We start from the raw sequence: 57,671 nt of genomic DNA on the forward strand, positions 1-57,671 counted from the left end.
CGAAGCCGTCATCCCGCGACCAGCGCCGTTGCGCCATCGCCGCGTGGCGGCGCCGGCCGGTTGAAGCGCCTTCGGCGGTCCTTCGCGCTGGGTCCCGGGTTGCATTCCACGTCGCTGCGCGACGTTTCATGCCCCCAGGACAAGAAACTACCGCCCCTCATATTCCGCCCAGGACATGGGCGTCTCGAACACCCGCACCACCGCCAGGGCGTCCAGCAACGGCTTTGCCCGTTGCCAGATCCAGATGGCGATGTGCTCGGCGGTGGGGTTTTCCAGCCCCTCGATCTCGTTCAGGCAATAGTGGTCGAGCTGCTTCAGGAGCGGGGCGAAGGCCGCCTCCACGTCGAAGAAGTCGGCCACGAAGCCGGTCACCGGGTCCACCGGCCCGTCCAGCACCAGCTCCACGCGATAGGAATGCCCGTGCATGCGGAAGCATTTGTGCGTCTGGGGCACGTTGGGCAGGCGGTGCGCCGCCTCGAAATTGAACGCCTGGGTAATCCGCACGTCTACGCCCCTTACGGAATGCCGATCATCTTGTGGGTCTGGAGAGACAGGCGCCATTGCGGATGGTCGAGGCAATAGGCGACCGCCGCTTGCGTGTTCTCCAGCCGCGCCGGCCCGTCCATGGGCTGGAGGAAGAAGTGGGCGAAATCGAGCCGCGCCACGCTCTCCGGCAGCAATTCGGGCTGGGGATAGACCAGCTTCAGCTCCTGGCCGCGGGTGAGCACCAGCCCCGCTCCCGCTTTCGGGCTGACGCAGATCCAGTCGATGCCTTCGGGGGGAACCTGCGTGCCGTTGGTCTCCACCGCGATCTCGAAGCCGCGGGCATGGGCGGCGGCGATGAGGGCCGCGTCCAGCTGCAGGAGCGGCTCCCCGCCGGTGAAGACCACGAAGCGCCGGGCCTCCTCGCCCGCCCAGGTGCGCACCAGCGCCTCCGCCAGTGCGTCCGCATCCGCAAAGCGCCCGCCGCCTTCGCCGTCCATGCCGATGAAATCGGTGTCGCAGAAGCGGCAGACGGCCTCCTCCCGGTCCTCCTCGCGCCCGGACCACAGATTGCAGCCCGCAAAGCGGCAGAACACGGCGGCACGCCCGGCCTGGGCGCCCTCGCCCTGGAGCGTCTTGAACATTTCCTTCACGGCATACGACATGAGACGACGACTTACGGCTTCTGGGCGCGGGAGGAAAGCGCCATGCGGTGCTGCAAGCTCACCTTGCGAAACCGCCGCTCGCACCTTTGAGCCCCACGCATTACCTCAAGTCGCGAGGGCCTTACACGAAGGCACGCACTTTTGAACGCGGCGCCGCGCGCCGCAGGAGACGAGCCATGCAGCTCACCGGCATCCACCACCTCACCGCCGTCACGGCGGATGCAGCCTATAACCACCATTTCTACACCGACACGCTGGGCATGCGCCTCGTGAAGAAGACGGTGAACCAGGACGACACCTCGGCCTACCACCTCTTCTATGCGGACGGGGAAGCCAATCCCGGCACCGACCTCACCTTCTTCGACTGGCCCGTGGGCCGCGAGCAGCGCGGCACCCATTCCGTAGTGCGCACCGCGCTCCGCGTGCGGGCCGAGGCGGCGCTCGATTACTGGGCGGCGCGCCTGAGGGAGAAGGGCGTCGCCGCGCAGGCCATCGCCGTGCGCGACGGCCGGGCGACGCTGGATTTCGAGGACAAGGAAGGCCAGCGCCTCAGCCTCGTCGTGGATGGCGGGAAAGGCCCGGGCGTCCCTTGGGCGAAGAGCCCCGTGCCGGCGGAGCACCAGATCCGTGGGCTCGGCCCCATCACCCTCTCCGTGCCCGATCTCGCGCCCACCGATGCGGTGCTGACCGTCCTCATGAGCATGAAGAAGGTTCGCGCCTATGACGCCGTGGATGGCGCCGAGGTGAGCGTCTACGAGATGGGGGAGGGCGGTCCTGCCGCCGAGGTGCATGTGCGGGTCGAGCCGGGTCTGGCGCCGGCCGGGCAAGGGGCGGGCGGCGTCCATCACGTGGCGTTCCGCGTGCCCACCTTCGGCGAATATGACGCCTGGACCGAGCTGTTGAACAAATATCGGGTGCCGTCCTCCGGGCCGGTGGACCGCTTCTATTTCCGCAGCCTCTATTTCCGCGAGCCCAACGGCATCCTGTTCGAGCTGGCCACGGACGGGCCGGGCTTTGCCTCCGACGAGCCCATGGAGACATTGGGCGAGAAGCTGGCACTCCCGCCCTTCCTGGAAGGGCAGCGCAAGGAAATCGAGGCCGGGCTGAAGCCGCTCGTGACGGTGTGAGCGCGTGAAAGGGGCATCGTCCCGTCGCTCGCCATCCTCCGTCTTTCGTCATCCCCGGGTTTGACCCGGGGATCTCTCTTTCGAGCCCACCCCTCCGCCAACACCATCGTCCTGGCCGGGCTTGTCCCGGCCATCCACGGAGCTCCGCTGGGTGGGTGCTTAACGGAGAGGCGTGGATCCCCGGATCAAGTCCGGGGATGACGATTGTTCTTGGTGGAGACCCCTGCGGCGCCTCTGCCCTATACTGCCCGCTCGCCCACCCCCGAGTCGCGCCGTCATGACCATTCGCCGCCTGCCCCCCATCCTCATCGACCGCATCGCCGCCGGCGAAGTGGTGGAGCGGCCGGCCGCGGTGGTGAAGGAATTGGTGGAGAACGCCATCGATGCCGGCGCGCGGGCCATCGAGGTGGTGATCGATGGCGGCGGACGACGACTCATCCGCGTCTCTGACGATGGTGGCGGCATGGGGCCGGACGACCTCTCCCTCGCCGTCGAGCGCCACGCCACCTCCAAGCTGCCCACCGAGGATCTCCTCTCCATCTCCACTTTGGGCTTCCGGGGCGAGGCGCTGCCCTCCATCGGCGCGGTGGCGCGGCTTTCCATCGCCAGCCGCCCGCCCGGCGCGGCCCATGCCTTCGAGATCCGGCTGGATGGCGGCATCCTCACCCCACCGCGCCCGGCGGCGCTGAATGGCGGCACCCGCGTCGAGGTGCGCGACCTGTTCTTCGCCACCCCCGCGCGGTTGAAATTCCTCAAATCCGACCGCGCCGAGGGCGCCGCCGCCGTGGAAGTGGTGCGCCGCCTCGCTTTGGCGCGGCCGGACATCGCCTTCACCCTCGTCTCCGAGGAGCGCGGCCCCGTCACCTATCCCGCCCGCGACACCGACGCGGACGGCCGCACCAAGCGCATCGCCGACGTGCTGGGGGCGGAGGCGGGGCGCAACCTCGTGCCCGTGGAAGGCGAGCGGGGCGGGGCAAGGCTGGAGGGGCTGGCGGGCCTGCCCACTTTCTCCAAGGCCAATTCGCTGTCCCAATATCTGTTCGTGAACGGCCGCCCGGTGCGCGACAAGCTGCTGATGGGCGCCGTGCGGGCGGCCTATTCGGACCTGCTCCCCTCCGACCGCCACCCGCTGCTGGCCTTGTTCATCACCCTCGACCCGCGCGAGGTGGACGTGAACGTCCATCCCGCCAAGACCGAGGTGCGGTTCCGCGACGGCGGCAACATCCGCGCCCTCATCGTGCGCACCCTCACCGATGCGCTGGCTGAGCGGGCGCCGCGCACCGCCGCCAGCATCGCCGACCGGCTGGTGGCGCTGGCCCGCGCGCCGGAGCTGGAGCCGGCGCCCGCCCGCGCGGCGCCTTATTACCGCCCGGCCGAGGCGGTGCCCGCCGGCTTCTATGACTGGCGCGCCTCGCCCTCCCGCCCCGCCAGCTTCGACGAGGCGGGGCAGGGGGATTTCGAGCCCTCGCCCGCGCAGTCCCGCTTCGACCTCGGCGCGCCCTCCGCCGATTCGCGCCCCGCCGAGGCCGCCCCGAGCGCGGTGGATCTCGACCGGCCGCTAGGGGCCGCCCGCGCCCAGCTTCACGAAACCTATATCCTCGCCCAGACCCGAGAGGGCCTCGTTCTGGTGGACCAGCACGCCGCCCATGAGCGCCTGGTCTATGAGAAGCTCAAGGCCGCGCTGGAGCGCGACGGCGTCTCCCGCCAGGGTCTTCTCGTGCCCGTGGTGGTGGAGCTCGACCCCGTGGAGGCGGACCGGCTCGCGGAACGCGCTACCGACCTTGCCGGCCTCGGCCTCGTGCTCGAATCGTTCGGCCATGGCGCCGTTCTGGTGCGTGAGGTGCCGGCGCTCCTGAAGAATGCGGACGTCACCAAGCTGGTGCTGGACGTGGCCGAGCACGCCGCTGAATGGGACGATGCGCTGCCTTTGGAGCGCCGCCTACTACATGTAGCGGCCACCATGGCCTGCCACGGCTCCGTGCGGGCCGGGCGGCGGCTTCGAGTCGAAGAGATGAACGCGTTGCTTCGCGAGATGGAATCGACCCCTAATGCCGGGGAGTGCAATCACGGGCGGCCCACCTTCGTCACGCTCTCTTTGGGTGATGTGGAGAAATTGTTCGCGCGTCGGTAGGTGCGGCCCCATATTTTGGGGCATCGGGGCTGTGGATGATGTGCATAAGCCACCCTTTGCCGCCTCACCTTCAGCGTGGCGAAAGAAGGGCTCAAACCCCAGCCGGAGCAAGGGTGTTCATCTCTTGTTAACATCCCCTGTGCCACTATATTTAGTAGGCGGACGGCCTTCGGAGCCCTAAATCTGTGTTTGACGCGGACGCCAGACTCACACTAGCGTTCGTCTCCTAGGCGGCGGGCACATTTCGGCCACATGGTCGGAACGGCTCGTCGTCCTTCCCAAACACAGCAGCCCAGGTTCCGGGGCGGCGCGAGCCGTTGCACCCGATCGTTGCGTCGCGGCTGCCGCCTTTTTGAGCCATACTTGCCCTGGGGGCTGAGGAGTTTCGGACATGCGCGTCGAACGTCGCTACACCACTGACGGTCAGTCGCCCTATGCCGCCATCGCATTCCGCGAGACGGCGAGCGAGATCCGCAACCCTGACGGGTCCGTGGTCTTCCGCCAGGACGGCATCGAGGTGCCCGCGCACTTCTCCCAGGTGGCCAGCGACATCCTCGCCCAGAAGTATTTCCGCCGCGCCGGCGTGCCCGCACGCATCAAGAAGGTGGAGGAGAATTCCGTTCCCTCCTTCCTGTGGCGCGGCGTGCCCGACGAGGCGGCCCTTGCGAATCTTCCCAAGGAGCAGCGCTTCATCGGCGAGACCTCGGCCAAGCAGGTGTTCGACCGTCTCGCCGGCACCTGGACCTATTGGGGCTGGAAGGGCGGCTATTTCGCCAGCGAGGCCGACGCCCAGGCCTTCTATGACGAGCACCGCTACATGCTCGCCATGCAGATGGTGGCGCCCAATTCCCCGCAATGGTTCAACACCGGCCTGCACTGGGCCTATGGCATCGACGGGCCGGGCCAGGGCCATTTCTACGTGGACCACGAGACCGGCAAGCTGGTCTCCTCCACCTCGGCCTATGAGCACCCCCAGCCCCACGCCTGCTTCATCCAGTCGGTGGCCGACGACCTCGTGAACGAGGGCGGCATCATGGATCTGTGGGTGCGCGAGGCGCGCCTGTTCAAGTACGGCTCCGGCACCGGCTCCAACTTCTCCTCGCTGCGCGGAGAGGGCGAGAAGCTCTCCGGCGGCGGGCGCTCGTCCGGCCTCATGAGCTTCCTGAAGATCGGCGACCGCGCGGCGGGCGCCATCAAGTCCGGCGGCACCACCCGCCGCGCCGCCAAGATGGTGGTGGTGGACGCCGACCATCCGGACATCGAGGCTTACGTCGACTGGAAGGTGATCGAGGAGCAGAAGGTGGCGGCGCTCGTCACCGGTTCGAAGATCAATGCCAAACACTTGAAGCTGGTGCTCAAGGCCTGCGTGAACTGCGAAGGCGACGGCGATTCCTGCTTCGAGCCGGAGAAGAACCCGGCGCTGAAGCGCGAGATCAAGGCCGCCCGCAAGGCGGGGGTGGCGGACGCCGCCATCCGCCGCGTGATCCAGTATGGCCGCCAGGGCTATACCGACATCGATGTCGCCATCTATGACACCGACTGGGACGGCGAGGCCTACCTGACGGTGGCCGGCCAGAATTCCAACAATTCCGTGCGCGTCACCGACGACTTCCTGCGGGCGGTCGAGGCGGACGCCGACTGGAACCTGATCCGCCGCATCGACGGCAAGGTCCACAAGACCATCAAGGCCCGCGAGCTGTGGGAGAAGATCGGCTCGGCGGCGTGGCACTGCGCCGACCCCGGCATCCAGTTCCACACCGCGGTGAACGACTGGCACACCTGCCCGGCGGGCGGCGAGATCCGGGCGTCCAACCCGTGCTCGGAATACATGTTCCTGGACGACACCGCCTGCAACCTCGCCTCGCTGAACCTCCTCCAGTTCCGCGACGCCGAGAAGCGCTTCGACGTGGAGAGCTTCGAGCATGCGGTGCGGCTGTGGACCGTGGTGCTGGAAATCTCCGTGCTCATGGCGCAGTTCCCCTCGCGCCAGATCGCCGAACTCTCCTACCAGTACCGCACGCTGGGCCTCGGCTACGCCAATATTGGCGGCCTGCTCATGTCGTCGGGCATTCCCTATGACTCGGCAGAAGGCCGCGCCATCTGCGGCGCCATCTCCGCCATCATGACCGGCATCTGCTACGCCACCTCCGCCGAGATGGCCTCCGAGCTCGGCACGTTCCCGCAATATGCGAAGAACGCCGACGCCATGCTCAAGGTGATCCGCAACCACCGCCGCGCCGCCTATGGCGAGGCGGCGGGCTATGAGGGCCTCTCCGTCAACCCGGTGCCCCTCGACCATGCCTCGTGCAAGGACGCCCGCATTGTCGAGCACGCCAAGAAGGCGTGGGACAGGGCGCTGGCCGGCGGCGAGACCCATGGCTACCGCAACGCCCAGGTCTCGGTGATCGCCCCCACAGGCACCATCGGCCTCGTGATGGATTGCGACACCACCGGCATCGAGCCCGATTTCGCGCTGGTGAAGTTCAAGAAGCTGGCCGGCGGCGGCTATTTCAAGATCATCAACCGCGCCGTGCCCGAGGCGCTGCGCGCGCTCGGCTATGGCGAGGCGCAGATCGCCGAGATCGAGGCTTATGCGGTGGGCCACGGCTCGCTCGCCCAGGCCCCGGCCATCAACCATTCCTCGCTCCGTGCCAAGGGCTTCGACGACGCGGCCATCGCTAAGGCGGAAGCGGCGGTGAAGACGGCGTTCGACATCAAGTTCGCCTTCAACCGCTGGACCTTCGGCGAGGAGTTCCTGGTGAAGACGCTGGGCGTCACCGCCGTCCAGCTCGCCGATGCCAAGTTCGACCTCCTCGCCCATCTCGGCTTCTCGAAGGCCGACATGGATGCGGCGAACGTGCATGTGTGCGGCGCCATGACCCTGGAGGGCGCGCCCTTCCTGAAGGCCGAGCACCTGGCCGTGTTCGACTGCGCCTCGCCCTGCGGGCGCATCGGCAAGCGCTTCCTCTCTGTGGAAAGCCACATCCGCATGATGGCGGCGGCGCAGCCCTTCATTTCGGGCGCCATCTCCAAGACCATCAACATGCCGAACGACGCCACCGTCGAGGACTGCAAGGAGGCCTACCTCCTCTCCTGGCGCCTCGCGCTCAAGGCGAACGCGCTCTATCGCGACGGTTCCAAGCTCTCCCAGCCCCTCAACGCCCAGCTCGTTGCGGACGATGAGGACGAGGAGGATGCGGTGGAGGCCCTGGTGGCCCAGCCCAACGCCGCCCGCACGGCTGCGGTGACCGAGAAGATCGTCGAGCGGGTGGTGGAGCGCATCGTCGAGCACCGCGTGCGCGAGCGGGAGAAGATGCCCGACCGCCGCAAGGGCTACACCCAGAAGGCGGTTGTGGGCGGCCACAAGGTCTATCTGCGCACCGGCGAATATGATGACGGCGCGCTGGGCGAGATCTTCATCGACATGCATAAAGAGGGCGCGGCGCTCCGCTCGCTCCTCAACAACTTCGCCATCGCCATCTCCCTCGGCCTGCAATATGGCGTGCCGCTGGAGGAATATGTGGACGCCTTCACCTTCACCCGCTTCGAGCCCGCCGGCCCGGTGCAGGGCAACGACACCATCAAGTACGCCACTTCCATCATCGACTATGTGTTCCGCGAGCTGGCGGTGTCCTATCTCGGCCGCAGCGACCTCGGCCATGTGGAGCCCTCCGAGACCGGCTTCGACGCCCTCGGCAAGGGGGTGGAAGAGGGCAAGGCCCCGTCCCCGGCGGCCCGCGTGGTGTCCAAGGGCCTGGTGCGCGGGAAGACCGTGAACCTCGTGCCGCCGACCCCGGACGTGCGCAGCGCCGCTGACAACGTCACCATGCTGCGCCGCACCGAAGGCGCCACCGCCCTGAAGCCGGAGCCCGAGCAGGGCCTCGCCGAAGAGGTGGAGGAGCTTGAGGCGGCCGCCGAGAGCGTTCTGGACAAGGCGCTCCCCTGGGGCGCCGCGGCCCGCACCGCCGAACGCCGCGCCGAAGCCCGCGCCCGCGGCTATGAGGGCGAGGCGTGCCCGGAATGCATGAACTTCACGCTAGTGCGGAATGGGACATGCATGAAGTGTGACACGTGTGGGTCGACAACGGGCTGCAGCTGAGTGGGGGGCTGGCTGCCTGATTCTGAGTGGCGTGTTGGTTTGCACCCAAAGGTCGCTCAGTTTGAGTTCAATCGCACATCTGGTTTGACCCAGTTGCGAAATATATATTCGTAGTTGCGTTTTGGATTGGCGCTCGCAAGAAGGGCTGTTGCATTTCGCGGCGGCCCTTTCTTCATGGAAGGCGAGCTTTCACGGCCGAACTGCCGGAAGCGTCTCCTAGCGGTTTGAGTTTAGGGACGGTGCCTTTTGCACGGATTCGCCCAACCACCGGCTCGGTCGTGGCCGACAATCGCGTACGAGCGATGCATTGTCATGGATTGAAATTTAAAGGTTTCCGTCGATTTTGTAAGATTACTAATTCCAAGCGCGATGGGTTAATCTTGAATCTCAACAATATACATAAGTGGCGTCCAACTGAAATTGTAAGCAACGGTGATGGATGATCGAGAGCCGTTGCTTTCGTTCACAGGCTCATTTTGCTGGTGAAGCGCAACAATGAATGCGGGCTTCGATCGGAGTACGACACAACATCGCAACCATCTCGAACTGGCCCAACACCACGCAGTACGATCACTGAATTGTCGGGCCTATATCCTCCACTCACCGCGTACTCCGCCGACGGGCAGCATAGTGTTCATGTTTTGTTCGGTCGTGGCCTACGATTTTGAGCAGCTCTTGTTCTGATCCCGGCTTGAGAGCCAAGACGAAGGCTGGGCGCGTCGAAAAGCTCTTGCCCGCCCAGTCTATATAATCCGCACTGACGCTGAGAGATGTCAATAACTTACTGCTTTTCCGGGCGGAATATGGTAGGGAAATGAAACAATTCTCTTGCTGCGTACAGTCGGAGGCCGTGTTAATCCACGAATGGGTGCAATAGGGGTTCATTAAATTTGCACGTTGCATCGCTGGCAGGGGGAGCGGGGCGCATGCAATTGCATAAGCGTGGGTCTTCGGGGGCGCATTTCTTTCATATTCTATCCGATTTCGAAAACGCTGTCCCATCGAGTCCTGCCAATCTGCGCAGGCATGCGGGCTCGCGAAAAGGCCGCACATTGACTTTGGCCCTGCTGCCGAGCGGCACAAGCCTGTTCGCCGTCATCGCCTCCACGGCGAGTGAGGCTCAGGCCGTCAAAGTCACGCAAAAGGGACAGAACGGCCGGGCTTCCGTGTCGCAGAGCCTTGTCCATAGCAGTAACGTGGGGCCCGCTCCGACGCGCCTCCAGCGATCTACATTTGGATCAATCCGGTGATCACGGACGCGATGTCGGCGGCGTTCGAGGTCGGATCGACCGGCGGGAATGGCGGTAACGCAGACACAGAGGGCTGCTATCCGAGCTACGGAGGCTCCACAGGTTTGGTGACAGTCACGAACCTGGGCGGCATTTCCACCACTGGCGATGGCTCTTCCGCCATCACGCTGCAAAGCGTCGACGGAGCAGGTGGAAACGCGGGCCATGCAGCCCTGCTCACGGCTCCCGGAGGCCGGGGTGGGAATAGCGGCCGGGTCCAACGACACAATACCGGCACCATCTCGACCAGGGGCGATTACAGTTTCGACGTTATGGACCAGTCCGTAAGCGGGGCAGGCGGCACGGGCATCTTTGTCTCCGGCGCCAACGGCGGCGATACCGGCCTCGCCGGGCCCGTCTCGGTCACCCAGGACGGAACCATCGAGACCAGGGGCAAAGGCTCCACCGCCATCCTCGCCCAGAGCGTCGGCGGCGCACACGCACTCGACGCCTTCCAGGCGACCGCACCCACGATTTACGGCGGCGGCGGGAAGAGCAGCATCTTCTTCAGAAACAGCGGCGGGTCCGTGCTCGTCACCAATACCAAAAGCATCAGCACCCTCGGTGACGAAGCCCAAGGGGTGCTGGCGCCTTCTTTTCTTGATGGGTTTAGGGGGGATATCCATGTGCTTTCGCATTCCGGCTGGGCGTCGCCCGGGGCTTTTTCGCGCGCAGTGTCTTACGGGGATCAGCCTGCTGGCCTTGGCCACGCCTCTGGCACTGGCATCCATGCCGGCTGCGGCGCAGAGCCCTTCGCCGGTGTCCGTGGGGAGATATGAGCTCTTCGGGACTTACGGAACGGATTCCTACAACACCGGGAACAATCCCACCCCCGGCACTGCGACCGGCAACATCAACATCATCAACAGCTACTCGACCACCAGGGACAATACCCGCGGCGTCGCGGTGCAGATCGGGGCCATGGGAGGCGACGGGGGCAACGGCCATGAAGGCCGCGGCCTGCACGGGGCGGCCGGCGGGAACGGGGGGAGCATAAGCCTCGTCCAGAACGGCGCCCTGGTCGGGCGGCAGAATCAGCAGCTGGGCTGGGGACATCCCGGCAGCACCCTGAGCGACCTTTGCGGAGCAAGGGGCAAGGCCCAGCATCTCGACCGCACGTACAATTGCTCCACGAAGCAAACCATCGAGAGCCTGCTGTCGGTCGTCGGTAGAATAAGCGCCACGAAATATTATACGGACTCGCGCTGGCTCAACCGCGGCGGCGCCCTCCTCATGGTCTATTCCCAGGGTGGGAACGGCGGAAACTCTACCGGATACCTCGCCTCCACCGGCGGGCAGGGCGGCACGATCGATTTGACCGTGAACAGCGCCGTCGCCGCCGAAGGCAAGTACTATGGTGGGGTCTGGGCCCGGTCGGTGGGCGGCAATTCCGCGCCCGGCGCCCGGACGAAAGACATGGATGAGGCGACGTACGCCGGCGGCAATGGCGGCACGGTCTCCGTGACCGTCGGAAAGAACGCCAGTGTCAGCACCATTGGTGCGTCCGCGCCGGCGATCATCGTCGAAAGCCTCGCCGGGTGGGCCTATGACCAGAACCGCGGCAGCAGCTTCACCACCTTGATCGGCGCCAAGGGCGGCGACGGCGGCAAGGTGACCTTCCGCAATGCGGGCTCCATCACCTCCAATGGGGATTCCTCGCCGGGCGTGCTCATCCAGAGCGCCGGCGGCACGGGTGGCCGCGTCGCGGTCGGGTGGGACGGCACGGGCGGTAAGGGCGGCAAGGGCGGGGATGTGGTCGCCACCAACGGTGCATCGATCGCCACGTCCGGAATGTACAGCTTCGGCCTGTTCGCCCTCTCCGCGGGCGGCAATGGCGGCAGGGGCGCCGTGGGATATTTCGGGAGCGATGGTGGGCCGGGGGGGCCGGGCGGCACCCTTGCCGTCAGCAATTTCGGCACCATCACCACCAATGGCGAAGGCTCCGTGGGCATGGTGGCCCAGAGCGTCGCCGGCGGCAATCCGGCGGACGCCTTCCAGATGACGGCCATCGTGCCGGGCATGTCCACGGGCGGCGGCGGCAGGGGCGGCTTCGGCCTGTTCGTCGGCGGCGATGGCGGATCGGGCGGCAATGGCGGCACCGTCCGCGTCGTGCAGGGCGGAACCATCAAGACCGACGGCAAGGGCGCCGTCGGCGTCGTGGCGCAGAGCGTGGGCGGCGGCGGCGGGGACGGCGGCAGCGCCAACGGCGTGTCGCCGTGGCACGGCATCGCCCTCGGCGGCCGGGGCGGCGGCGGCGGGGACGGCGGCGAGGTCTATATCCGCGCCAGCAACCATCTCGACGACGCGACGGCGGACGCCACGCTGATCGACGAGAAGGCATGGGCCTTCAGCCTCGCGTCCGGCACCGGCCGCGCAACGGGCGAGAAGTGGTCCGTCCCCTCCATCACCACCACCGGTGACAAGGCGGCCGGCATCCTCGCCTTGAGCGTGGGCGGCGGCGGCGGCTTCGGCGGAAGCGCCGCGGCGAGAACCGCAGGCGTCGCGGACATCTCGGTCGCCATCGGCGGCGCGGGCGGCGACGGGGGAAAAGGCGGAAAGGTGGTGGTGGATAACGAATCGATCATCCACACCTCCGGCAGGGAGGCGGCCGGAATCTCGGCGTCGAGCATCGGCGGCGGCGGCGGCGTGGGGGGCAACGCCTCCGCCTACGCCCTGGCGGTCGCGCCCCCCAACATGCCGACCTTCAGCCTGACCTTCACCGTGGGCGGCACGGGCGGCAAGGGCGGCGCGGGGGGCAGCGTCACCGTGAACAACCGCGCGTCCATTACCACCACGGGCGCGAGCTCCGAAGGCATGGACCTGCTGAGCGTCGGCGGCGGCGGCGGCTATGCCGGTGCGGCAAGCTCGGTCTCGGACGCGCTCGGCTTCCTCATCGACGTCCCCATCGCCATCACCCTCGGCGGCAAAGGCGGCGACGGCGGCGACGGCGGCGCCGTCTCCGCCACCAACTGGGACAAGATCACCACCTCGGGCGGCTTTTCCCGCGGCATCAGTGCCATCAGCATCGGCGGCGGCGGCGGCAAGGGTGGCTCGGGCGAGGCCAAGGCAAATCAGGGCATATCCTGGAACGATGTGACCAGTACGGTCACGGGCATCCTCCCCACGGCCGTTTCCGTCGGGGGGCAGTTCGTACTGGGCGGCGGCGGCGGCAAGGGCGGCGCGGGCGGCACGGTGGGTGTCGTCAATGCCGGCAGCATTCTGACCGAGGGTGCCAACGCCAAGGCCATCCACGCCCAGAGCGTCGGTGGCGGCGGCGGCGACGCCGGCGGCTATCTGGCGAGCGGCGGGGGCATGCTCACCGGCACCCTGCAATTGGGCGGAGATGCGGGCAAGGAAGGCACGGACGGCAGGAGAGGCGGCGGCGCGGGCGGCAAGGTGACCGTCGACAACCATCTGGGCGCCCTCATCGGGACCCAGGGCCACGGCTCGGTGGGCATCTTCGCCCAGAGCGTGGGCGGCGGCGGTGGCGATGGCGGCAGCTTCACCGGGACCATCAAGGCGGCCCCGACGATCGGAGATGATCCCTGGAAGTTCGTCGTCCAGCTCGGCGGCGAGCTGCTGAAGGCCAACGACGTCGCGACCTATGTGAGGTCGCGGGTCGCCACCGAGAAGGCCGACGAGGGCGAAAGCAAGGACGCGAAGACCACCATCACCGTGGAAGACAAGGAGAACGCCAAGAAGGCGCTCAATCCCTTGGACAAGGATTCTTCCGTCCAAGACACCATGAAGCATCTGAAGGCTATCTTCAAGATCGTCAAGGTTGGCCTGGAATTGAAAGAGGGTGCAGAGGGCCTCGATCCTTCGCAGAGAACGACCTATCTGCTCAATGCCCTCCCGCTGATTCCGGCGGGAATATTGCTCAATGCCTTCGAGAGCATCATCAAGGATTGGTACAAGGGTCAGAAGTTCGCTGAGTTCAATCCCAGCATTCCCAACGTGAACCTCACCGGCGCCGTGGGCGGCAAGGGCGGCGCCGGCGGCAATGGCGGGGAGGTCACCATCGTCAATGCGGGCACGGTGACCACCCGGGGCAACACGAGCACGGCCATCCTCGCACAGTCGGTGGGCGGCGGCGGCGGACGCGGCGGCGCGGCGGTGGCCGCCGGCGACAACAAGCTGAACATCAACCTCAGCATCGGCGGAACCGGCGGCGACGGCGGCGATGGCGGCACCGTGACCATCAGGAACGTCCGCGACGCCGCCACCGGCGGCGGCATCGTGACGACCCATGGCGACGCGTCCTTCGCCCTGTTCGCGCAATCGGTGGGCGGCGGCGGCGGTATCGGCGGCGCGGCATCGAGCGCGAACTCCATCTCCCTGCACGTGGACGCCAAGGTCGGCGGATCGGGCGGCAAGAGCTCCAAGGGCGGCACGGTGACGGTGGAGAATAGCGGCGTCCTGGCCACCTCCGGCCGGGACGCCCACGCCCTCGTGGCCCAGAGCGTGGGCGGCGGCGGCGGCGCGCTGCTCATCAGCCGGGTCGATCCTGACGCGCCCGAGGTGCTCACCACCTCCAAGGAGGCCGCCGAAGCGCTGCGCGAGGCCGAGGACATGCTGAAGACCGTGGCCGACACCACCCTGAAGTCCGCCAACGCCACCGAGGTGGAGAAGGCGAGCGCCCAGCAGATCATCAACCAGCTGGCGAAGAACCGGTCCGAAGCTGCCGGCGGCGGCACCGGCGACGTCTCCTCCACCATCCTGCCCACCCCCAGCGTGGGAGGCTCCATCGGCGGCACCGGCGGCGGCGGTGGCGCCGGCGGCGAGGTAAAGGTCACCCACACCGGCACCATCACCACCACCGGTCTCGGCGCGATGGGCATCTTCGCGCAGAGCATCGGCGGCGGCGGCGGCTTCGGGGCCGATGCCGGCTCGGACGGGTTCCTCGCCAACACCGCCAAGCTCGGCGGCACCGGCGGCACCGGTGGCAATGGCGGCCCCGTGGCCATCCTGCTGCAGAAGGCCGGCGCGGTGTCCACCTCCGGCGAGGCCGCCCACGGCGTGTTCGTGCAGTCCATCGGCGGCGGCGGGGGGTATGGCGGCGTGAGCACCGGCCGGCCCGCCCTGCCCATCCAGGTTGCGACGCTGGTCACGGAATTTTTCGTCGATCCGTCCGGCGTCCTCCGCGAGCGCAAGGTCATGAGGGGCGCCGACGGCAATGGCGGCACCATCAAGGTGGATCTGGAGGAGAAGACCTCCATCAAGACCACGGGGAAGCGCGCGCACGGCATCTACGCCCAGAGCCTCGGCGCCGGCGGCGGGACCACCTATTTCACGGGCACGTCCACTCCGGTGGAGGGGCAGAGCCGCGGCGCGCTCATGACGGGCGTGGGCGGCGCGATCACCATCACGAACAACGGCATCATCTCGGCGAAGGGGGAGGATGCCTACGGCGTCTTCCTCCAGAGCGGCGTGCAGAAGACCGATGGCACCCTGGACCCCACCCGGGCAGGCGGGGTCATGACGGTGGAGACGTTCGGCTCCATCACCGGCGGGTCCGGCAAGGGCGCGGCCGTAAGGGTCGAAGGCGGGCTGCTCAACAACATAAACAGCATCAATGTCCAGAAGGGCGGAAAGATCAGCGCCGCCTCCGGAACGGCCGTCATCGGCACCTTCGGCAGGGAACAGATCAACAATAACGGCACCATCACCGGCGATCTCAATCTCGTCGAAGGCGGCTCGAACGAGAGCAATGTCTTCTTCAATTATGCGGGTGGTGTTTACAACAGCCGGGCCGGCCTGGATGGGGTCATGAAGCTCGGCAACAGTGGCCTGTTTGAGAACACAGGCATCTTGAGCATCGGTGGGGATGGCGCGATCGGCAAGCTTCACATCCTCTCGGGGGGCTCCGATCCGAACGGCGTGGCGGAGATGCGTTTCGGCGGAACCATGAGGGTCGATGTGGACAGTCTCGCGTCCGGGCAGAAGAGCGACTTTTTGACGGTGGACGGCCAGATCCTGCTGCAAGGCGGCAAGATCCTGCCCCATGTGGTTGAGAACCTCACCCCCTTCTCGAGCTTTACCATTGCGCAGGCGACCAACGGCATCTCGTACTATGGCGGGCACTTCGATGCATCGTATAGCCTGACCGTTGCGCCCACTCCCGGCAGTCCCATCACGTGGGCGATCGACAGAAACTCCGCCCGCATCGAGCTGAAGGCCACGTCGGCGGATTTTGCGGGCGCCGCCCATCGGCCGCTCAGCGACACCGAGCGCGCGATGGTGGAAAGCTGGCAGGGCGACTGGGACAAGAGCAACACCAATCCGGCGAAGCTGTTCGGAAAGCTCGCCAACATCACCTCGGTGAAGGACTACCAGGACGTCCTCGAGAGCACCTCGCCGGAAGGCCTCGGCCAGCCGGCAATGGTGCAGACCCAGAACGTCTCCACGTCCCTCTCCGCCGCCATGAGCTGCCCCGTCTTTGTGGATACCGGCACCATGATCAACGAGAGCCAGTGCGTGTGGACCCGCATCATCGGCAGCCAGGCGAAGACGGACGATACCTGGAGCTTCGATGGCGCCACCCAGAACGCCATCACCTACCGCATCGGCGGCCAGTGGGAGATCGCCGAGGGCTGGTTCCTGGGCGCCACCGCCGGCTACACCTCGAGCTGGGGCGAGACCACCGACAGCTACACCTCGTTCCAGGGCAATGGCGGCGATGTCTCGCTCGCCCTGAAGCACCAGGTGGGCCCGTGGCTCTTCGCCGGCTCGGCCCACCTCGGCTACGGGGTGAACACCATCCAGAACCTGTTCGATGTGGGTGACGCGAGCTGGCAGACCTCCAACGATTCCACCGTGTGGACCGGCGGCCTGCGGGCGCGGGCGGCCTACGAGTTCGCCTTCTCGGGCTGGTATGTGCGCCCGTTCGTGGACTTCGACGTCATTTACACCCATGCGGAGGGCTATACGGCTCAGGGTCAGCTGTTCGACATGCAGGTCGGCAACGTGAGCGAATGGACCTTCGCGGTCCATCCGGCGGTGGAGATCGGCGCGCGGTTGGATCTCAGCCCCGACACCTGGCTGCGGCCTTATTTCACCACCGGCATCACCTATCTCACCAATGACGGGCTGAGCACTCAGGTGGACATCTACGATAACGTGAGGGACGGCAACGCCTTCATCTCCACCACCTACATGCCCGATTTTCTGGTCGATCTAGGGGTGGGACTCCAGCTGTTCGCGCAGGACAAGTACGAGCTGCGCGGCGAATACAAGGCGCAGATCGGCGAGCACTTCCTGGGCCAGGAGGGCAGCCTGCGCCTCGCCACCCGCTTCTGAGGCCGCCGGCCGCCTCCGGGCGGCCGGGCTTCCCGCGACCGGCCGATCTTCAGCAAGGCCCGATCGCCCCCCAGAACCGATTTTACGGACAGAGGGCAGGTTGGGGGTACCCGAGCCGGCGGGTCCCCCACGCCATCCGGCAGACCATTCCTTAAGGCCGTGCGATTTCTGCGGGCGCTTTCTTCGTCTGGAGGAAGCGGCTCAATAGACGGCGGGTGCCTTGCGCGGAACGAACTGGATGTCCGTCACAAGCTTCTCCCCGCCCACCTGCCGACTGTGGCTGAGCAGGACCGGCTGGCTCGTCCTGATCTGGGCCGCCAGTGTCGCCACCCTTGCGCTCGCAGCGGGCCTGTTCCGGCTTCTCATGAACGCGGTCGGGCTCACAACGTAAGACTCAGATCATCGCCGCGACCGCTCCATGGAGACAGCGAGAGGCCATTCCTCGTGCAGGCCACAGGTTCGATTTCCTCCACCTTCGGAGATTTTCCTAGGTTGATAGCGCCTTAGGAACGCCTTCGGTCAGGTACTGGCCCTGGACGATAACGGCACGATCGTCTTTGATTCAAATGCCATCCTGGGCTATCTCGCGAAGAAACTTGGCCGCGCCGACTGGCTTCCCGAAGACGCCCAAGGAAACGCGGTGATCCAGCGCTGGTTATCTGTTGCAGCCGGAGAGCTGGCCTATATGGTCCAGCGGCGGCGCGCCTCGTCACCGTCTTCGGCTCCAAGCACAATCCGGAAGAGGTCATCGGTCGGGCACATGTCCTGCTTCGGAACCTTGAGCCCCATCTCGACGGCCGTGACTGGCTAGTCGGCGCTGGGCCGACTATCGCGGATGTTGCCCTCTACAGCTATCTGGCGCGGGCAGCCTCAAAGGAAAAAAGCATCGTACTAATTGACCCCGATTTCGGGAAGGTCTCGCCGAGGCAGAGCAAGCTCGACGGGATCGGATGCTCGGCGAATATCTAGCGGATATAGGCGGCTGCCTATCTCTATCACAGGGAGTGTCGGCCGTGACCGCCTCTACTGCAAGCCCTTCACTCAGCAGGGTGGCTTGGGGGAGGGTCGCCACGTTGGGCCGCGGTCAGCTTGAACCGAACCGAGCAGCCCAAGCCGCGGACAACCAGATGGCTCGCCCAGTAATTAAGTTGATCGTCACCCGCTGCGCGGCAACGGGCTCAACCGCCTTGATCGTCGTTTCAGCCGCTCTCTGCGGCGGCGGGAAAACAACGGGAGATGGCATCAAGGTGGTGGACGCCCAAAATGGCGCCACCGCCCCGCCAATGCATTCCATCTTGGCCCGCGCGTCGTGGCAGGCGGATACGTGTACCAACTATCGAGAGTATCTACTATTACTCGGCCAGTCGCACACAATCGCGCCCGTCGTTTTCCGCTAGGTAAAGAGCACGGTCGGCGCGATCCATTAGCATCTGAAGGTCTTCATTCTCTCGTGCGCGACTCCAAAGCTGGCCGTTGGGCTGGCTTCGCCCGAAATAACATCAGATCCGACTTGTTGAAAGTGAAGCGTTCGGGCTGGGAGCTCCAGATTTTGCAGATGAACTCGTAGGGCGTGAGACCGGTGAGGGTCTTGGAGCGTGCGGGCGAAATGTAGGCCGAGGCGAAGTTTACGAGGTGCTGGCGGAGCTGGTTGTGGCTTTCATAGCGTGCCTCGACGATATTGCGGATCGTCGCGAGCCGTCCAAATCGATGCCCCATCCTGGCGGGTTCGATTCCCTCCACCTTCAAAAGGGTATCGATGCGGAAAGTACAAGGCGGTCAACTGAACATCTGTCGTGGCAGCCAGAGCACGAGGTCCGGAAAGGCCACGAATACCCCCACCATCGCCAGTGTCAGGAAGACGAAAGGCAGGACGCCTTTGAAGATGGTGCCGAGCGATGTCTCGGGCGATACCTTGTTCAGGATGTAGCAGTTCATGCCCACTGGCGGCGTGAGTAGCCCGATCTCCACCATCAGCGTCAGGATCACCCCGAACCACACCGCATCGAAGCCGAGATGCAGGATGATGGGAAATACAAACGGCAGAGTCAGCAGCATCATGCCGAGGCTGTCCAGCATCATGCCGAGGATCAGATACATGATGATGATGATCAGCAGCACGATGTAGCGGTTGAGCCCGGCATCGCCGATAAGCGCGATGAGATAGCCTGGTACATCGGTGAGCACCAGGAAGCGCGTGAAGAGCTGCACAGTGATCACGATCATGAAGATCATGATGGAGAGCTGCGCCGACGCCCGCGCCGAATGGGCGAGCGAGGCCCAGTTCAGGCGGCCCATCACGAGGAGGATGAGCATGACGGCAGTGCAGCCTACGGCGGCGCCTTCCGCCGGCGTGAACCAGCCCTGGTAGAGCCCGACGATCATGATCGTGAAGACGAGCATCAGGGGCGACAGCCGCACCAAGGAGAGCAGGCGGTCGAGGAGCGCGAAGCGCGCGGCCACCGGCCCCAGCTCCGGCTTCCAGATGCACAGCACAATCACATAGGCACAAAACACCAGGGTCAGGATGATGCCCGGCACCACGCCGGCCATGAAGAGTTGGCCGATTGAGGTGTCGGTCCAGATACCATAGACGATGAACGGCACGCTCGGCGGGATGAGGATGGCAAGCGTGCTCGCCGACGCAAGGCTCCCCGCCGCCAGCCCCTCCGCATAGCCGTAGCGCCGCATCTCGCGCATGGCGATGGGGCCCATAGTGGAGATGCCGGCGGAGCTGATGCCGGTGAGCGCCCCGAAGCTGGCGCAGGAGACAACAGAGGTCACGGCAAGGCCCCCCGGAATGCGCCCGAGCCATTTATAGACGCACTCATAGAGATCCTTGCCGAGCCGTCCTTCCGAGACCAGCTGGCCCATGAAAATGAACAGCGGAATGCTGGTCATCACGAACTCGGTCGTGGTCTGGAAGGTGATTTGGTAGATTTGGATGCCGGTCTGCGTGAACCCCACCAGGATGGAATTGCCGATGATGGCCACGAGGCCGATGCCAAAGGCCAGCGGCACGCCCGCGGTGATGAAGAGAACAAGGAAGAAGCAGCCGATGAAGCCGATGGTCAGTTCCATGTGGCGCCCCTGCGAGTTGTGAGACGCCCATAGATCCAGGCAATCATGGTGAGGCAGAAGAAGACGCAGCAGAGCGCGCCGAACAGCACCACCGGCCAGATGGGCAGCGGCATCAGCGGCATGGTCACCTGGTTGGTGTAGGATGTGAAAACGGCCTCCATGGCATATGCCGCCAGCGTCCCCGCGACCGTGACCGCCGCGAGGAAGGAGATCACGTCGACGCTCCTGCGCGCGATGCGCGGAAGGATGTCGTAGACGAGGTCCATGCGCACGTGGAACTGGCCGTACCAGGAATAGGGCAGGCCGGCGCAGAACAGGATGAACAGGCCGAGACCCGCAATGTCCTGCGCCCAGGCGAAGGACCGGTCGAGTGCATAGCGCATGACGGCGTCCGCCGTGATCAGCAGTGTGATGGCGGGCACCAGCACGGCGGCGGTGAGGTTGAAGAGGCGGCGCGCTGCCTCTTCAAGCCTGGCCTCGCGATGAGGCGGGGGAGGCTCGATCTCCATGCCCGCCTCAGAACACGATGATGCCGGGCAGCGGCTTGTCCATGAGCTGCTGGGTGATCTCGTCGGCGGGCGTCTTCTCGTATTTGTCCGCAAGGGCCTTCATGTCGCCGATGAACTTGGCGGCGGGTGCGCCCTTGGCCTCATTCTCCTTGATCCAGTTGTCCACCACCGGCTGGGTCGCCGCCTTCCACCGGGCCAGTTGCTCCGGCGGCATGGTGACGGAGACGATGCCGCGCTTGTTCATGTCTGCGAGCGCCTCATCGGCCTCCTTGTCGTAATAGAGCTGCGCGTCCACTTGGTTCCAGAGCTGGGCCCAGTGATAGAAGAGCGCTTTCAGGTCCGGCGGCAGCTTGTCGAAGCTCGCCTTGTTGACGCAATACTCGGTGGGATTGATCCAGAGATTGACGTCGTTGCGGTTCTTCGCGATCTCCATGAGCTTGAACAGGCGCGAGCCGGCATCGTGCATGGTGGCAAGGTCCACCACGCCGCTCTGGAAGGCGGAATAAAGCTCGCTGGTCTGCACATTGGTGGGAATGCCGCCGAGCGCCTCGCCGAACTGCGCCTGGAGCACGCCCGGTGTCCAGATCTTCTTGCCCTTCACATCCTCCAGCTTCACCACCGGAACCTTGGATAGGATCTTGTTGGGCCGCGTGGTCGCCACGCGCAGGAGATAGACGTTCTTCGCCTCGTATTCCGGCTTCAGATATTTGACATAAAGCTCTTGCGCGACGGTGGAAGAAGCACCCGACGTCGAGAAGATGAAGGGGATGGCGAGACCGTGGTGGAGGCTGAAGCCGCCCGGATTGAAGATGGTGTAGCAGTTGCCGAAATCGGCGATGCCGCCCCCGATGGCCTCGAACGCGCCGCGCTGGGCGTTGGAAAGGGTACTGCCCCAGAAGGGGCGCACCACCAGCTTGCCGCCGCTCACCTCCTCAAGGCGCTTGAAGCTCTTGATGAAGAGATTCGCCAGCGGAGTGCCGGCCACCACGAAGGAAGAGTATTTGAGGGTTATGGGCGGCCCGTCATAGGTGATCTTCGGGAAATTGGCCTGCGCCTCGCCGTCCAGCCACTTGGCGATGAGCGGCTTCTGCCCCGCAGGCGGCGACACCGCCTGCGCCTTTGCTTGCGGAACCCCGGCGAGGCACAGCCCCACTCCGAATGCTGCAATCAGAACACCGTCGCGCAGGCGCGCCAACGCCTCCGCCGAGGTGCGCTCGCCTCTATGCCGTGCATGTGCCGCCATGGGTTCCTCCAGTGTTCTTATTGGTTGGGGATCACTCCGGGATGATGGGGAGCAGAAGGTAGTTCTCGCGGTCCTTGCCGAAATGGATGGTGGTGGTACCGCCATAGATGGAGACGGGGCGGTCGCGCGGATCGTCGTGGATGAACGGCCCGCAGCCGGTGAACACGTTCTTCATGTTGGAGAGCTTGCCGCCCGAACCGCCGGGATAGACATAGTCCTTGCCCCGCACGCTCAGCGCGATGCGGTAGCCCTTCGGCACCACGATGCAGGTAGGCACGATCTCGATGTCGAGTGCATAGACCTCGCCGGGCTTCAGCGGCTGCTTCTCATCGTGCGTGTGGTAGGGGCGATGGGGCAGCGTCAGCGCCTTATCGAGTTTGCGGTGGGAGGCGCGCAGCCAGCCCTGGCCGATGGGCGTATTGGGGTCGAGCGCGCCCTGGAACACAACTTCCTTGAAGTCCGGCGTGAACACGCGCAGCACTAGGAAGAGGTCGGCGTCTTCCGTGGAGGAGGAGATGTTCAGCCGCGCCGCCACCGGCCCGGTGATTTCGGTCGCTTCCGGCAGGGGCTCTGTGATGAAGCTGACACCTTCGCCGAGTGCCTCGAACGCCACCTCGGCGTCCTTCCCCGATGCCTCCGAGCTCAGCTTATGGGTGGGCCGCAAATGCAGCTTGGTCCATTTGGTCTTGGGAAGCGGCCAGTCCTTTTCGTGGCGGATCTCAAATTTCTCGCCAGGATGTCGGATGTTGAGCTGCACCTTCGGCTGCTTGTCCCAGCCGTTTTTCTCCCCTTTCAGGAAGTAGTCGAAGAACCTGCGCTGCAGATCGAGGCCATAGTCCGTGTAGTAATGTGTCCAGTGCTCGATGCCATGCACCTCCAGCCACTTGTCCTTGGAAGAGGAGCGCACGAAGCCCTCGAAATTGCCGCGCGGATGAAGCGGCTGGCCGCCCCAATTGGCGGCGGAGAGGAGCGGCACTGTGATCTTCGTGAGATCCGGCGTCATGGCCTTCCAATAGTCGTCGTCGAGGGGATGCTCGAAATAGGTGCGGCCGAGATCGAAACGGTTGGCGCCCATCTCCTCGGAGGTCAGGGTTTCCGGCCCCGAGACCCAGTCACCGGTGATGCGGCTGCGATGGCCGTTGACGCCCAGGCCGTATTGCACGGTCCGGATCTGCATGTCGTACCAGTTCTGGGCGAAGGTGGAGTAGATGCCGCCATTGTGGCTGAGCTCGCGATAGAAATCGGCAAACCCTTCCCACACGCAGATGGCCGCCAAGTGCTTCGGGTTGAGCGCCGCCACCTGCCACTGGTTCACGGCATAATAAGAGATGCCGCTGAGGCCCACCTTGCCGTTGGACCAGGGTTGCTCGCCCGCCCACTCGATGCACTCCGCAAAATCCTTCGTTTCCTGCGGAGACCAGTGCTCCACATAGCCGGGCGAACGGCCGGCGCCGCGGGAATCCACGCGCACGCAGACATAGCCGTGGGGCACCCATTTCTCCGGGTCGCAAACCTCCCAGCTCGCATAGCGGTTGCTGGTGCCGGTCATGACTTCCGGATGCTTCTCCTCCATCCGCTTCCACGCGGTCTCGTAGCCGTCCACAAAATGCAGCCATTTAGCATAGGGGCCGTAAGTAAGGAGCACCGGATACTTGCCCTCATCGGTGGGCCGATAGATATCCGCGCGTAGAACAAGGCCGTCCTCCATGGCGATGGGCATGTCCCAGTCGATGCGCATGCCGTCGCGGATCTCGCTGACTTCACGGTAGCTCATTGGAATATCGTCCTTTTTTCTTGAATCGAGATGCAGAGGAAGAGGTGACGTCAAGGCGCACACGCTCACTACGCCGGCACCTCGCGCCAGCGGGATACAAAGCAATGCAGATGGCAGGGGACGATCACGCACTGGCCGGTTGGCCGTCGCCGTCGCAAGCCCCATATGATCCCGTCCCGCACTTAAGCGGAGGCAGGTTCAGCCGTGTCGATAAAAGAGAGAAGAGAAGCTGACGCGTCGCCCGGCGGCATAGCCTCGTCGGGCCACCGGAAAGTGGCTGTCGGCATGGCGTTCCTCCTAGAGAGCGGTGCCACTTTCCGGGGGGATTGAACGCCCCAGTGCAGCCCGATCTTTCTTATGTTCGAAATTTAGGTACAAATCGGATTTAATGGCAACGGAAAAATTCGAACATTTTGCGATTCCGGAGATAAGCTTATATGCCTAAAGAGAAAAATTCTCCAGAAAGCAAGCGTGTCGCAAAAGTTTCGCAGCCGACGCGGCGCACCGGAGAGGTGTCGAAGACCCTCGGCGAGGCAGCCTATCGGCTGCTGCGGCGAGACATTCTGTCAGGTCGTCTGCCGCCCGGTTACAGGTTGCAATTCCGCCCGCTGGTGCAGCATTACGACCTCGGCATCGCACCGCTGCGGGAAGCGCTTTCGAAGCTCGCCTCGGAACGCCTTGTCTCGTTCGAAGGCCAAAGGGGATTTGCTGTCGCGCCCGTCTCCCGCGAGGAGCTACACGAGGTGTGCACCTTGTGGGCGGAGCTCTCTGCCGTCGCGCTCCGCATGTCCATCGAGCGGGGCGATGAAGCCTGGGCGGCGCACGTCCAGTCCTCGGCCGAGCAACTCAGCGCAGCCACCCTCCCGGCCTCGCCGGACGACTTCGAAGCCATCGAGTGGTGGGAGCGGCTTCATTCACAGTTTCATCGCAGCCTCACCTCGGGCTGCGGCGCTCCGTGGCGTGAGCATTTTTGCTCCGTGCTCTGCGACCAATTCGAGCGCTATCGCCGGACCATCCTCCTGCGAATGGCAATGTCCGCCGAGACCGCCGCCACCGTGGACCGCGAGCACCGCGAGATTGCAGAGGCCACGATGCGGCGGGACAGCGCGGAGGCCGTACGCCTCCTGACGGCGCATTTCGAGGGAAAGCTAGCCTATCTGGATTCCCTATATACAGGGGTATCTCTGAACACCGAGCAGGTCGAGCTGAAGTTGCGAAAGCGCCCTTCACGCCGCAAGAAGTCAGTGATGAAAGGCGCCGATCTGTCCGTCGTGATGAGTGGTGAAGTCACGCAAAAGGCAGGCCGGAGACGCCTGCGCGCCCCTGCTTGACCGAAACTGCCATGCGTTTTCTGGTGAAGCTCGAGGTCGGCTCAGGCGGCTGGTTCAGCCGCATCTCGGACATCGGACATTCCTGGCACGAGAGCGTAGCCGGGTCCTGGAGGCTCGCCTTGATCTCGGCAAGCTCCCAGTTCTCCAGCCTGCCGGCGAACCACAGCTTCAGGTGCCGAAGCTGTGTCATGCCCATGAGGTCGCTGACACTCGGGATATAGGCGTCGCGGGGGGCTCCCTCCTGAGCTCCTGCGATTGCACAGGTGGCGCAAAGGCGCTGGAGACGGCGGCGGTTGTTAGAATCTGGTGCCAGCCCCTGTGTCCGGTGCGCTCGCGCCGGCTCGGGATGACGGCATCGTCCGCATGTCGTGACGCCCCCTCATTCACGTTCGAGATGAGCCCTCTGTTTGGAGGGGGGTGAGGGGCGCCTTGTTCATGCTACGCACTTAATTTTCGTAAGGTAAGCATTGTATTATCATATTTAATTTTATAGTAAAAATGCTCTCCTTCAATCATTGTTGCTTAGATCTGGAACGAGTGCCAAATGTTGGCTGCAGGGTACCTGCGTGTCCGCCGCCAATATCTGAACGAAATGTCATTTAAGCCCAACGGTTCGTGTGCATCAGCCATCCAGGTTCGGGTTTTAGTAGGGCGCAACGTGGCCTGAAGGAGGAGCCGGACATGTCTGAAAGCGGAGCGGTGCGGAAAAGGGCGACGCTCGGCGACGAGGCATTCATGTCCGTAACCCATCTGCGCACTTCCATGGCCGAGGCTGAGATGGCCAAGATATCGGGAGCTCAGCGCAGTGGATCGTGCTCAGGCATGGTTGGAATTGAGCAAGATACACTCTGACGGATCGATCCGGGCCGAGGAAGGTGTTGGAACAGCCACTTGATCTCACGGCTAGAAAACTTTCCGCCGGAGGGGACGAAAGGGACTGATGGTGATGTGGCGGATCAATCCGAAAGCAAATGATGCACGGAGGTTTCGCTAGACCCATCGGGGACGCAGGTCCGGGCTAAGCGCCGGTGCACCTTTGCGAAGCATTGGCCTTGAACACGATGTGGAGCAAGCCATGAGCGAAGCAGCCACCACTCGCATCGATCAGTTCCTCGTTCTGCACTCCGCCCGGGCGGATCGCTGGCGCATGGTCCATAGCGCGGCCGAAAGCTGGGTCGCGGGAGACGCGGATCGAGCGGACGTGAAGGCCGCGCTGGCCGACGTCGCCTTGATGGAGGAGTTCCACGCCTATCCCGGCCCCCAGGCCATGCGGGTGCTCCAACAGCATATCGCCTCGGACGACGCGACGGGTGCGGCGGCGATCATCCGGCAGATTTCCGAGGCGATCATCACCGCTCGCGAGAACGCGGATACGCTGGCCCACGCCGGCAGTGGCGAAGAGATGCCTGAGCTCCTGCCGGGCGCGTTCGCAGCCGAGGAGCGCGGGCGCCCGTCCTTCGAGACCTTGTTCGTGACCCTGCAGCCGCCGGCCCGCTGGCCCGCCATGAGGGACGAAGTCAGGCGTCTGCGCCGCCGCGAGGACGCATTCGTCTATGACAGCATCTTCGTGGCATCGCTGGAGGATGCGGTCTGCGCGGCGCTCGTCAACCCGCGGATCGCCGCCGTCGTGACGACAGACGACATGCCCTACCGGTCGCGTCATGACGCACCGGTGCTGCGCTCGGTCCTCGATCCGATCCTCAACTATTCCCGCGACCAGGCCACCGGCATCGATCTCGCCCGGATCCTGAAGAACCTTCGGCCGGAACTCGATCTCTACATCCTGTCGGATCGCAATGTCGAAACGCTCGCCGGCGACCCGCAGGCCGATTGCGTCCGGCGGATCTTCTACGCCATCGAGGAGCCACTGGAGCTGCACCTCTCGATCCTGGAGGGGATCGCGGCCCGCTTCGAGACACCGTTCTTCGACAATCTGAAGCATTACACCCAGCGCCCCATCGGCACCTTCCACGCTTTGCCCATCGCCCGCGGCAAGTCGGTGTTCAGGTCCGAATGGATCCGGGACATGGGGGAGTTCTACGGCATCAACCTCTTCCTCGCGGAGAGCAGCGCGACCACCGGCGGTCTCGACAGCCTGCTGGAGCCCACCGGAAATATCAAGAAGGCGCAGGAATATGCCGCGCGCGCCTTTGGCGCCGACAAAGTCTTCTTTGTCACCAACGGCACCTCCACCAGCAACAAGATGGTGGTGCAAGCCCTCATCAAGCCCGGCGACATCGCCATCATCGATCGCAACTGCCACAAGTCGCACCATTACGGCATGGTGCTCAGCGGCGGCCAGCCGATCTATGTCGAGGCGTTTCCGCTGACCCGCTACTCCATGTACGGGGCGGTGCCGCTGAGCGCGATCAAGAAGGTGATGCTCCAGCTTCGTGCGGAAGGACGGCTGGACCGGCTGCGCCTGCTCGATCTGACGAACTGCACGTTCGACGGCCACATGTACAATACGCGCCGCGTGATGGAGGAGTGCCTCGCCCTCAAGCCGGACCTGATCTTCCTCTGGGATGAAGCCTGGTCCGGCTTCGCCCATTGGTCCCCGTTCCTGCGCCCGCGCACGGCCATGGGGGCCGCCGCCGCGATCAAGGAGTGGATGCGCCAGCCGGGCTCGATCGAAGCGTATGAGAAGCAGCAGGCGAAGCTTGGCAAGAAGCCGACCGAGGAGACACTTCTGGAGACGCGCCTGATCCCCGATCCGCACAAGATCAGGCTGCGCGTCTACCAGACGAACTCCACGCACAAATCCATGTCGGCGATCCGGCAAGGTTCGATGGTGCTCGTGCACGACGTGGACTTCTCCCACGTGGAGAGCCAGTTCCATGAGGCCGTGTTCACGCACGCCTCGACCAGCCCCAACCAGCAGCTCATCGCCAGCCTCGACGTCGCACGCCGGCAGATGGAGCTCGAAGGCTACGGGCTGGTGATGAACGCGATCTCCATTGCGCTGAAGATACGCGCCGCCGTGAACCAGCACCCGCTGATCTCCAAATATTTCAGGATTCTGGGTGCCGACGAGATGATCCCAGAAGAGTTCCGCAGGTCGGGTTTCGTCGATTTCCTGACGCCGGGCGTGAACTGGGGCGATGTCGCGAAGGCGATGCGCGAGGACGAATTCTATCTCGATCCGACGCGCATGACGCTCGTGTGCGGAGCGGCCGGGTTCGACGGCACGCAGTTCAAGGGACTTCTAGCGAACAAGTACAACATCCAACTGAACAAGACGTCGCGGAATTCGGTGTTGTTGCAGTCCAACATCAACAACACGCGGAGCGACATCGCCCATCTGGTCCGCGTGCTCGTCGAAATTTCCCGCGGCATCGAGGACAGTCTGAACACCGGCGGCAGCGGGGTGCAAGATGCCTTCAAGGCGCGGGTCAAGTCATTGATGGACGACGTTCCGGACCTGCCGAACTTCAGCCATTTCCACAAAGCCTTCCGAAAGGATGCGGGCAAGAAGACCCCCGAAGGCGACATGCGCAGTGCCTTCTATGGCGCCTATGTGGAGGAAGAATGCGAGTACGTGCCGCTCTTCGGTGCAGCGATCGACAAGCGTCTGGCGAACGGGCCTGATCTCGTCTCCGCGAACTTCGTGATCCCTTACCCGCCCGGGTTCCCCATCATGGTTCCGGGCCAGGTCCTGACGCGCGAGACCATCGATTTCATGCGCAAGCTCGATGTGAAGGAGATCCACGGCTACGAGGCCGCCAAGGGGCTGAAGCTCCTGCGGACCGACGCCCTCGAACACACGGCGAACTGAGCGGGGATGGGGAGACACAGGGATGGCAGGCTTCATTCCATCGCCGGCACAGGCTGTGGGACCCGCGATGGATCCGGGCGGCGGTCCCGCTGGTCCCGCGGGCGCATGATGGGAGCCGGATCATGGGCTATGTGGTGTCCGCACTTAGGGAAAATCCGGAGCTCGCGATCTTCCTGACGATCGCGGTCGGTTTCCTGATCGGACAGATCAAGTTCGGCAGCTTCAGCCTCGGCATCGTCGTGGGTTCGCTTTTGGCCGGCGTGTTGATCGGCCAGCTCGGAATCCAGGTGCCGCCTCTGGTCAAAACCCTGTTCTTCGACCTGTTCCTGTTCACCACCGGCTACAAGGTCGGGCCGCAATTCTTTCGTGGGCTGAAAGCTGATGCCATGCCCCAGCTCATGCTCACCGTTCTGATATGCGTGACCTGCCTGCTGACGGCTTTCGGCTTCTCCAAGCTGCTCGGCTATGATGTCGGGACAGCAGCCGGACTGCTCGCCGGCGCCTTTTCGGAATCGACCGTAATCGGGACGGCCGGCGACGCGATCAACCGCCTCGCCCTTCCGGAAGCAGAGCGGGCGGCGTTGATCAACAATATCCCTGTTGCCTATGCGGTGACCTATCTCGTCGGCACCGCGATTCTTGTCTGGTACATCCCGACCATCGGCCCAAAGCTGATGCGCGTGGATCTGCTGGCCGAGGCAGCGCGGATGCGCGCCCAATCCGGCGCAGCAGGCGGGTCCGGGGAAGGTCTTCTCTCCGCCGCGCGGCCCTTCGACGTGCGCGCCTACCGCGTCACCAACACCAAACTCTTCAATCGGAGCATCGCCGAGCTTGAGGCGATGCCGGAAGACGTTCGGGCCTTCATCGTGCGGGTTCGGCGCGGTGAGACCCTTCTCGATCCCACCCCTGATCTGGTGATCCTTGAGGGGGACGTCGCTGCGGTCATTGCCCGCCACGAGGCTCATGCGCTCCGGGGCGACGTGATCGGGCCCGAGGTCAGCGACAAGGCCTTGCTGGATTTGCCCGTTGAATCCCTGGACGTCGTCGTCACGAGCCGAACGATCGTGGGAAAGAAGCTCTCGGAGCTCAGCGGGCTCGATCTGGCGCACGGCGTGTTCCTGGCGAAGCTGTTCCGGGCAGGGCTGGAGATTCCGGTTGCGGCGGATACCCGGGTGGATCGCGGGGACGTCATGCGGCTCATCGGCACCGTCGCCGATGTCGAGCGCGCGGTGCAGGCCATCGGCTATCCCGACCGCCCGACCGCTGCGACCGACATGATCTTCGTCGGCACCGGCATCTTCCTCGGCGGCCTCGTGGGGCTGCTCTCCGTCGTGGTCTGGGGTGTCCCGCTGACGCTCACCGCCAGTGGCGGGGCTCTGGTCATGGGGCTGGTGTTCGGCTGGCTGCGCAGCGTCTATCCCTTCTTCGGCCGCATCCCAGAAGCCGCGGTCTGGATCTTCGATACGCTCGGACTGTGCATTTTCATTGCCATCGTCGGCCTGAGCGCCGGGCCCAGCTTCGTGACCGGCCTTCAGGCCACGGGTGTCACCCTTATCGGCGTCGGGCTGGCATCGGCGCTGATACCGCACACGCTCGGCATTCTTGTTGGCCGCTACGTCCTGAAGATGAACCCTCTCATCGTTCTCGGCGCTTGCGCCGGGGCCGGCACCATAACGGCCGCCCTTCGCGCGGTGCAGGACAAAGCGCAGAGCAGCTATCCAGCACTTGGCTATACCGTTCCCTATGCGGTCGGCAACATCCTTCTGACGGCCTGGGGACCGGTACTCGTCGCGATGATGACGATCTGATGCGTTTCTGCGGAACGGAGGGAGGAAATGGTGACGGCAAGGCTTGGCACGTCCTCCCGCTTCAGCGGCGGTTCGGCCGCGAAGATAATGCATGTACCGGAGCATATGGCTTCGATTGCAGCGCTTCCGAGCGACGCAGTTCAGCGTTGCCCCAGCGATATCGCTTTGGACGGAATAGACGGTGTTTTCTTCATCATGTCCGCCCATCCCGGCAGCGACCTGAAGGTGGAGACGTACAATCAGGCATTTCAAGATTTCGTTCGGGCGGATCCTGATCCTCGCTCGGTCGACAGGACGTGCGCCCCGCTCCAAGCTGATGTGCTGAAGAAATTGGCCGCGAAGATCAGGAAATGCGCGGAAAGGGGACGCGCGATCCGCTTCGATCTGCCGGTCGGGGGACGAGACGGCCGCCGATGGGAATTCGTGCTCACGCCCGTCTGCCAGTCAGGGACGTTCCATCGGCAGGTGGTCGGTCACGGTCGCGATGTCACCCTGCATCGCCAGGCCTTGTCCGATCTTGCTGTACTGACCGAGAGAATCCTGCATGCACAGGAAGAAGAGCGTCGGCGGATCGCGCGGGAACTGCATGACTCCACCTTGCAGCACCTCGTCGCGTTGGGGATCGCCCTTTCACGGCTCGAGATCACGATGGGCAAGGATCAAAGCACCGCAGATACCCGGCGGGATACCAAGTTGCTGATCGCGGACATGCGGGCCGCTCTCGCAAGCACGCATGCCGAAATCCGCACCTTGAGCCTCATGCTCCATCCGCCCCTGCCGGAACATAATAATGTCGGCGATGCCCTCCGCCAGTTCGCGGCGAGCTTCTCCCGGCGCACGGGCATTGCCGTTCATCTCGACATTGCGCCCGCCGTATTCTGTCGGTCAAAAGACATCGCCGCAGCGATCATGCGGATCGCTCAAGAGGCGCTGATGAATGTCTATCGTCATTCCGGCGCAGAAAACGTCGTGGTTTCCTTTGCCTCAGGCGGGGATACGGCGATCCTGACCATAGAAGATGACGGCAGGGGCCTATGCCCGGGCGCTGCTCCAGGCGTCGGAGGCGACATCGGCACCTTGGGCGTTGGAATACCCGGCATGCGCGCGCGCGTCGCTCAGCTCAGAGGAGAGCTCCTGATACGAAACGGCCGGCGTGGCGTGGTGGTCAGAGCCGCCATCCCCCAGGCCATTGCCCGCCGCGCCGCCGGAGCAAGACGACGACAGCGCGTTCCATGACCGGGAAATGCCACGGCGAATAGGCTGGATGCCCGCTCGATCACCGGACGAGCCCGGTTGCTTTTCCCCGCACATAAACAGCAAGGCCTTCATCAGGACTGGATCAGCTTGTTTCGAAGGGCGTATCTGACGAGCTCGGCAGTCGAATGGACCTTCAGCTTCCGCATGGAGGTCGATCGATGCGTCTCCACGGTCTTCACGCTGATCTGGAGCGCGGCGGCGATCTGCTTGTTGCTCTGACCTTCGGAGATCAGTTGCACAATCTCCCGCTCGCGCGAGGAGAGGCTGTCGGAATGACGCCTGAGATGCCCGTCCTGGAGGAGCACATCAAGCATCGCCTCGGATACCTGGCTGGAGAAGTAGGTGCGGCGCCGTGACAGCGCATCGACGGCCGCAATCACGTCATCATTCCCCTCCGACTTCAGCAAATAGCCGCGGGCACCGGCTTGGAGAACTTCATGGATGATGGTTGGACTGTCATGCATGGTGAATATCAGGATCTGCGCACCCGGCACGGATTTCCGGATCTGGCTCGTCGCATCGACGCCGTTGAGCAGCGGAAGGGAGATGTCGAGGATCACGACGTCGGGTGCGTGAAGGATGGCCAGTTCCACCGCTTCCCTTCCATTGCTCGCCTCCGCACAAACGCTGAAGTCGCAGCGGGTTTCCAGGAGCGCCCGAAGGCCTCGGCGCACGATCGTATGGTCATCGGCGAGAAGGATTCGAACCACCATCCGACTTGCCTCCGAAGCCGAACTCCCGTTCGAGAGATATGAGAGTGTATCGTTAGCTGCGAAAATGTCCATCATCGGGAGGCATTCGCGCCACCCGATGTGAAGTAATTTTCAATAAATATCCGTAATCTAGTTGATGTTTCTAGGGGAAATACACCAATTATGACCCCACTCAGGGAATCACCCGACCCGCTCTTCGGGAAATTCTGAACAAACGGCGAGGCTCGTCCTCTCGTGTAATCCGATTGGCCCGAGGGGTCAGGTCAGCAGCATGACCATCACCATTCCCCAGATGGTCAGCAAAGTGTTCCCGATCGCATAGGTGACCGTGTAGCCGAGCCCCGGGATCTGGCTCTTGGCGCGGTCGTTGATCATGCCCAATGCCGCTGTCGTCGTGCGCGCACCCGAGCAGCATCCGAACAGGAGAGCGGGGTGAAACCGGAAGACGTACTTCCCGACATACATGGCGAGGATCAGCGGCACGGTGGTCGCGAAGATGCCCCACAGGAACAGGCTGAAGCCGAGCTGCTGGAGACCTGCCACAAAGCCTGGGCCGGAGGAGATGCCGACCACGGCGATGAATACGTTGAGGCCGACGGAATTCATGAACCATACGGTGGGCGAAGGTATCCTGCCGAAGGTCGGATGCACGGACCGTAGCCATCCGAAGAACAGCCCCGAGATCAGCGCGCCCCCTGACGTGGACAGCGTGAGGGGAACGCTTCCCACCCTGAACACCAGCGCCCCGGCCAGGGCACCGATGGCAATGGCCGCACCGATGAAGGCCACATCTGCTACGTCCACCTGCCGATCCGGGCGTCCGAGGGCGTTGGTGGTGGCCGTGGTGTCCTGGGTGCGCCCGACAAGCGTGAGGATATCGCCGCGATAGACCTGCGTGCTCGGCAGGATCGGGATGTCCGTCGCAGTCGCCCCGCGCGTGATCTTGCGCAGGAAGACGCCTCGGGCTTCTGGCCAGGTCGCCAGTTCGGCGAGGGTTTTTCCGTCTGCCTTCTTGCTGGTCACGAAGACGTCGACGCCCTCGACGGGCACGGCCAGGAGCTCCCGGTCGTTGACCTCCCGCGCCCGTGGGCCGATCAACTGCACCAGCACCTCGCGCGGGCCTGCAATCGCCAGGATGTCCCCGGCCTCGATCACGGTGTCGGCCGTCGCGTCCATGACCCTGTCGCCACGACGGATGCGCTCGATGAAGACGCGGTGGTCCGGAATGAGCGATTCCGCCTCCTGCGCGGTCCTGCCGACCACGACCCCGTCCTCGCGCACTTCGAACGCCCTGAGCTCGAACCGATGCCAGGCTGTGCCTGCGGTGTCGCCCGCCTTCTTGCCGCCGTGCTCGGCCTCATAGCGCTTGCACTCGGCTTCGAGATCGATGCCGAGCAGGGCCGGGCCAATAAGGGCAAGGATGATCGCCGAGCCGATGGTGCCGAAGATATAGGTCACGGCATAGGCCACCGGCATGGCATCCAGCAATTGCTTTGTCTGGTCGGCGGGCAGCTCCAGGCGGTTGATGGCGTCGGTCGCAAGGCCCATGGACGCCGAGATCGTCTGCGACCCCGCGTAAAGGCCTGCCGCAGAGCCGACGTCGTATCCGGCGATCTTGGCAGCGAGGAAGGGCGCAGCGAGGCAGAATACGCAGACCACCGCGGCGAACACCGCCTGTGGCACCCCGTCCTTCGCGATGCCTCGCACGAATTGCGGCCCCACCCCGTAGCCGATGGCAAACAGGAACATGAGGAAGAATGTCGCCTTCAGCGGAGGCGAGATCGTGATTCCCAACTGCCCGATGAACACAGCCGCGATGAGGGTGGCCGTCACCGCCCCAAGCCCGAGGCCCTTATAGGTGAAGGAGCCCACATAGTACCCGATGGCCAGCGACAGGAAGATCGCTATCTCGGGATAGCTCCGCAGCGTTTGGACGAACCAGTCGACCATGACGTCACCCATTCATCTGGCGTGGCAGTGCAGGCTCATGGACAGCGTGGATAGGCTTCTGGCATCGATCCGCCTGACCCTTCCGCCAGTCTCGGCGGGCGCGCTGCGGTTCAGGATTTCGGCGGCTTCTCCGGGTGCGCGAACCGGTAGGCCTCCACATAGGTGGCAGCGACGGCGCGCACGCTGCGGCCGATATCGTCATAGACGTCGTCCGGCAGGTTTGCGAACGACACCCGCACGGACCAGTTCGGCGCCTCGAACCCGCCGCCGTTCAAAAGAACCAGCGCGTGGTCATGTGCGAGACGGTAAGTGATGTCGAGCGGGTGGTAGTTTTTCTTGACGAAGTCTGCGACATCCTCGCCGAGATACTTCTTGATCCAGAATTCGAGGTCGATGATCCCGTAATAGGCGGCGAACAGCGGATTGCTTCCGGCCTTTGAATCGACGCCCAGCCCCTCGACGGTTGCTGTAAAGCGGCGGTGGCAAATCGCCATGGTGGACTGGCGATAGCTGTCGTCGTCATCGAGCATCTGGAAGAGCGAGAACAGGGTCATCTGAACCTGCTGGGGCAGCGACAAGCCCGCCGTATGGTTGAGGCACACGTCGCGGCTGTCGGCCACCATGCGGTCGATGAACTTCAGCTTCTCCGGCTCCAAGGTGAGCGAGCCGTAGCGCTTGTTAAGCTGCTTGGTGACCTGCTTCGGATGATCGCGGATCATCTCGTCGATGATGTTGTCTTCGTGGAGGGCGATGACGCCGAGCCGCCATCCCGTGCAGCCGAAATATTTGGAGTAGGAATAGACCCCGATGGTGTTGCGGGGCAGGTCGGCCATGAGGGACCGAAAATTTGGCACGAACGTTCCATAGACATCATCGGTAAGGATCAGCAGGTCCTTCCGCTTGGTCTTCACCAGCTTGGCCAGCTTGTCGATCACGTCCTGCGAGATCGCGGCGGAGGAGGGGTTGCCGGGATTGACGATGAAGAAGGCCTTCACCTTCGGATCTTCCAGTTTCGCCAGTTCCGCGTCGGAATATTGGAAGACGTTCTCCTGCGTCGCCCGCACGTGCACCACTTTGAATTCGTAGTCGTTGAGTTCCGCAATTTCGATATAGGGCGTGAAAATGGGGACGCCGAGCGCGATGGTGTCGCCCTTCTTCAGGATATGGTTCTGCATCAAGGACTTGAATGTGTAGCACATGGCGGCGGTACCGCCTTCGACCGCGAACAGGTCGAACTTCCCCGCAGGCGGGCGGTTATCGCACATGGCCCACATCAGGTATTCATGGACGACCTTCTCGGCATGAACCAGCATCCGATCCGGGACCGGATAATTGTCGCCGATGATGGAATCCACGAGTTCATGGACGAAGGCGTCGGCCTGGAAGTCGAACTTCTTCACGGCGAATGGGACCATGGCCTGAAGCATCTCGGCGCCGGGCGCGTCGTGGTGCACCTTCAGGAACTGCTCCAGCCGCCCGGCGATGCCCGGCATCTGCGGCATCCCGCCGATATCTGGCATATCCATCACGCGCTTGCACTCTTCCACCGCGAACTGCCCCAGCAGGAAGAACGCTTCGCGCGGCGTGGTCGCGACCCAGTTGGGGTTGCCCCGGCCCGCATTCAGGAAGGCGAGAGCGGACTTCTTCGCGCTCTCCTTCGCAAGCTGCGCCAGCTTGTCCTTGATCTCGAACGGGCTGAGCTTCTCGTAGGGTTCGAAGGCACTGCGCGGGTAGCCAACGACAGGTGAAGAAGCGCCGTTCATGATCGACTCCATCGTCAGTTCGCTGACGGGGAGAACTATCGCGCTGCGGAGTGGCCAAGGGACATCGGGCGATGACCCGACCAGGAGGGAGAAAACCCCTGGAGGAGGCTAAGGGTTTTCCCTAGCGGGTCTGTGTTTGCCATGGGTAGAGCGGGGCGCGCGACGAGGCGTGATCACGCTTCACTTCCCCGTGTCGCCCTCAGGCCCACATGCCTGCCGCGTTCCTGATCAGGTGATCGTTGACGGCCTTCACGCCGGGCACGGTCTCCACGGCAACGAGGATGGCCCGCCGCTCGACGTCCCTGTTGGAGATGCCCCACACATCGGCGACCCCATTCGTGACGGTCACGTTGAGGCGCCAGGCGTGGGCCCAGGGCTGGCCTTCCAGACGCCTCATGATCTGCTCGCGCAGAAGCTCGTCCGAGGGGGGAACGTTCAGTGAAATATCGACGCCGGCGATGGCTTGGACGATGTTCGAGCGGCTGACGATGCCGATGACATGCCCGTTCTCCACCACGGGCACCTGCTTGATGCCGTTCCTTTCCAGAACCGCGGCGACGTCGCGCAGAGGCATGTCGGGCGGGACGGTTATCACATGCCGGGTCATGATATCCGCCACGTTCCGGCTGTGATCCTTGATGTATTCCGCGGCCAGCGCCGCGTCGCTGATGAAGGCCTGCAGCCACCGGGAATGCTGCCGCTCCGTTCCAGCCTCGGCGCGGCGCAGGAGATCCCCCTCGCTGAGGATGCCGACAAGCTTTCCGTCCTCATCGAGGATGGGTACGGCGCTGATCCTGTTCGTCACCAGGAGGCCGACGACGTCGCCGATGGGAGCTGACACCTTCGCCGCGATGACCGGTGTCGTCATGATGTTACGGGCTTGCATGGTGTTTCCTCCCTTTCGCAGGCCGGAGGAAGTATTGCCGGATGCCCTCCGAGGCTGCTGATGCAGATCAAGAGACCCTGCGATGTACGTTTTTCGTCGGTCCACACGGACAGATGCCGCATCGAGCTGAGGGGGAGCGCTTCACAATTCCCAGGGCTCACGAGACTATCGTGGGAATACCCGCCGCCGTGCGGACGGTTTGCGCCAAGCTCTCCGCAGCGCGTCGACGACACCCTTGCGCAGAAGGTTACCAGCATCCTCTAGAACTGGAAATGATCATCCGGCGGCGCTGCAGGAAACGGGTTGAGCATTGCCGTAGTCCAGGCATCAACGCGCCCATGGCACGCCTCCGAAATTATCGGAGATCAATGAAGCGGGCTCTTCTGTGACGGCCCGTTGATTGAAAGGGCGACCGGGCAGAACGACGGGATACCGAGCTGCAACAGCCCTATCATGTTTCCCCGATGATCTTCCCGATATCACTAACGTCATAGCCCCCGATATTCCTGAACTTGTTTCGGAATTTTTCGGAGCTCAGGATCCTCAACATCGTTCCGATCTTAAGGGTATCGATACGCTCAGCGCGCCGGAGCCAGCTTCCCACAAGCTTCCTGACCGAAGGACAGTCCGCGGCCCGTTAGGCGCCGCGATTTTATGTATTTCGAGCCCGATAAACGTCTTATCGCACCCGAGAAATTGCCATGAGATATTTCGGTTTGATCCGTTCTTTTGGGCGTGCCGGCCTCGTCCTTTCCGCCCTCGTTGCCGGACCCGTGTTGGCTAATGACGCCCAAACCAAAGTTGCGGAGCTGAAGACGTTCCGGGATTGGATGGTCGGTTGCGACAATATCCGGAGCTGCACCGCCATTGGCCTTCCCCCCGGGAGAGAGGCTTCCGGGTACGTGGTCGTCGAACGCGATGGGGCGGGCGGGGCGAGCACCCAGGTGTCCCTTGTGGTGCGAACCGAGGATGCCATCAAGTCTCCCATCGAGCTGTCGATCCTTATCGACGGAGAGCCGGTGCTCGGCATGCCCCAAGCCTCCTATCCGGCAGGAGTGGACAAGAACGACATCAATACCGCGAGATTGGAACTTCCCGCCGAGGACGCTGCGAACCTGGTGCGCCAGATTCAGGACCGGAAGGAACTCAATCTCAAGGTGACGGGCCCTGGCCGGGCGCCCGCCGAAAGCACCATCTCCCTCACAGGCGCTCCCGCTGCCTTTCTCTACATGGACGTCGACCAGTTTCGCGCCGGCACGGTCACTGCGCTCGCAGGGAGCGGCTGGGCGGCCGCAAGCACTGTTCCTCATGTGCCGCATGTCCCTGTCCTGAAACCTGTTCTCATGCGGGACGTGAAAGACCTGCCGGCGACGTTGCCGGCGGGGGTCGCGCCGAACCTTGATGATTGCACCGATCATCCACCGAAGCCGGACCTGATCCGGCTTTCCCCTCAGCTTGAGCTGTGGGGCATGTGCTACGTCAGCGCCGCCTACAATCTGCTGCGTCGTTATTGGATCGTGGACCGGGGACAGGTGAAGGAAGCATCCTTTATCGTTCCGGGCCGCAAGCCCCGGGCGGATGGTCCCGCGGTGCTCGTGAATGCGGAGCTCGCACAGAGTGGGCGCGTGCTGGAATCCTTCGCATTGGGTCGCGGATTGGGAGATTGCGGCACCCACACGATGTGGGTGTGGACCGGCACTGAATTTCAGCTGGCCTTTCTCGCGGAGATGACCGACTGCAGGGGAGTGCCCGTAGCCGATTGGCCGGTCATGCACACCAGCCAATGGAAATGATCGGAACGGCGGCGGAGCTATCGCCGGGATCTCTAGGGATCATGTCGATCCCACATCGCGCCGGCGGCTCCGTGCTCGGGCTTCCCCCGAGGTGCCGCGCACGCCGTATTTCGGCTCGCGAGAGCCCGATGATGATGACGAGTTTGACGTCACGCGCTTGATCCAGGTCATCGCGTTTCAATGCGCCCATGCGGCATTGGTGAAGTTATTTCTTGATGCATTCTTTCGGGGGAAAATATGCATAGGGCCACTCGATCCGCCATCGGCAGCGTGCTGGTGGTCTGCGCTCTTGCAGCGACCACCGATGGCCGGGCGGATATTCCCGCTGGATTAAATCGGTTTCAGCGGAGCGAATACATAGTCGCCCAGGACAAGACCTTTGTTGAGGTCCAGACGCTGGAAAACCGCGTCGGTGGCGCGGGCGATATGGCGCCGCTCAGCAAGGCGTCGTTTACGTTCGATCCCAGCGATGAAACGCTGATCGTGCTGGAAGCATGGGTTCTTCATCCTGACGGCACCAAAGTCGAGGTGCCGGCGAACCACATTTTCACCCGGCCGAGCGCAGCCGCACAAGCATCGCCCGGCTTCGTCGGCACGCAGACGACCACGATCGAGTTTCCCGCACTCCAGAACGGCAGCATCGTCCACACCAAGTTCAAGCACACGGCCATCGAGCCGGACGTGTTTGGATTCAATGTCGCCTTTCGCCTGGGCCTTGCCAGCAAAAGCCGGGTGGAAATTCAGATCCAGTCCCCGGTGAGCCTGCCACTTCATTTCGGTGAGCGAGGCGGGTTTACCACGACGGACACGAGCGCGGCCGGAACACGCACCATCGAAGCCGCCATCGAGGTCGGCCGAGCGGCACACGCCGAGCCGCAGATGGTCTCGCCCGACGATGTCGGGCCGGCGTTCATCGCCACCACGCTCGCTGGCCCCGAGGAGATCGGAGCGATCTATGCGGCGCGGAGCGCGGGTAAGGCGACGGCAACGCCGGAGATCGTCACGCTCGCGCGCTCCATCGTCGGCGAGGCTCAGGGCAAGGAGGCGGCCCGCGCCGTCTATGACTGGGTCGCCGAGCATATCCGCTACGTCGCCGTCTTCCTCGACCCCAGCGACGGCTTCGTGCCCCACGATGCCGCCACGGTGCTGCGCAATGGTTACGGAGACTGCAAGGATCACGTCGTGCTCATGCAGGCGTTGCTTGGCGCCGTGGGAATCCGCGCAGAGCCCGCTTTGGTCCACTGGAGCAACAGCATGGTGCCACTGCCGCTCTGGTCGGCGGCATCCACGAACCACGCCATCGTCTACCTGCCGGATTTCGACCTCTATGCAAATCCGACGAGCCCCTTCGCGGGCTTCGGGGTGCTGGACAGCATGCTGGCCGACAAGCCGGTGATCATCGCCTCCGCGAAGGGCGAGCTTCGGCGCACGCCGGCACTCACCGCCGCATCGAACACCTACCGCTCCACCTCGACGATCGACGTGCAGGCCGATGGCACCGTCAGGGGCACGGTAGAGATTCTCATCTCTCCAGGTCTCGACCCGTTGGTGCGACAGGTGCTCGAGAGCGGTCCCGCTTCCGAGGTCGCTCGCGCGAACCTGATGCCCACCCAGGAAGGCGGCTTCGGTGACTGGAAGAGCACCAACCCACGTGAGCTTTCGCGGCCCCTTCGGATCGACGGCAAATGGACGAGCCCGCACGGTGTCGCGATCTCGTCGCCGTCGACCTACATGACCGTGCCGCTGGGCATAGACCTGAGGCCGAATGGCGCTTTGCGCATGTACCTCACCGAAGCCGGAACCCGGAAATTTCCGTTCATCGTCGGTCCGCGGGACTACCAATCCACGTACCATCTCGCCTTGCCGAATGGCGCCGTCATCGAGCGCCTGCCACCGGCACTGGACATCCGGAATTCGGCGGGTCACGTGAGCGCGTACTACGAGGCGACCGCGAACGGCTTCACGGCGATGCGCCGGGTCGTGCTGGATGGCAACGTCTACGCTCCCGAGCAATATCCGGACCTCGAGCAACTGATCTACGGCTTCGTCGCCGATCAGCGCGCCACCATTGTCTTTCGGCCGGCCCCTTAGGTTCTTGCCGCTCCGCTCTTGACCCGGCGGAGCGCGAACGTGGGGGCCTGATTTAAGCGTTGTCGACCGTTTCAACACTCTCAATTGCGGCAGGAACGGGGGTTTCCATGACTGTACTTGCGAATTCGTCTTATCTCGACCAAGTCGGCTGGCAGCAGACCGCACAGACCACGGTGAAGGGGGCCTTCGGGATCGACCCGGCAAACGTGGTGCTCGCAAACGGTTCGGGCCACTTCGTGACCGTCGCCCTGACTCTGCCCAGAGCGCACGATCCCGCGGATTTCCTTGAGGCAAATTGGGCCGAGCGGCAGGCCATCCTGGCGGCGCATGGAAACAATGTCGGTGCCTGGTACGGCACGGATCCCGGTGTCTACCAGACGGCCGTGGACACTCTGTCGGGCATGGGCATCGGCGTGCTGGGCGATGCGGCTGGAACCAATGGCTACATCTCCTCCGCTGAATCGCGCACCATCTGGGTGTCGCTCGATGTGGCGCAGTTCCAGGCGCTGTTCAGCTCGCCCGTCTATCTGAGCATGCAACCCGACAAACCCCTCCTGTTCTACGAAGGCAACCTCTCCCTCCCGGCCGGCATTCCCACCACCGGCCTCATGCTCTACAGCTTAGCCGCTTCCCCCGTCGAACCGCTCTTCACCGAGACGGCACCCATCCCATCCGGCGGCCAGAGCATCGGCAACAACGGCACGCCCGAGCCGAATTTCCCGCAAGACATTGCCGCGCTCTACAACTTCCCTCTCACCGGGAATGCGGCCGTCGACGGCGTCCTCGGGCTCATCCAGCCAGGGGTCGGAACGGCACTGTCCAGTGGCGCGACGCAGACGTTCGCGCAGCTTCTGGATGCCTATCTGGCCAGCGCCGGGGTGACGGGGCATCCCTCGCTCTACACCGTCGATAAAGGCGGCCAGTCATCGGCTGCCGGAGAGGCGGAGCGGTCGCTGGATATCGGCGTGACCGCGGCGGTCAATCCGTTCGCGACCTACGGCTTTTATGCCGGTTCGGGGCAGAACGGCCTAGTCTATGCCGCTTATCAGGCAGCCATCTGGGATCTCGTCCACAATCCCTCCGTGCTGTCGTCGTCCTTCGTCCAGAATATGCTGCCAGCACCGGATTCGCCCTTCTACAGGGCGGTCCAGGAGCTGTTCCTGGACGCGGCGCTGCGCAACCAATCGCTGTTCATCGCCGCCGGCGACGGCGGGTCGAGCGCGCAAGTCGCCAACGGGCTGCCCAACCTGACACTCTCCAACATGAACCCCTACTCGGTTCTTGTTGGCGGCACCTCCCTCACCACGGCCGGAGCGGCCGTGTCCGACGACACGCTCACCCACTTGCTGGCGGCGGTTCACGCCAAGGATCTCGGGACCATCTGGTCGCTGGTGGAGGGGGGGCTCACCACCTCCCCGTCGAGCCTCACTGCCGACAGGCTTCTCGTGGAGACGGTGTGGAACGACTATGCCCTGGACAAGAACGGATATCTCTATCCGGGATACACGGAGAACTATGCGGGCGCGGGCGGGGTCGACACCCGCGAAGGCGTTCCATCCTATCAGGCTGATTACGGCCTCACGCCCACGGCCGCCGGCCCGAACGCAGGCATCGGACGCGGCGTTCCGGACGTCTCGGCCCTCTCAGGCGGGAACATGCAATACACGGTGCCCGGCAATGACATGAGCGGTACCGCGCAGTTTATCGGAACCAGCGCGGCGGCGCCGCTCTGGGCCTCCCTGGCACTCCAGATCAACACCATCTTCGCGGACCAGGGCCTGCCGCAGCTCGGCTATATGAATGATCTTCTTTATATCGCCTCGGCCATCGCGCCTGCCTCCTTCAACGATGTGACCTCCGGCAACAGTACGTCCTCATTCATCCTTGGCGGCAGCACGCCGACCCGCATCGCAAACACTTTGACGTTCGAAAACATCTCCGCCACGGGCATCGGTTACGAGGCGGGGCCGGGCTATGACCTGGCCACCGGCCTCGGCTCGCCCAACGGCCTTCTTCTCGCCCGGGCCCTGACGGCCATCGCCCATTCGCAGATGTACTTCTCCGATACGTCGGCCATGCTCGAGGAAACCGGGTCTGGCTGGCTCAGCGGCGCCAGCCAGACCCTTCTTTTCCAGCCGGTCTCAGGGAATGCTGCGAGCTGGGGCGTCTCGCTGGGCACGCAGTTCATCTCCCTCTCCGGCGTGGGCACGGATGCCTATGGCTGGACCAGCCGGTTCGCGCAGCAGAGCCTCCAGGCCGACTTCTCGCCAGACCTCGTCACCATGTTCGACGGCCAGGGACTCGGCCAGGTGACGCAAGCACAGACGAGCGCGGGCGCGCACCTTTCCATCACCCAGAACGGCGCTGCGACCGTTCTGCCCCGCGCCACCATGACAAGCGACTTCGGCTTCGCCGATTTTGCCGGCGCCGACGGGTCGGTGCACGTGGCGCGGCCGGTGGCCGTCGCCGAGACGGCAGGCGGGGCCGATGACCAGGACGTGGTGGTGCGCCTGCGCCAGAACGGGATCAACGACCTGTCCGTCATGTTCTACAAGGTGGACGACTTCAACGGCACGATCGGCGGGCTCGCACCCGGCCAAGGAGGATATGACGCGGCGACCAATGCCAGCGCCTATCACCTCAAGACCGGCGGCACCTGGATGGATGGCGGCGGCTACGGCATCTACGGGCAGTCGGAACTGGTCAATGTCGATGCCGGCGATCTCATCGCCATGAAGATCTCCAACGGCACGGACACCTTCTATGCCTTCACCCAGGCCAATGAGCAGGTGGGCGGGCAATCCGTCGGGCACATCTGGAATTACGGCCTCAACACCTGGGGCTGGGAGGACCTGTACGGTGGCGGAGACCAGGACTTCAACGACCTGGTGGTCCAGCTGGACTTCACCTCCGCTTCCGGCAGCGGCTATCTGATCTGACCATTGAGCTGTGCTTGACCTTCAAGCGGGGCGAGCAGCCTCGCCTACGGGCCTCCCGAGGAGGGAATTTCAATGAGATATTTTCGATTGATCCGTTCTTTCCCGCGAGCCGCGTTCGTACTGGCCGCTCTCGCCGGGCCGGCGTCAGCCGATGATGCCCCCACGAAGGTGCCGGAACTCAAGAAGTTCAGGGATTGGGTGGTCGGCTGTGACAACATCCGGCGCTGTACCGCCATCGGTTTCGCCCCACGCCAGTTCGAGGGGTACATCGTGGTCAAGCGCGACGCGGCAGCGGAGGCGGAAGTCCAGGTTTCGCTCGTAGCGAGAGGAGACGCCAAGATCGAGGGCCCCGCCGTCATGTCGATCCAGGTTGACGGCGACAAGGTCCCCGGCATGTCGAAGGCGGCCTGGCCAGTCCTCCTGGATGACACCGATACCGAAAAGAAAACCGGAAGGATCGAAATCAAGGACCGGGATGCCGCCATTCTGCTGCGCCTGCTGCACGACGCAAAGGTGCTCGGTCTCACGGTGACGGGCAAAGGCCAGGATCCTTTCGACAGCCTCATCTCCCTTGGAGGCGCCGCCGCCGCCCTGCTTTACATCGACGACTCCCAACAGCGCGTCGGTACGGTCACGGCAATTGTGAACCCTGGTACGGCGCCTGCCAGCGCCATCCCCGCCGCACCGCCCATGCCCCAATTGAAATCCGTCGTCATGCGGGAGGTGAAAGATCCGCCCTCTGCGCTGCCGAAGGGGGTCATGAAACCGCCTGCCGATAATTGCGAGGACCCTCCGTCACCGGACGTGATCCGGCTCTCTCCCCAACTTGAGCTGTGGGGCGTGTGCGAGTTCAAGAATTCTCACAACTACTCGGCGCGCTACTGGATCGTGGGCGAAGGAACAGCGAAGGAAGCATCGTTGGTCGTTCCGGGCCGCCAGAATGAGGGAGGTGGCCCCTCGGTGCTTATCAACCTGGATCTTACGAGGGACGGCCGTTTGCTTGAATCATTTGTCAAGGGACGTGGCTTGAGCGATTGCGGCTCAGATGCGGCATGGGCGTGGACCGGCACCGAATTCGAGCTCGCCTATTTTGCGGAGATGAGCGAGTGCATGGGTGTGTCCGCGGATGATTGGCCGGTCCTTTACACCACCCGATGGAAATAAACGAAACGGGGTGGAGCTTTCGGTGGGGCGGGGGATAAAGCGCATCCCAGCCTGACCGCGAAGCCCTCCCTCATCCCCTGACAACGCCGAAAGCCATATGGTGATGGTCGAGGCTCCCAGTGCAGAATCATCGTCCCTTCACTGCAATGCTCGCCCGAGATAAAGGGCCTGGATCTCCTCCTGGCTGCACAAGTCCGCCACCTTCCGGGACAAAGCGAGCTTGCCGCTTTCAAGGACGTGAACCCGATCCGCCACGCTCAGCGCCAAAGCCGTGTTCTGCTCAGCGATGAGGAAGGCGACGCGCTCGGTGGCGTTGATATCGCGGATGGCCGCGAACACCTCCTGCGCGATGCCTGGTGCAAGGCCCATGGTCGGCTCGTCGATCAGCATCAAGGATGGCCGCGCCATGAAGCCGCGCGCGATGGCGGCCATCTGCTGCTCGCCGCCGGAGAGATAGCCGGCCTTCATACCCCGTCGCTCCCTGAGGCGCGGGAACAGGGTGAAGGCGGCCTCGAGGTCGGCGCGCACCGCCGCCGTGTCGGAGCGGGAAAAGGCGCCCATCCTCAGGTTCTCCTCCACCGTCAGATGGCGGAATAGCCGGCGGCCCTCAAGGACATGAACCACCCCGCGCCGGACGAGGTCGGCCGCGGTGAGGCGGCTGATATCGGCTCCCCGCAAGTGGAGGGAGCCACGGCGAACCGCACCTCCCTCCGCCGCGAGGAGCCGCGAGATGGTCTTCAGCGTTGTGGACTTGCCGGCCCCGTTCGCGCCGAGAAGGGCGGTGATGCCCCTCTCGGCGAGATCGAAGGAGATGCCGCGAAGCGCCAGCAGGTTGCCCTGATAGACAACCTCGACATCATCGAGCTTGAGGAGCGGTGCGGAGGTCACCGGATCACTTCTTGCTGGCGACCTCGGCGCGATACGCCTCGGCCGAGCGTTTGATCTGCTCCCACACCACGTCTTCGTAAGGCGGAATCCAGCCGCTGATCGTCGTCCAGGTCTTGCCGTCCCAGCGCTGGAACACCTGCGGGTCCACGCCGCCATGATAGTCGGCGCTCAGCAGAATCTCGGGCACGAGCCCCTCGGCGCCGAGTTCCTTCAGACGCGCCTTGGTGAGCTGCACCTTGTTGAGCCCGTCGAGCACCTTTTCGCCCGTGAGCGGCAGGCCGTGATCCCGGACGGCATTGCGGAACGCCTCGACGATCACGATGCCGGTGAACACCCCGCGATTATAGGCCACCGTTCCGACACGCTCGCGGGGGAGCGCGCCATTGCCCGCGCCATAGACCTTGCCGAGAATCTCTTGGATCACCGGAAAGCCCGTGCCGACGCCCTGGTAGCTTGCCGAGACGTAGTTCTTGGCGAGGTCGCCCGCGGCTGAGATGTCCTCCTCCGAGCCGCACCAGAGCGTGCCGATGAAGCGTTCCACCGGGAAGCCCACCTTCTGGATCTCGGTGAAGGGCACGGAGCAGGACTGCCCGTAATTCCACTGGATCACCCAGTCGGCTCGGTAGCGGCGCGCGATGTCGACCCAGGCCGCGCTCTGCTCAAGGCCGGGCAATGGCAGCGGGAACGATTTCCACTCGAAGCCGAAGCGCTTGGAGAGCGCCTCCAGCACGGGGATGGCACCCCGCCCATAGGCATTGTCGATGTGGAGGAAGGCGATCTTCTTGCCCTTGAGCTTGTCTTCCCCGCCTTCCTGCTGCGCGATGTAGCGGATGGTGGAGGAGGCCTGCGCCCAGAAGTTCGCGACGACGGGGTAGAGATAGGGGAAGGTCTTGCCGTCGGTCGCGTCGGCGCGGTTGCCGCCGGGATTGATGCCCGCCACCTTGTCGGCCGCGAGCCGCTCGGAGAGCGCCACCACCGCCGGCGTGCTGTTGGGATAGACCACCTTCCACTGGCCGCGGAAGCGCTCGTAGCATTCAAGCGCGCGTGGTGTCTCGTAGCCGAACTCGCACTCGCTCCAGCGGATCTTCGCCCCGCCGATGCCACCCTGCGCGTTAACGAGCGCGAAATAGTCCTGCTGGCCGCTGCTCACCCCCGTGGCACCCGTCGCGTAAGGGCCGGTCCGGGTGACGAGCATGGGATGGTGGATTTCCTTGTCGCTATCCTGGGCGCGGGCCGGCAACGCGGACGTGAGCAACGCGGCAGCCGACAGGGCCAGCAAAAAGGCGCTGATGGGGCCGCGCGTGGGCGCTGCCCGCCGCCGCGCCATGTGCCACCGCGCCATATCTTGGGGGATCATTCTTTCTCTCCTTGAGGACCGGCGCCGGCACGCCGAAAGCTGGGCCGGATGATGTTCCGCACGGCGTCCAGGCCGCGCAGAAGAAGCGGGGCGAGCCCCTTGGGCTCGGCGATGAGGAAGGCGATGATCAGCAGCCCGAAGACTAGGTGTTCCGCGTTGGCGAGCGTGCCTGCATTGACGGCGGACCAGCCCAGCAGGCCGGCAGCGGCGTGCAAAGCGATGCTGATCGCGATCGGAACGAGCACGATGAAGGCCGCGCCGAGATAGGAGCCCAGGACGGAGCCGAGCCCGCCGATGATGATCATGCCGAGCAGCTTGACCGACAGCTCGAGCCGGAACTCCTCCACCGTGGCCGCGCCGGTCCAGGCAAAGGTCACGAGGGCGCCGGCGACGCCGGCATAGAAACCCGCCGCTGCGAACGCCATGAGCTTGTACCGGAACGCCGGCACGCCCAGCACCTCGGCGGCGATTTCCCGCTCGCGGATACCGATCCATGCCCGCCCGATGCGGCTGCGCACCAGGTTCGCGGCGAACAGCGTCAGCGGCACCACCACGGCAAGGGTGAGCAGATAGCGCGCGTGCGGGGTGTTGAACGCCACGGGCCCCAGCGCCAGCTTGGGGATGCTCAGGATGCCGTGGGAGGCGGCGCCGAACCACGGGACGCGCTGCAGCAGCCAGAGCACGATGAACTGCGCGGCGAGCGTCGACACCATGAGATAGAGCCCGCGGATGCTCCGGGAGGGCAGGCCGATGACGATGCCGATCGCCGCCGAGGCGAAGCCCGCGGCAAGGATGGCGAAGGGCAGGGGGAGGCCGTAGCGGCCGTAGGCGATGGCCCCGATGAACGCGCCCACCGCCATGAATGCGGCCTGGCCCATGGAAATCTGACCGGCGACGCCCACCACGAGGTTCAGTCCGAGCGCGGCGAGCCCGAAGATGAGGGTCGGCAGCGCGACGCTCTTAATCCAATACTCATCCCCGGCCAGGGGCAGCAGGAGCAGCGCGGCGAGCCCGAACGCACGGGCCGCGGCGGAGACGGAGCCGCGCGTGGGGGCCGGTGCCGTGCGCCGCGCAGGCGGGGAGGGAACGGTGATCTCACTCATATCCGGTCAATGGTCTTTTCGCCGAGCAGCCCTTGGTGGCGGAAGGTCAGGATGAGCAGCGCGCCGAGATAGGCGACGATCTCCTGGACACCGCCGCCGACGAAAGGCCCGAGAAATCCTTCACCCAACGCCTCGCCGGCCCCCACCAGGAGGCCGGCGACAATCGCCCCGGGGATGCTGTCCACACCGCCGATGATCAGGATCGGCAAGGCTTTAAGGGTGATCTGGGTCATGCCGAAATGCACGCCGATCCGGCTGCCCCACAGCACGCCGGCGACGATCGCCACCGCCCCCGCAAGCATCCAGGCCACGGCCCACATGCGGCCCACGCGAACGCCCATGGCCTGCGCGGCGATAGGATCGTCGGCCATCGCCCGCAGGCCCAATCCCAGCTTGGTGCGCTGGAAGAACAGAACCAGCAGCATCACGCATACGCCGGCGATGGCGGCGCCGATCAGATCCGGTGGCGAGACGTAGACACCGCCGAGTTGTAAAGGTGCCTGCGGGATGTCGAGCTTCAGTCCGCGCGGCTGGTTGCCCCAGATCAGCTGGGCAAGTCCCTCAAGCGCGTAGGCGACCCCGACCGTCGCCATGAAGACGGTGAGCGCCGAGCGGCCGATCAGCGGCCGCAGCACCCAGCGCTCCACGGCCACGGCGAGGACCGCCATTGCCACCAGGGCGGCGGCGAGCGCCAGCGGCAGCCCGACCAGTGGGCTGAGGCCGACCACCGTCAGGGCCCCGAACAGGGTCATCGCGCCCTGGGCGAAGTTGAAGACCGCGGACGCCTTGAAGATCAGCACGAAGCCGAGGGCGACCATCGAATACATCACGCCGATGAGCAGGCCCGTGATTGCGAGCTCGGTCCCGTAGACCAGATCCCCGCTCATCTCAGTCGACGCCTCCGGCGGCGCCGAAATAAGCGCGCATCACCTTGGGATCGCGGCGGATTTCGGACGGCGGCCCCTCGGCGATGACGACGCCGTAGTCGAGGACCAGGACGCGGCTGGCGAGCGACATCACGAGCGGGAAGTCGTGCTCGATCATCACCATCGTCAGCCCGTAGCGGGCGCGGATGGCCGTGATGATATCGGCGATCTCCTCCTTCTCCGAAGGGTTCATGCCGGCGAGCGGCTCGTCGAGCAGCATCAGGCGCGGCTCCATGGCGAGCGCCCTTGCGAGCTCCACTTTCTTCTTCACGCCGTAGGGCAGCGTCTCGACGGCAAGATCGCGTGCGGAACTGAGATCGAGCGCCTTGAGCGCCTCTTCGGCGGTGGCCCGCTGGCGGCTTTCCCAGCCCCGTGCCGAGGACGTTGACAGACCGGAGGCGAAGAAGCCCGCTCCTGCCCCGCCGAAGGCGTGCCGGCCCACGAGCACGTTCTCGAGCACCGTGAGATCCGGAAAGAGCGCCACGTTCTGGAACGTGCGCGCGACGCCGAGCCTGGCCACCTGATGCGGGCGCGCCCGACGGATCTCGGTGCCGAAATAGCGCAGGGTGCCACGGCTCGGCCGGTAAGTGCCGCTCACCACATTGAGCAGCGAGGTCTTACCGGCGCCGTTCGGGCCGACGATAGCGAAGATCTCGCCTTCCGCGCAGGCGAAGCTCACGTCCTGGAGCGCGGTGACGCCGCCGAAGCTCAGCGCCACATTCGACACCTCGAGGGGCGGCGGTGGCACGGCGCGAGAGGAAGGGCTTGCGGCCACGATCAGGACCGCACTTCAAGCCGCCGGGCTCTCGCGCGGCGGCCGAAAGATATCGGAAATGATGTTCGGCGGGAGGGCGGCATGGAGGCTTCCGCAAAGAAATGTCTACTTACTTGATAGAATGAGTCAGATTATGTCAATCTGGCTTGCCCGCTTTTCACGACGGCAACGTCCGGCGGGCGGAAACCTCAGTTTTTTCAACGAGAGACGCCCATCCATGAACGTCGCGGTCAATCTGAACGCTTCGAAGGTTCCCGTTCCGCATGCGCAATGGAACACGCTCGATCTCGCCGAGGCGCTCGCATATCCGACGCTCCTCCTGGTCATCGGCCAGTCGAACAGCATCCTCACCGCGACCGGTGCTCAGGCGCACGAGCGACTGTGGGAGCGCACGCGTTCGGTCGATGGGCCGCTGCCCAATACGCTGCGGCTGGTGGAAGCGGCGCGGGCGGCCGACCAGCGGGTCGGCTGGACCCGCTATGACCTCATCCGCACGCCGTATCCGCAGACGCTGGTCGACCGCGCTCAGTATAACTACTGGGTGAAGGACAAGGCGGACTGGACGCAGGATGACTGGCAGCGAGATGCGGACCTGGTCGCCGAGATCGAGGCCGTCCGCCATCCCAACGATCTCACCCTCTTCTATGCGACATTGGGCAACGTCTTTCTCGGCACGCTGCTGACGCAACATCTGGCGGCCTGGGGCGTGAGGACGCTGCTGCTGGCGGGCTATCATCTCGACTGGTGCATCGAGCAGGCGGCGCGGACGTCCCGTGACCTTGGCTACAATCCCATCGTCGTCGGCGACGCGACCGGAGCTGGCCGCGAGATCGACGAGGCTCCTACGCTCGAGCGCATCAACACCTTCTTTGCCCCGGTGATCACGACCGAGGAGGCCGTGCGTCTGCTGGCCGCCGGCAAGGACCGCCGGACCACGCGCGGGTGGCCGTAGGCCACTCGGCACACGCGCAAGAGCGGGACGGCGCCCGCGTCTTGGCCCCACGCTGAGGGGGAGATCCGCGTGATCGTCGCCGACGCACCAACGTTGCCGAGGGGGCCTTGGGCGAGCGCTAAGGACTCTTGCGGGAAATAAGGTTCATGCCGTGCACGATATTGCTGCACGCGCCCAATCCACGGAACTCCGGGCTGATCGAATGAGCAGTAATTCTGAATTTCTCTGGTACATCCCCAACGACGTCAAAGCCGGCCACCGCGGCGACACCGCCGCCGAGAACCACAACAGCCTGGACACTCTGACCAGTCAAGCGAAGGCGTTGGAAGCGCACGGCTGGAAGGGCGCGCTCATCGGAACCGGCTGGGGCCGGCCCGATACCTTCACCCTCGCGACCTCGCTTGCCGCGCGGACCACCACCTTCGAGCCGCTCATCGCGATCCGCCCGGGTTACTGGCGGCCGGCTCATTTCGCTTCCGCCGTGGCGACCCTGGACCAGCTGACCGGCGGCCGGGTGCGTATCAACATCGTGTCGGGTAAGGACAATCTCGCGGCCTATGGCGACAGCGAGGGCGACCAGGCAGACCGTTATGCTCGCACCAAGGAATTCATGCGGCTGGTCTGCAGGCTGTGGACCGAAGAGAACGTCACCTACGCGGGCAAGCACTTTCAGGTCACTGGGGCCACGGTGGAGCCGCGCATCCAGGTCCGGGGCGACCGCCGGCATCCCAGGCTCTATTTCGGCGGTGCTTCGGAAGCGGCGGAGCGCGTATCCGCCACCGAGGCCGATGTGCAGCTCTTCTGGGGGGAGCCGCTCGACGGCGTCCGGGAGCGGATCGAACGGCTCAAGGGGCTAAGCACGGAACTGGGCCGCGACCTTCCTCCGCTGGAGTTCGGGTTGCGGATCACCACGCTGGTCCGCGACACCACGGATCAGGCCTGGGCTGACGCCGAGGCGAGAGTTGCCGAAATGGCCAAGACCAAGGGCGAGGGCTGGCAGGATCACCGGGAGGCGGTCGCGGTGGGCCAGCGGCGGCTACTTGATCTGCACGCGCGCGGCGAGGTGCTGGACGACAATCTCTATACCGCGCCGGCCCAGTTCGGCGGAGGGGGCGCGGGCGCCACATGGCTGGTCGGCTCGGCGGAGGATGTCGCCCGCTCGCTGCGCAAATACCGGGATCTGGGCATCACCCACTTCGTGCTGTCCGACACGCCGTATTTGTCGGAGATCAAGCGGCAAGGCGATCTCGTGCTGCCGCTGCTGCGCGATTGAGGCAGAGCCGAGCGGCCGGCGGGTCAAGGGTATCGCGTGGCTCCTGCCACGCTTGGCGGTCCTCATTCTCGCCAAACGGAGAATAAGGACCGCTAGACCTCTTGTCCCCAGCGCTGGACCGTCACCCGGCTGAGGGTCGCGAAGATCACTGTCTCGACGACAAGGCCGATGAGGATGACGGCGAGGAGGCCGGCGAAGACGTTGGCGGTCTCAAGCTGGGCGCGGTTGGTGAAGATGAACCAGCCGAGCCCGCCCGAGCGGGCGCTGGCGCCGAACACCATCTCGGCGGCGATCAGGGTACGCCAGGCGAAGGCCCATCCCAGGCGCAGGCCGGACAGGATAGACGGCAGGGCGGCCGGCATCAGGATCTCCAGCACATAGGCCGGCCCGGAAAGGCCGAGATTGCGCCCTGCCATGCGCAGCGCCTGCGGCACCGCCCTGAAGCCCGCATGGCACGACAGGGCCAGCGGCCAGAGCACCGAATGGATGATGACGAAGACGAGGCTTCCGGAGCCGATGCCGAACCACAGCAGCGCCACCGGCAGCAAGGCGATGGCCGGCAGCGGATTGAACATGGAGGTGAGCAGGCTGAGCAGGCTCTCCCCCCACCGGTTCAGCGCCGCGAGGGCGGTGATGAGGGCCGCGATCCCGATGCCGATGGCATAGCCGGTGAACAGGACCTCAAGCGAGGCCCAGACCCGCTGGGGCAGCTCACCGCTCAGCGTGGACGTGACCAGCGCCAGCGCCGTCTCGGAGAAGGTGGGCAGCAGCAGGGAATTGCCGAGCCAGCGGGCATAGGCCTCCCAGCCGGCGGCCAGGAAGACAAGGATGATGGCCTTCCGCGTGCCGGGACCGAAGGCCAGGGGCCGCGGCGCGGCGCGAAGGTGCAGCGCGCCGTCAGACATGGGCGGCCTCCAGATCGAAAGGGGTGGCCTGGTCGGCGAAGATGCGCGACTGGATGTCGGCCTCCAGCGCCCCGAACTGCGCCGAACCCCGCCGGCGCGCCGCCTCCGGCACCAGGTATTCGGCGGCGATGCGCCCGGGATGGGGCGACATGACGAGGATGCGCGTGCCCACATGCACGGCCTCGTCGATGGCATGGGTGACGAACAGGGCCGTGGCGCCGGTTTCCTCACACAGGCCCAGCAGCTCGTCCTGCATCTTTCTGCGGGAGAGGGCGTCGAGCGCGGCGAACGGCTCGTCCATGAGCAGGATGGCAGGCTGGACGGCAAAGGCGCGGGCGATGGCGACGCGCTGCTTCATGCCGCCGGAGAGGGTGTGGGGAAAGGCATCGGCGAACTTGGCGAGGCCCACCCGGCCGATCCAGTCCCGCGCCACGCCCTTCGCTTCGGCCGCCGCGAGCCGTCGGGCCCGCCGCAGCGCGAATTCCACATTGCCCGAGACGGTGCGCCACGGCAGGAGCTGGTCGAACTCCTGGAACACCATCATGCGGTCCGGCCCTGGTCCCTTCACCTGCGCGCCGTTGAGGCGGATTTCCCCCGTGGCGGGCTTCAGGAAGCCGCCCACCGCACGCAGCAAAGTGGACTTGCCGCAGCCGGAAGGACCGAGCAGCGCGAGCCGCTCCCCCTTGGCGATGGTGAAGGAGACATCCTCCACGGCGGTGACGGTGCCGGCCTCCGTCCCGTAGCGGAGCGTCACGCCCGAGACCGCGAGCGGCGCGGACGCGGGCGCCGCGTCGCTCCAGGCCGGCAGGGCCATGGGGTCAGCTCCCGCCCTTGGCGTGCAGGCCGGGCTGGAACAGCTCCTTCCAGGTGGGCTTCTGCTTGATGAGGCCGATGCGGTACTCGAAGTCCGAAAACACGTCGACCCGCTCGGGCGCCGTGGTGAAGTTGATCTGCGGGTCGCGGATGATGCGTTCGATGAAGGCCGGATCGAGCTTGGAGTTTTCCGCCGCGATGTAGAGCTGGGCGGCCTCTTTCGGATTGGCCTTGATCCAGGCGTTCGCCTCATCGAGAGCGGCCACGAAGGCGTCGATGGTCTTCGGATTGTCGGTGGCGAATTTCTTGGTGGCGTAGACCACGTTGAAGGTGTGCGGCCCGCCCAGCACGTCATAGCTGTTGAGCACGGCGTGCGCCTTCCCGCTTTCCAGCTGCTGCTCCATGAAAGGCGGAGAGGTGAAGTGCGCGGTGATGCCGCCGGTGCCGGAGAGGATGGCCGTCGTCGCGTCCGGGTGGGGCAGGCTCACCGTGAGATCGTCCAGCTTGTCGTATTTGCCGAACGCCTTCTCGGCGGCGATCTGGAGGACGATGGGCTGGAAGCCCACTTTCACCGAAGGCAGCGCGATGCGGTCCTTGTCGGTGAAGTCTTTGATGGTCTTCACGCTGGGATTGTTGGTGGTGAGGATGTTCGGCATCGAGCCGAGCGAGGAGATGAGCGTGATGTCCGTCTTCCCCCGGGTCTTGTCCCAGGTGAGGATGGCGGGCGCCACGCCGGCGGTGGCGAAATCGAGCCCGCCGGAGATCAGCGAATCGTTCATCGCCGCCGCACCGGAGAGCCGCAGCCACTCCACCTTGGTCTCCGGCAGCCCGTTGGCCACCGAATGCTTCTCGATGAGCTTCTGCTCCTTCGCGACGATCAAGGGCAGGTAGGCGATGCCGAACTGCTGCGCGATACGCAGCTGCAGTATTTCAGCCGAGGCCCGTCCCGGCTGCAATAAGGCGAGCGCCGGAATGAGCGCTGCCACAGCCAACAAAGCGCGAGCGCGCATGCGTTCTCCCCTCCACATTCAAAGCCGGAGGATGCAAGATCGATATTATTGTCGATAAAGTCAATTGATATTATCAGATATTGAAGTGGCTGATCTGGATCAATGCGTTATGCGTCCGCCGGCGAGGCGCCGCCGCAGAGGGAGTCCAGCCACCACGCCTAAGAAGCTGGCGATGAGGAAGACCCATCCCGATAGCGCACCGGCGTGGATGCCGGAGAGCAGGACGCCCACGGTGCAGCCCAGTGCGGTCATGGCGCCCCAGCCCATGAGGACGCCCCCGGCGAGGCCGGCAAATATGTCCCGGCCCGTTGGGCGCCTCGGGGTGAATTGTCCTGCGGCCAGCGCCGCGGCGAAGCTCGCGACGGCGAGCCCGGCGATGAAGACGCCGTTCTCGGAGAGGAGCACGGTCTGGATTGCCGTGGCACATCCCCGGAAGCTATCCAGCCCATGCAATGTGTCGGGGAGCCAGCCAGCCCCGTTCGCGGCGGTGCGCGCGAGGCTGCCGATCTCGGCGGTGACGCCGAGCGGGCCGACCCGCAGATAGCTCGCCGCGGACAGCACACCCACGGCTACGCCGCCCACCAGCGCGGGCCACCGCGCCACGAAGATCGCGTGCGCCGCGCCGGATATGTCGAGCGGGCGGGAACGTGCAGGTTCGGCTGTGGTCCGCGAGGCGCGGAGCGCCAGAAGTGCCAGCAGGACGAGAGCCGCGAAGGTCGCCCCCAGCGTGCCCGCGTAGCCGAGATGGTACGGCAGCCAGACCACCGGCGCGTCCGAGATCACGGCCAGATAGAGCGAGTTCCAGGTGAAGAAGCCGAGGGCAAAGCCGGCGGTGGTCCCGAGGAGCGCGAACGGCGCGGTGGGCGAACCTTCCCCCAGCCGGTAGAGGTGGGCTGAGATGCACGAACCGGAAACGGCCATGCCCAGGCCGAAAACGAACGCGGCGGCCGCAAGGGCGACACTGACAGGGCCGATATGGGCATCGGGCGGGAGACGTCCGGGAAGCGGCACGGGCAGCCATGCGCCGATGACCAGGACGTAGCCGGCCGTGCCCACGGCGAGTGCGAGGAGGATGGAGAGCACGCCGCGCGGGTCACCGCCTTCGATGAGATCGCGCGTGTGGCAGAAGAAGCAGAAGCGCGTGCGCTGGAGCACGGCACCGAACACTGCGCCCAGTGCGAGGGAGAGCCCAAGCGCGCGAGAGGCGGCATCGCCGGCAGAGAGATGGAGGATTCCAAGGAGGATCGCGCCAGTGAGGACAAAGGCTGCGAGGATGGAGACGGAGCGGGCCATGGGTCACGCCTGAAACGGGAAGACGGCGCTCGCCGAAGCGCCGCCGTCCGTCCCTGCGCGGTGAGGTGAATGGAGTGTCGCGGTGGTTGGGCTATTTGCCCTGCCACACCGTCCCGGCAACGTTGGCGATGGGCACGCCGACCGAGTTCCCGTATTCGGTCCAGGAGCCGTCATAATTGCGCACCTCGTACCCCAGGATGCGGGAGAGCGCATACCAAGTGTGGCTGGAGCGCTCGCCGATGCGGCAATAGACGATGACCGGCTTCGAGCCATCCACGCCGGCCTCCGCATAGAGCTTCTTCAACTCTTCCTTCGACTTGAACTTGCCGGTCTCGGGATCCACTGCCTTCGACCAGGTGACGTTCTTTGCGCCCCGCACGTGGCCGGCGCGGATCGACAGCTCGCGCGAGCCTTCCGGCGCGAACAGCTTGCCGGAGAATTCGTCGGGCGAGCGGATGTCCACGATCACCGCGTTCTTCTTGCCGTCGACCACCTCCAGCACGTCTGCCAAGCGGGCGCGAAGCTGGGGGTTCGCGGCGGATACGGTGAGGTCGGACCGGGCATAGGCCGGGACCTTGGTGTCGAGTGGCAGGCCCAGCTTCTCCCAGTATTTCCGCCCGCCATCCAGCAGCTTCACCTGATCGCCGAGACCATAGATGTTGAACACCCAGGCACCCCAGGCCGCGAACCAGTTATTGTTGTCGCCATAGAGGACGATGGTGGTGTCCTTGGTGACGCCGGCCTTCTCCAGCAGATCCTTGAACTTGGCGGAGGAGGCGATGTCGCGGCGCACGGTGTCCACGAGATCCGTGTGCCAGTTGATGTTCACGGCCCCGGGGATGTGGCCCCGCTCATAGACGCCCGGGTCGACGCTCACCTCGAACACCCGGACCTTGGGATTGTCGAGGTTCTTCGAGAGCCATTCGGCATCCACCAACGGCCCCTGCTGCGCCGCCGCCGGCGTTGCGGGGAGGAAGAGAGCGAGGGCGCCTGCGAGAAGCACCCCCGCGATGGAGCGAGAGATTGACATGGGGGTTTCCTTCGCATGGCCCGCTCTTCGAGCCTGGAAGAAAGAGATTACCTAGGGGAAATCGTATGTCAATTAAGTCTATGGAATAAGTTTATAATAGCTGGATGCCTGATGGACGAAGCATTTCCGTGCCTCGGGCGTCCCGAGCCATGAACCGGTCTGGTGAAGAGATGCCTTCA

General features: G+C 64.6%; 38 protein-coding genes and 2 pseudogenes. 17 read left to right on the forward strand and 23 right to left on the reverse strand.

The features are described from left to right. Positions 1–147: 147 nt before the first annotated feature. Together queD and queE are read right to left on the reverse strand one after the other, a co-directional pair. A complete protein-coding gene (gene queD / locus ABLE91_RS04115) occupies positions 148–504 on the reverse strand; it encodes a 6-carboxytetrahydropterin synthase QueD (protein WP_348928686.1) in 357 nt (118 codons plus the stop codon). 11 nt (positions 505–515) lie between these two features. Further along, the gene (gene queE / locus ABLE91_RS04120; RefSeq protein ID WP_348928688.1) at positions 516–1,148 is read right to left on the reverse strand and encodes a 7-carboxy-7-deazaguanine synthase; all 633 of its coding nucleotides are present in this window, start codon (positions 1,146–1,148) and stop codon (positions 516–518) included. 176 nt (positions 1,149–1,324) lie between these two features. Between queE and ABLE91_RS04125 the strand changes: the two genes are divergently transcribed. The 5 genes from ABLE91_RS04125 (at position 1,325) to ABLE91_RS04145 (ending at position 17,093) form a co-directional block, all read left to right on the forward strand. Next, positions 1,325–2,275: a ring-cleaving dioxygenase gene (locus tag ABLE91_RS04125; RefSeq protein WP_348928690.1), complete on the forward strand. Its 951-nt coding sequence runs from the start codon at positions 1,325–1,327 to the stop codon at positions 2,273–2,275. Between the two features lie 277 nt (positions 2,276–2,552). Beyond that, entirely contained in the window at positions 2,553–4,406 is a 1,854-nt protein-coding gene (gene mutL / locus ABLE91_RS04130) for a DNA mismatch repair endonuclease MutL (RefSeq protein ID WP_348928691.1), read from the forward strand. Between the two features lie 391 nt (positions 4,407–4,797). Then, positions 4,798–8,505 (forward strand): vitamin B12-dependent ribonucleotide reductase, encoded by a 3,708-nt coding sequence (locus ABLE91_RS04135; RefSeq protein ID WP_348928693.1) that lies wholly within the window; start codon positions 4,798–4,800, stop codon positions 8,503–8,505. Between the two features lie 1,246 nt (positions 8,506–9,751). Then, complete coding sequence (locus tag ABLE91_RS04140) at positions 9,752–10,573, forward strand: hypothetical protein (protein ID WP_348928694.1); 822 nt, start codon at positions 9,752–9,754, stop codon at positions 10,571–10,573. Next, positions 10,560–17,093, forward strand: coding sequence for an autotransporter outer membrane beta-barrel domain-containing protein (locus ABLE91_RS04145; protein ID WP_348928696.1), 6,534 nt, complete (start codon positions 10,560–10,562; stop codon positions 17,091–17,093). Before ABLE91_RS04140 ends, ABLE91_RS04145 begins: the two co-directional genes overlap by 14 nt. 201 nt (positions 17,094–17,294) lie before the next feature. Here the strand turns inward: ABLE91_RS04145 and ABLE91_RS04150 are convergent, their stop codons facing one another. Next, positions 17,295–17,423 (reverse strand): hypothetical protein, encoded by a 129-nt coding sequence (locus ABLE91_RS04150; RefSeq protein ID WP_348929622.1) that lies wholly within the window; start codon positions 17,421–17,423, stop codon positions 17,295–17,297. Here ABLE91_RS04150 and ABLE91_RS04155 point away from each other — a divergent pair. Both ABLE91_RS04155 and ABLE91_RS04160 read left to right on the forward strand, forming a co-directional pair. Next, positions 17,401–17,484: a DUF2474 family protein gene (locus tag ABLE91_RS04155; protein ID WP_348929591.1), complete on the forward strand. Its 84-nt coding sequence runs from the start codon at positions 17,401–17,403 to the stop codon at positions 17,482–17,484. The genes ABLE91_RS04150 and ABLE91_RS04155 overlap by 23 nt on opposite strands. 117 nt (positions 17,485–17,601) lie before the next feature. Further along, positions 17,602–17,960: pseudogene (locus ABLE91_RS04160) on the forward strand (glutathione binding-like protein); the annotation flags it as partial. 573 nt (positions 17,961–18,533) lie between these two features. Here ABLE91_RS04160 and ABLE91_RS04170 read toward each other — a convergent pair. The 5 genes and pseudogenes from ABLE91_RS04170 to ABLE91_RS04190 all read right to left on the reverse strand — a co-directional run. Further along, a pseudogene (locus ABLE91_RS04170) lies at positions 18,534–18,755 on the reverse strand (hypothetical protein); the annotation flags it as partial. Between the two features lie 114 nt (positions 18,756–18,869). After that, positions 18,870–20,171 (reverse strand): TRAP transporter large permease, encoded by a 1,302-nt coding sequence (locus ABLE91_RS04175; RefSeq protein ID WP_348928697.1) that lies wholly within the window; start codon positions 20,169–20,171, stop codon positions 18,870–18,872. Further along, the gene (locus ABLE91_RS04180) at positions 20,162–20,680 is read right to left on the reverse strand and encodes a TRAP transporter small permease (RefSeq protein WP_348928699.1); all 519 of its coding nucleotides are present in this window, start codon (positions 20,678–20,680) and stop codon (positions 20,162–20,164) included. The genes ABLE91_RS04175 and ABLE91_RS04180 overlap by 10 nt, the downstream gene beginning before the upstream one ends. Positions 20,681–20,687: 7 nt before the next feature. Next, positions 20,688–21,923, reverse strand: a complete 1,236-nt coding sequence (gene dctP / locus ABLE91_RS04185; RefSeq protein WP_348928701.1) for a TRAP transporter substrate-binding protein DctP — start codon at positions 21,921–21,923, stop codon at positions 20,688–20,690. A gap of 31 nt (positions 21,924–21,954) precedes the next feature. Continuing rightward, on the reverse strand, positions 21,955–23,697 hold the full coding sequence (locus ABLE91_RS04190; protein WP_348928702.1) for a CocE/NonD family hydrolase: 1,743 nt from the start codon (positions 23,695–23,697) through the stop codon (positions 21,955–21,957). 437 nt (positions 23,698–24,134) lie between these two features. On the opposite strand from ABLE91_RS04190, the gene ABLE91_RS04195 reads away from it, so the two are divergent. Further along, positions 24,135–25,028 (forward strand): GntR family transcriptional regulator, encoded by an 894-nt coding sequence (locus ABLE91_RS04195; RefSeq protein WP_348928704.1) that lies wholly within the window; start codon positions 24,135–24,137, stop codon positions 25,026–25,028. Here ABLE91_RS04195 and ABLE91_RS04200 read toward each other — a convergent pair. After that, the gene (locus ABLE91_RS04200; protein ID WP_348928706.1) at positions 24,985–25,224 is read right to left on the reverse strand and encodes a hypothetical protein; all 240 of its coding nucleotides are present in this window, start codon (positions 25,222–25,224) and stop codon (positions 24,985–24,987) included. The genes ABLE91_RS04195 and ABLE91_RS04200 overlap by 44 nt on opposite strands. An 879-nt stretch (positions 25,225–26,103) precedes the next feature. On the opposite strand from ABLE91_RS04200, the gene ABLE91_RS04205 reads away from it, so the two are divergent. The 3 genes from ABLE91_RS04205 to ABLE91_RS04215 all read left to right on the forward strand — a co-directional run bounded on the left by ABLE91_RS04205 (position 26,104) and on the right by ABLE91_RS04215 (position 31,847). Further along, positions 26,104–28,803: a decarboxylase gene (locus ABLE91_RS04205; RefSeq protein WP_348928708.1), complete on the forward strand. Its 2,700-nt coding sequence runs from the start codon at positions 26,104–26,106 to the stop codon at positions 28,801–28,803. 122 nt (positions 28,804–28,925) lie between these two features. Beyond that, positions 28,926–30,611, forward strand: a complete 1,686-nt coding sequence (gene aspT, locus ABLE91_RS04210; RefSeq protein WP_348928710.1) for an aspartate-alanine antiporter — start codon at positions 28,926–28,928, stop codon at positions 30,609–30,611. 27 nt (positions 30,612–30,638) lie between these two features. After that, complete coding sequence (locus ABLE91_RS04215) at positions 30,639–31,847, forward strand: sensor histidine kinase (RefSeq protein WP_348928712.1); 1,209 nt, start codon at positions 30,639–30,641, stop codon at positions 31,845–31,847. Positions 31,848–31,939: 92 nt separating this feature from the next. On the opposite strand, the gene ABLE91_RS04220 is transcribed toward ABLE91_RS04215, so the two are convergent. The 4 genes from ABLE91_RS04220 to ABLE91_RS04235 form a co-directional block, all read right to left on the reverse strand. After that, entirely contained in the window at positions 31,940–32,581 is a 642-nt protein-coding gene (locus ABLE91_RS04220; RefSeq protein WP_348928714.1) for a response regulator, read from the reverse strand. Positions 32,582–32,839: 258 nt separating this feature from the next. Next, entirely contained in the window at positions 32,840–34,531 is a 1,692-nt protein-coding gene (aspT, locus tag ABLE91_RS04225; protein WP_348929594.1) for an aspartate-alanine antiporter, read from the reverse strand. 110 nt (positions 34,532–34,641) lie between these two features. After that, positions 34,642–36,294: a bifunctional aspartate transaminase/aspartate 4-decarboxylase gene (locus ABLE91_RS04230; RefSeq protein WP_348928716.1), complete on the reverse strand. Its 1,653-nt coding sequence runs from the start codon at positions 36,292–36,294 to the stop codon at positions 34,642–34,644. 199 nt (positions 36,295–36,493) lie between these two features. Further along, the gene (locus ABLE91_RS04235) at positions 36,494–37,180 is read right to left on the reverse strand and encodes a CBS domain-containing protein (protein WP_348928717.1); all 687 of its coding nucleotides are present in this window, start codon (positions 37,178–37,180) and stop codon (positions 36,494–36,496) included. 701 nt (positions 37,181–37,881) lie between these two features. Between ABLE91_RS04235 and ABLE91_RS04240 the strand changes: the two genes are divergently transcribed. The 4 genes from ABLE91_RS04240 to ABLE91_RS04255 all read left to right on the forward strand — a co-directional run bounded on the left by ABLE91_RS04240 (position 37,882) and on the right by ABLE91_RS04255 (position 45,167). After that, positions 37,882–38,973 (forward strand): DUF1176 domain-containing protein, encoded by a 1,092-nt coding sequence (locus ABLE91_RS04240; RefSeq protein WP_348928719.1) that lies wholly within the window; start codon positions 37,882–37,884, stop codon positions 38,971–38,973. Positions 38,974–39,243: 270 nt separating this feature from the next. Further along, on the forward strand, positions 39,244–41,064 hold the full coding sequence (locus tag ABLE91_RS04245) for a DUF3857 domain-containing transglutaminase family protein (RefSeq protein WP_348928721.1): 1,821 nt from the start codon (positions 39,244–39,246) through the stop codon (positions 41,062–41,064). 107 nt (positions 41,065–41,171) lie between these two features. Further along, complete coding sequence (locus ABLE91_RS04250; RefSeq protein WP_348928722.1) at positions 41,172–44,003, forward strand: DUF4114 domain-containing protein; 2,832 nt, start codon at positions 41,172–41,174, stop codon at positions 44,001–44,003. A 72-nt stretch (positions 44,004–44,075) separates the two neighbouring features. After that, positions 44,076–45,167: a DUF1176 domain-containing protein gene (locus tag ABLE91_RS04255; RefSeq protein ID WP_348928724.1), complete on the forward strand. Its 1,092-nt coding sequence runs from the start codon at positions 44,076–44,078 to the stop codon at positions 45,165–45,167. Between the two features lie 138 nt (positions 45,168–45,305). Here ABLE91_RS04255 and ABLE91_RS04260 read toward each other — a convergent pair whose 3' ends face one another. Genes ABLE91_RS04260 through ABLE91_RS04280 form a run of 5 tightly spaced genes read right to left on the reverse strand, consistent with a single transcriptional unit; the run spans position 45,306 to position 50,189 of the window. Continuing rightward, positions 45,306–46,055, reverse strand: coding sequence for an ABC transporter ATP-binding protein (locus ABLE91_RS04260; RefSeq protein WP_348928725.1), 750 nt, complete (start codon positions 46,053–46,055; stop codon positions 45,306–45,308). A gap of 4 nt (positions 46,056–46,059) precedes the next feature. Further along, the gene (locus ABLE91_RS04265; RefSeq protein ID WP_348928727.1) at positions 46,060–47,412 is read right to left on the reverse strand and encodes an ABC transporter substrate-binding protein; all 1,353 of its coding nucleotides are present in this window, start codon (positions 47,410–47,412) and stop codon (positions 46,060–46,062) included. Further along, positions 47,409–48,515, reverse strand: coding sequence for a branched-chain amino acid ABC transporter permease (locus ABLE91_RS04270; RefSeq protein WP_348928728.1), 1,107 nt, complete (start codon positions 48,513–48,515; stop codon positions 47,409–47,411). Before ABLE91_RS04270 ends, ABLE91_RS04265 begins: the two co-directional genes overlap by 4 nt. Continuing rightward, positions 48,512–49,402 carry a branched-chain amino acid ABC transporter permease gene (locus tag ABLE91_RS04275; RefSeq protein ID WP_348928730.1) on the reverse strand — a complete coding sequence of 297 codons (891 nt, stop codon included), beginning with the start codon at positions 49,400–49,402 and terminating at the stop codon, positions 48,512–48,514. Before ABLE91_RS04275 ends, ABLE91_RS04270 begins: the two co-directional genes overlap by 4 nt. 1 nt (position 49,403) lies before the next feature. Beyond that, a complete protein-coding gene (locus ABLE91_RS04280; RefSeq protein WP_348928732.1) occupies positions 49,404–50,189 on the reverse strand; it encodes an ABC transporter ATP-binding protein in 786 nt (261 codons plus the stop codon). Positions 50,190–50,433: 244 nt separating this feature from the next. Here ABLE91_RS04280 and ABLE91_RS04285 point away from each other — a divergent pair, with 244 nt between their 5' ends. Both ABLE91_RS04285 and ABLE91_RS04290 read left to right on the forward strand, forming a co-directional pair. Beyond that, complete coding sequence (locus ABLE91_RS04285) at positions 50,434–51,168, forward strand: isochorismatase family protein (RefSeq protein ID WP_348928733.1); 735 nt, start codon at positions 50,434–50,436, stop codon at positions 51,166–51,168. Between the two features lie 202 nt (positions 51,169–51,370). Beyond that, positions 51,371–52,441 carry an LLM class flavin-dependent oxidoreductase gene (locus ABLE91_RS04290; RefSeq protein ID WP_348928735.1) on the forward strand — a complete coding sequence of 357 codons (1,071 nt, stop codon included), beginning with the start codon at positions 51,371–51,373 and terminating at the stop codon, positions 52,439–52,441. 92 nt (positions 52,442–52,533) lie between these two features. On the opposite strand, the gene ABLE91_RS04295 is transcribed toward ABLE91_RS04290, so the two are convergent. The 5 genes from ABLE91_RS04295 to ABLE91_RS04315 all read right to left on the reverse strand — a co-directional run bounded on the left by ABLE91_RS04295 (position 52,534) and on the right by ABLE91_RS04315 (position 57,492). After that, a complete protein-coding gene (locus tag ABLE91_RS04295) occupies positions 52,534–53,346 on the reverse strand; it encodes an ABC transporter permease (RefSeq protein ID WP_348928737.1) in 813 nt (270 codons plus the stop codon). Then, on the reverse strand, positions 53,339–54,160 hold the full coding sequence (locus ABLE91_RS04300; protein ID WP_348928739.1) for an ABC transporter ATP-binding protein: 822 nt from the start codon (positions 54,158–54,160) through the stop codon (positions 53,339–53,341). Before ABLE91_RS04300 ends, ABLE91_RS04295 begins: the two co-directional genes overlap by 8 nt. Positions 54,161–54,164: 4 nt before the next feature. Next, a complete protein-coding gene (locus tag ABLE91_RS04305) occupies positions 54,165–55,169 on the reverse strand; it encodes an ABC transporter substrate-binding protein (protein ID WP_348928741.1) in 1,005 nt (334 codons plus the stop codon). Between the two features lie 99 nt (positions 55,170–55,268). Further along, a complete protein-coding gene (locus tag ABLE91_RS04310; protein ID WP_348928743.1) occupies positions 55,269–56,462 on the reverse strand; it encodes a YeeE/YedE family protein in 1,194 nt (397 codons plus the stop codon). Between the two features lie 91 nt (positions 56,463–56,553). After that, positions 56,554–57,492 (reverse strand): sulfurtransferase, encoded by a 939-nt coding sequence (locus ABLE91_RS04315; protein ID WP_348928745.1) that lies wholly within the window; start codon positions 57,490–57,492, stop codon positions 56,554–56,556. Between the last annotated feature and the right edge of the window lie 179 nt (positions 57,493–57,671).

Origin of the sequence: Aquabacter albus (genome assembly GCF_040049275.1) — a bacterium.
In the GTDB taxonomy this organism is placed as follows: domain Bacteria; phylum Pseudomonadota; class Alphaproteobacteria; order Rhizobiales; family Xanthobacteraceae; genus Aquabacter.

Coding starts and splice junctions, on each gene's coding strand:
- queE (WP_348928688.1), bottom strand. CDS start 1,148: ATGTCGTATGCCGTGAAGGAAATGTTCAAGACGCTCCAGGGCGAGGGC.
- ABLE91_RS04125 (WP_348928690.1), top strand. CDS start 1,325: ATGCAGCTCACCGGCATCCACCACCTCACCGCCGTCACGGCGGATGCA.
- mutL (WP_348928691.1), top strand. CDS start 2,553: ATGACCATTCGCCGCCTGCCCCCCATCCTCATCGACCGCATCGCCGCC.
- ABLE91_RS04135 (WP_348928693.1), top strand. CDS start 4,798: ATGCGCGTCGAACGTCGCTACACCACTGACGGTCAGTCGCCCTATGCC.
- ABLE91_RS04175 (WP_348928697.1), bottom strand. CDS start 20,171: ATGGAACTGACCATCGGCTTCATCGGCTGCTTCTTCCTTGTTCTCTTC.
- ABLE91_RS04180 (WP_348928699.1), bottom strand. CDS start 20,680: ATGGAGATCGAGCCTCCCCCGCCTCATCGCGAGGCCAGGCTTGAAGAG.
- dctP (WP_348928701.1), bottom strand. CDS start 21,923: ATGGCGGCACATGCACGGCATAGAGGCGAGCGCACCTCGGCGGAGGCG.
- ABLE91_RS04190 (WP_348928702.1), bottom strand. CDS start 23,697: ATGAGCTACCGTGAAGTCAGCGAGATCCGCGACGGCATGCGCATCGAC.
- ABLE91_RS04195 (WP_348928704.1), top strand. CDS start 24,135: ATGCCTAAAGAGAAAAATTCTCCAGAAAGCAAGCGTGTCGCAAAAGTT.
- ABLE91_RS04200 (WP_348928706.1), bottom strand. CDS start 25,224: ATGGGCATGACACAGCTTCGGCACCTGAAGCTGTGGTTCGCCGGCAGG.
- ABLE91_RS04205 (WP_348928708.1), top strand. CDS start 26,104: ATGAGCGAAGCAGCCACCACTCGCATCGATCAGTTCCTCGTTCTGCAC.
- aspT (WP_348928710.1), top strand. CDS start 28,926: ATGGGCTATGTGGTGTCCGCACTTAGGGAAAATCCGGAGCTCGCGATC.
- ABLE91_RS04215 (WP_348928712.1), top strand. CDS start 30,639: ATGGTGACGGCAAGGCTTGGCACGTCCTCCCGCTTCAGCGGCGGTTCG.
- ABLE91_RS04220 (WP_348928714.1), bottom strand. CDS start 32,581: ATGGTGGTTCGAATCCTTCTCGCCGATGACCATACGATCGTGCGCCGA.
- aspT (WP_348929594.1), bottom strand. CDS start 34,531: ATGGTCGACTGGTTCGTCCAAACGCTGCGGAGCTATCCCGAGATAGCG.
- ABLE91_RS04230 (WP_348928716.1), bottom strand. CDS start 36,294: ATGAACGGCGCTTCTTCACCTGTCGTTGGCTACCCGCGCAGTGCCTTC.
- ABLE91_RS04235 (WP_348928717.1), bottom strand. CDS start 37,180: ATGCAAGCCCGTAACATCATGACGACACCGGTCATCGCGGCGAAGGTG.
- ABLE91_RS04240 (WP_348928719.1), top strand. CDS start 37,882: ATGAGATATTTCGGTTTGATCCGTTCTTTTGGGCGTGCCGGCCTCGTC.
- ABLE91_RS04250 (WP_348928722.1), top strand. CDS start 41,172: ATGACTGTACTTGCGAATTCGTCTTATCTCGACCAAGTCGGCTGGCAG.
- ABLE91_RS04255 (WP_348928724.1), top strand. CDS start 44,076: ATGAGATATTTTCGATTGATCCGTTCTTTCCCGCGAGCCGCGTTCGTA.
- ABLE91_RS04265 (WP_348928727.1), bottom strand. CDS start 47,412: ATGATCCCCCAAGATATGGCGCGGTGGCACATGGCGCGGCGGCGGGCA.
- ABLE91_RS04270 (WP_348928728.1), bottom strand. CDS start 48,515: ATGAGTGAGATCACCGTTCCCTCCCCGCCTGCGCGGCGCACGGCACCG.
- ABLE91_RS04275 (WP_348928730.1), bottom strand. CDS start 49,402: ATGAGCGGGGATCTGGTCTACGGGACCGAGCTCGCAATCACGGGCCTG.
- ABLE91_RS04285 (WP_348928733.1), top strand. CDS start 50,434: ATGAACGTCGCGGTCAATCTGAACGCTTCGAAGGTTCCCGTTCCGCAT.
- ABLE91_RS04290 (WP_348928735.1), top strand. CDS start 51,371: ATGAGCAGTAATTCTGAATTTCTCTGGTACATCCCCAACGACGTCAAA.
- ABLE91_RS04295 (WP_348928737.1), bottom strand. CDS start 53,346: ATGTCTGACGGCGCGCTGCACCTTCGCGCCGCGCCGCGGCCCCTGGCC.
- ABLE91_RS04300 (WP_348928739.1), bottom strand. CDS start 54,160: ATGGCCCTGCCGGCCTGGAGCGACGCGGCGCCCGCGTCCGCGCCGCTC.
- ABLE91_RS04305 (WP_348928741.1), bottom strand. CDS start 55,169: ATGCGCGCTCGCGCTTTGTTGGCTGTGGCAGCGCTCATTCCGGCGCTC.
- ABLE91_RS04310 (WP_348928743.1), bottom strand. CDS start 56,462: ATGGCCCGCTCCGTCTCCATCCTCGCAGCCTTTGTCCTCACTGGCGCG.
- ABLE91_RS04315 (WP_348928745.1), bottom strand. CDS start 57,492: ATGTCAATCTCTCGCTCCATCGCGGGGGTGCTTCTCGCAGGCGCCCTC.